This is a genomic window from Candidatus Cardinium hertigii (genome assembly GCF_003788695.1).
Genome location: NZ_RARA01000020.1, coordinates 862 through 41,424 on the forward strand (window position 1 = coordinate 862; position 40,563 = coordinate 41,424).

General features: G+C 35.4%; 24 protein-coding genes and 16 pseudogenes. 20 read left to right on the forward strand and 20 right to left on the reverse strand.

Going from position 1 to position 40,563, the window contains the following annotated elements; all coding sequences use genetic code 11:
- The 11 genes and pseudogenes from EDM02_RS01435 to EDM02_RS01470 all read left to right on the forward strand — a co-directional run.
- Window positions 1-734: 3'-5' exonuclease (locus EDM02_RS01435; RefSeq protein WP_260214973.1), on the forward strand; the 734-nt coding region annotated here is incomplete at its 5' end.
- Window positions 735-752: 18 nt separating this feature from the next.
- Window positions 753-3,170, forward strand: coding sequence for a replication restart helicase PriA (gene priA, locus EDM02_RS01440; protein ID WP_123662520.1), 2,418 nt, complete (start codon window positions 753-755; stop codon window positions 3,168-3,170).
- 238 nt (window positions 3,171-3,408) lie between these two features.
- Window positions 3,409-3,777 (forward strand): annotated as a pseudogene (locus EDM02_RS05915) (IS4-like element ISWosp8 family transposase); the annotation flags it as partial.
- A 6-nt stretch (window positions 3,778-3,783) separates the two neighbouring features.
- A pseudogene (locus EDM02_RS01445) lies at window positions 3,784-4,611 on the forward strand (transposase); the annotation flags it as partial.
- 3 nt (window positions 4,612-4,614) lie between these two features.
- Window positions 4,615-4,785: an alanine racemase C-terminal domain-containing protein gene (locus EDM02_RS05920; RefSeq protein WP_123662288.1), complete on the forward strand. Its 171-nt coding sequence runs from the start codon at window positions 4,615-4,617 to the stop codon at window positions 4,783-4,785.
- A gap of 185 nt (window positions 4,786-4,970) precedes the next feature.
- Window positions 4,971-5,402: pseudogene (locus EDM02_RS06205) on the forward strand (DUF4277 domain-containing protein); the annotation flags it as partial.
- 90 nt (window positions 5,403-5,492) lie between these two features.
- A pseudogene (locus EDM02_RS06210) lies at window positions 5,493-5,735 on the forward strand (IS1634 family transposase); the annotation flags it as partial.
- Window positions 5,736-5,750: 15 nt separating this feature from the next.
- Window positions 5,751-6,812 (forward strand): annotated as a pseudogene (locus tag EDM02_RS06215) (IS1634 family transposase); the annotation flags it as partial.
- Between the two features lie 243 nt (window positions 6,813-7,055).
- Window positions 7,056-7,793: pseudogene (locus tag EDM02_RS01460) on the forward strand (IS1634 family transposase); the annotation flags it as partial.
- A gap of 182 nt (window positions 7,794-7,975) precedes the next feature.
- Window positions 7,976-8,785: pseudogene (locus EDM02_RS01465) on the forward strand (IS4 family transposase); the annotation flags it as partial.
- A 5-nt stretch (window positions 8,786-8,790) separates the two neighbouring features.
- Window positions 8,791-9,432 (forward strand): annotated as a pseudogene (locus EDM02_RS01470) (transposase); the annotation flags it as partial.
- A 188-nt stretch (window positions 9,433-9,620) separates the two neighbouring features.
- Here the strand turns inward: EDM02_RS01470 and EDM02_RS01475 are convergent.
- The 3 genes from EDM02_RS01475 to EDM02_RS01485 all read right to left on the reverse strand — a co-directional run bounded on the left by EDM02_RS01475 (window position 9,621) and on the right by EDM02_RS01485 (window position 13,595).
- Window positions 9,621-10,898, reverse strand: a complete 1,278-nt coding sequence (locus tag EDM02_RS01475; protein ID WP_123662529.1) for an MBL fold metallo-hydrolase — start codon at window positions 10,896-10,898, stop codon at window positions 9,621-9,623.
- 33 nt (window positions 10,899-10,931) lie between these two features.
- On the reverse strand, window positions 10,932-11,582 hold the full coding sequence (locus tag EDM02_RS01480) for an SET domain-containing protein-lysine N-methyltransferase (RefSeq protein WP_123662531.1): 651 nt from the start codon (window positions 11,580-11,582) through the stop codon (window positions 10,932-10,934).
- Window positions 11,583-12,113: 531 nt separating this feature from the next.
- Window positions 12,114-13,595, reverse strand: coding sequence for an ankyrin repeat domain-containing protein (locus EDM02_RS01485; protein WP_184891063.1), 1,482 nt, complete (start codon window positions 13,593-13,595; stop codon window positions 12,114-12,116).
- Between the two features lie 241 nt (window positions 13,596-13,836).
- On the opposite strand from EDM02_RS01485, the pseudogene EDM02_RS01490 reads away from it, so the two are divergent.
- A pseudogene (locus EDM02_RS01490) lies at window positions 13,837-14,313 on the forward strand (IS4-like element ISWosp8 family transposase); the annotation flags it as partial.
- 130 nt (window positions 14,314-14,443) lie between these two features.
- On the opposite strand, the gene EDM02_RS05630 reads toward EDM02_RS01490, so the two are convergent.
- The 5 genes from EDM02_RS05630 to EDM02_RS06120 form a co-directional block, all read right to left on the reverse strand.
- Window positions 14,444-14,614, reverse strand: coding sequence for a hypothetical protein (locus EDM02_RS05630; protein ID WP_221179587.1), 171 nt, complete (start codon window positions 14,612-14,614; stop codon window positions 14,444-14,446).
- 154 nt (window positions 14,615-14,768) lie between these two features.
- The gene (locus EDM02_RS01495; RefSeq protein WP_148053553.1) at window positions 14,769-15,962 is read right to left on the reverse strand and encodes a hypothetical protein; all 1,194 of its coding nucleotides are present in this window, start codon (window positions 15,960-15,962) and stop codon (window positions 14,769-14,771) included.
- Between the two features lie 169 nt (window positions 15,963-16,131).
- A complete protein-coding gene (locus EDM02_RS01500) occupies window positions 16,132-17,529 on the reverse strand; it encodes a hypothetical protein (protein ID WP_123662535.1) in 1,398 nt (465 codons plus the stop codon).
- Window positions 17,530-17,895: 366 nt separating this feature from the next.
- On the reverse strand, window positions 17,896-18,021 hold the full coding sequence (locus EDM02_RS05925) for a hypothetical protein (RefSeq protein ID WP_260214974.1): 126 nt from the start codon (window positions 18,019-18,021) through the stop codon (window positions 17,896-17,898).
- Between the two features lie 139 nt (window positions 18,022-18,160).
- Window positions 18,161-18,979 carry a transposase gene (locus tag EDM02_RS06120; protein WP_420886341.1) on the reverse strand — a complete coding sequence of 273 codons (819 nt, stop codon included), beginning with the start codon at window positions 18,977-18,979 and terminating at the stop codon, window positions 18,161-18,163.
- A 253-nt stretch (window positions 18,980-19,232) separates the two neighbouring features.
- Here EDM02_RS06120 and EDM02_RS01515 point away from each other — a divergent pair, with 253 nt between their 5' ends.
- From EDM02_RS01515 to EDM02_RS01545, 7 genes and pseudogenes are all read left to right on the forward strand, one after another.
- Entirely contained in the window at window positions 19,233-19,979 is a 747-nt protein-coding gene (locus tag EDM02_RS01515) for a 3'-5' exonuclease (protein WP_123662537.1), read from the forward strand.
- Window positions 19,980-19,997: 18 nt separating this feature from the next.
- The gene (gene priA, locus EDM02_RS01520; protein WP_123662520.1) at window positions 19,998-22,415 is read left to right on the forward strand and encodes a replication restart helicase PriA; all 2,418 of its coding nucleotides are present in this window, start codon (window positions 19,998-20,000) and stop codon (window positions 22,413-22,415) included.
- A gap of 238 nt (window positions 22,416-22,653) precedes the next feature.
- Window positions 22,654-22,989, forward strand: a pseudogene (locus tag EDM02_RS05930) (IS4-like element ISWosp8 family transposase); the annotation flags it as partial.
- A pseudogene (locus EDM02_RS01530) lies at window positions 22,949-23,857 on the forward strand (IS4 family transposase); the annotation flags it as partial. The pseudogenes EDM02_RS05930 and EDM02_RS01530, both read left to right, overlap by 41 nt.
- A 246-nt stretch (window positions 23,858-24,103) precedes the next feature.
- Window positions 24,104-26,305 carry an IS1634 family transposase gene (locus EDM02_RS01535; protein WP_123662543.1) on the forward strand — a complete coding sequence of 734 codons (2,202 nt, stop codon included), beginning with the start codon at window positions 24,104-24,106 and terminating at the stop codon, window positions 26,303-26,305.
- A 182-nt stretch (window positions 26,306-26,487) separates the two neighbouring features.
- Window positions 26,488-27,243 (forward strand): annotated as a pseudogene (locus tag EDM02_RS01540) (IS4 family transposase); the annotation flags it as partial.
- Window positions 27,239-27,889, forward strand: a pseudogene (locus tag EDM02_RS01545) (transposase); the annotation flags it as partial. The pseudogenes EDM02_RS01540 and EDM02_RS01545, both read left to right, overlap by 5 nt.
- A 188-nt stretch (window positions 27,890-28,077) precedes the next feature.
- On the opposite strand, the gene EDM02_RS01550 reads toward EDM02_RS01545, so the two are convergent.
- From EDM02_RS01550 to EDM02_RS01560, 3 genes are all read right to left on the reverse strand, one after another.
- Window positions 28,078-29,355: an MBL fold metallo-hydrolase gene (locus EDM02_RS01550; RefSeq protein WP_123662529.1), complete on the reverse strand. Its 1,278-nt coding sequence runs from the start codon at window positions 29,353-29,355 to the stop codon at window positions 28,078-28,080.
- Between the two features lie 33 nt (window positions 29,356-29,388).
- Entirely contained in the window at window positions 29,389-30,159 is a 771-nt protein-coding gene (locus EDM02_RS06100; RefSeq protein ID WP_123662547.1) for an SET domain-containing protein-lysine N-methyltransferase, read from the reverse strand.
- 438 nt (window positions 30,160-30,597) lie between these two features.
- The gene (locus EDM02_RS01560) at window positions 30,598-32,079 is read right to left on the reverse strand and encodes an ankyrin repeat domain-containing protein (RefSeq protein ID WP_184891063.1); all 1,482 of its coding nucleotides are present in this window, start codon (window positions 32,077-32,079) and stop codon (window positions 30,598-30,600) included.
- Window positions 32,080-32,294: 215 nt separating this feature from the next.
- On the opposite strand from EDM02_RS01560, the pseudogene EDM02_RS01565 reads away from it, so the two are divergent.
- A pseudogene (locus EDM02_RS01565) lies at window positions 32,295-32,642 on the forward strand (IS4-like element ISWosp8 family transposase); the annotation flags it as partial.
- A 130-nt stretch (window positions 32,643-32,772) separates the two neighbouring features.
- Here EDM02_RS01565 and EDM02_RS05635 read toward each other — a convergent pair.
- From EDM02_RS05635 to EDM02_RS01605, 9 genes and pseudogenes are all read right to left on the reverse strand, one after another.
- Window positions 32,773-32,943 (reverse strand): hypothetical protein, encoded by a 171-nt coding sequence (locus EDM02_RS05635; RefSeq protein WP_221179587.1) that lies wholly within the window; start codon window positions 32,941-32,943, stop codon window positions 32,773-32,775.
- A gap of 154 nt (window positions 32,944-33,097) precedes the next feature.
- Window positions 33,098-34,291: a hypothetical protein gene (locus EDM02_RS01570; protein WP_148053553.1), complete on the reverse strand. Its 1,194-nt coding sequence runs from the start codon at window positions 34,289-34,291 to the stop codon at window positions 33,098-33,100.
- Between the two features lie 169 nt (window positions 34,292-34,460).
- On the reverse strand, window positions 34,461-35,858 hold the full coding sequence (locus tag EDM02_RS01575) for a hypothetical protein (protein ID WP_123662535.1): 1,398 nt from the start codon (window positions 35,856-35,858) through the stop codon (window positions 34,461-34,463).
- 366 nt (window positions 35,859-36,224) lie between these two features.
- Window positions 36,225-36,350, reverse strand: a complete 126-nt coding sequence (locus tag EDM02_RS05935; RefSeq protein WP_260214974.1) for a hypothetical protein — start codon at window positions 36,348-36,350, stop codon at window positions 36,225-36,227.
- 139 nt (window positions 36,351-36,489) lie between these two features.
- Window positions 36,490-37,514: pseudogene (locus tag EDM02_RS01580) on the reverse strand (IS5 family transposase).
- A 110-nt stretch (window positions 37,515-37,624) separates the two neighbouring features.
- Window positions 37,625-38,146, reverse strand: a pseudogene (locus EDM02_RS01585) (transposase); the annotation flags it as partial.
- A gap of 302 nt (window positions 38,147-38,448) precedes the next feature.
- Window positions 38,449-39,678 carry an RING finger protein gene (locus EDM02_RS05565; protein WP_148053554.1) on the reverse strand — a complete coding sequence of 410 codons (1,230 nt, stop codon included), beginning with the start codon at window positions 39,676-39,678 and terminating at the stop codon, window positions 38,449-38,451.
- A 13-nt stretch (window positions 39,679-39,691) separates the two neighbouring features.
- Entirely contained in the window at window positions 39,692-40,036 is a 345-nt protein-coding gene (locus tag EDM02_RS01600; protein ID WP_123662554.1) for a hypothetical protein, read from the reverse strand.
- A 136-nt stretch (window positions 40,037-40,172) separates the two neighbouring features.
- Window positions 40,173-40,563 (reverse strand): hypothetical protein (locus EDM02_RS01605; protein ID WP_184891078.1); only part of this gene is annotated, 391 nt, incomplete at its 5' end.

Consider the following 40,563-nt stretch of genomic DNA (forward strand, 5'->3'; position numbering starts at 1 on the left):
ATGATCGTATAGTAGAAATCGCGATTATCAAACTTATGCCCAATGGTGATCGTTTAACGCTTAACAAAAGAATTAATCCAGAAAGAGATATTCCTATAGAGGCTAGCTTAATTCATGGAATTAAGACTGAAGATGTAAAAAATAAGCCGACCTTTAAACAAATAGCAAAGGAACTGATTACATTTTTAAAAGGAGCAGACTTAGCTGGTTTTAATCTACTTCGTTTTGATGTGCCCGTACTGGTGGAAAGCTTTCTGCGGGCAGAATTAGATTTTAAGGTAGAACATCGCAAAATTGTAGATGTGCAAAAACTTTTCCATTTGATGGAAAAAAGAACTTTAAAAGCAGCCTATCTATTTTATTGTCAGAAGGACCTAACAAATGCCCATAGTGCCATGATAGATACAGAAGCTACTTTAGAAATATTGATAGAACAAATAAAAAAATATAAAAATCAATCTGTAGTGGATCCTTTAGGCAATGTATTAGGCGTAGTAAAAGATGATATAAAAACATTACACAACTTAACGACTACCAATATGATCGATTTTGCAGGTAGAATAGTGTATAACGAGCAACGTTTACCCGTCTTTAATTTTGGCAAACATAAAGGCAAAGCAGTAGCAGAAGTGCTAAAGCTAGAGCCTACGTATTATAATTGGATCCTCCAAGGAGACTTTCCTCTAGATACCAAACGTAAACTGACACAAATTAAAATAGGTGTAATGACCTAATAAAATTTTATATTGCCTTTGAAAAAATTTGCAGATGTCCTCTTACCACTTCCCCTTAAAACATTAACCTATTGTGTCCCCTATCTATATCAAAATAGGATAGATGTAGGCAGTGGTGTTTTAGTACCATTACGCACAGGAAAACTCTTCCTTGCTATTGTGATTAAATTGCATAGTGAAGTCCCTGCTTACCCTACAAAAGATCTACTAGCCGTAATTTACCAAGAGCCACTATATCCCCCTCAACAATTAACCTTTCTAACGTGGATAGCTAATTATTACTTATCCCATCTTGGTGAGGCCTTGTCAGTTGGATTACCTAAGGCATTAGACTCGCCTAATAATATAGTTTTTCAAATAAGCCCTTCTAGTGATACAAACGCAGAAACAGAAACTGAACAATTTATCCTCACTTCTCTACAAGCTAGGCCTCTATCGTATCGATCCATTATGCATGTAGTAGGTCAAAAGGAAGCCAATAAAATATTGATGGAACTCCTAAAAAAAGGGCTGGTAAAAGCAATGCCAGCCATAAACATACATCAAATTGATCATAGCATAACGTACCTTACCCTCTCTCCTACCATCCATCCAGATCAAATAGCCAAGCTTTGTTCCCGATCATTAAAACAACAAACGCTTGTATCCTATTTTGTACCAACTGAAGTTACTGCTACAGCAAAGGTATATGCTTCTAAAAAAGAGCTTATAGCCTTAGGGTACTCCAAATTGGCTTTATACTCGCTATTAAAGAAAGGGATTTTAATTGAGTATACACCTTTGTCTTTTTTTACTACCCCTAGACATCCTTTAGCCATTTTAACAGCAGTACAACAAAAAGCACTTATTGAAATTCAAACACAATTTACAGAAAAAGCGGTAGTCCTACTGCATGGAGCCATAGGAAGTGGCAAAACAGAATTGTATATGCATCTGATACATATGGCATTACTGGAACAAAAACAAGTATTGCTCTTAATACCAGAAATAAGTTTATTGACCCATATGGTAGAACGTATAAAACCTTTCTGGAAGGAATGGTTGGTGGTTTACCACTCTAAGCAATCTCCTACAGATCGTTTAAAAACATGGACTTCTGTGCTTAATCAACCCACGTTGGTTGTAGTAGGCACACGTTCCGCCCTCTTCCTCCCTTTTAAGCAGCTGCAACTCATTATTATAGACGAAGAACACGATAATGCTTATAAACAGACAGATGTTAGACCCGCCTATCATGCACGAGATAGCAGTATCTTATTGGCTAAACAATATCAAGCAAAAGTTTTACTAGGTTCCGGTACGCCTTCTATAGAAAGCTATTATAATGCCCAATCTGGAAAATATGGACTCGTAACCTTAATGAAAAGATTTGGAGAAAATAGCAGTCCAAAATTATTTTTTATTGATCTCAAAATAGAGAAAAAACGAAAGGCCATGCGGGAAAATTTCTCTTTTACCCTACTATCTGCCCTCCAAAAAAATATTAAAGAAGGTGGTCAAGCCATGATTTTTCAAAACAGAAGAGGATATGCTCGATATCTTTTATGTGAATCTTGTGGATGGGTACCCTGTTGCCGCTCTTGTGCTGTGAGGCTAACCTATCACCAAAAGGCAAATCATCTGCTTTGCCATTATTGTGGCTATGTAGCGCTTCCTTTTAGAGCATGTAATAGTTGTGGATCTACCCAGCTGCATAATATAGGTTTTGGTACAGAAAAATTAGAAGAAACACTAAAATTTATTTTTCCAGAACAAAAAATTGGCCGAATGGATTTCGATAGCACACAAAAAAAAGATGCTTATCGATCTATTTTAAACGAGGTCAACTTTGGATCAATAGATATTTTAGTTGGTACCCAGATGATTGCAAAAGGACTAGATTTTGCTAATATCCATCTGGTAGGCGTATTAGATATAGATGGATTACTTTACTTTCCCGATTTTAGATCAAACGAGAAATGCTTTCAACTCATTACGCAATTGGCAGGCAGGGCAGGCAGACGCAATCACCAAGGAAGCGTATTTATTCAAACGGCACAGCCTCATTATCCCTTATTTCAGCATATATCTAATAATGACTATCAAGCTATGTACAAATCTGAATTGGAAGAAAGAAGAAAATTTTCATATCCTCCCTATGTTAAACTTATTAAACTAACCTTAAGCTGTATAACAGAAACTACATTAAAATCAGGAGCCATTGAACTTAAAAAAACATTAGAAAAAAATTTTAAAGGAATGGTCATAGGTCCACAAGAACCATTGATTGGGAAAATTAGGCATTACTTTTTATTAGATATATTTTTAAAAATACCAAGCAGCAACCTCCATACCTTGCAAATAAGAAAAGAGCAGTTAAGGGCAGTTTGTAAAGAGGTATTAGGTAAAAGTCTTTACAAGAAAATTCAAATTTTATTTGATGTAGACCCTATATAACAATTTGATGTAGACCCTATATGTATCCGTTCACTCAATGGCGTCAACTTAAGGTTTAACTATTATTGATAACCAAGTAGAATAGGATATTTTTTTTTACATTTGCTACATGGCTTCTTATTTAGCGAGTAAATTCTTTTTTTATTATTTCATAAAAAAGTGTATGATACATTTTTTTATGCAAGAGTTTTTAGGGGAAAATTTTATTTCGGAAATTAAAGATAAATTGTATTGAGCCATATTTCAGACTATCCATTCCAAAGGCGGCCATATGTTCACACCCAGAAGGAAACTTACTTTTTCAATAGTATTTTCCACTATTTTAAAGCTAGTTAAGCGAAGTTTAGGCATAGAGTGTGAACTTATGGAACCGTTAACGTACAAAATTCCTCCATCCAAGCAAGCTTTTTCCAAAGCAAGGTATAAACTTTCTCATACTGGATTTAAAGAATTATTGGAAGACAGCATCCGGATAGCTTACCAAAATGATCCTACCTATGGCACATGGAAGAGGTACAGACTTATTGCAGCAGATGGTTCTTCCCTTCGTTTACCTGCTTCACCCGAAATCATATCGGAGTTTGGTCTTTTTAAACCAAATGGCACAANGGAAATTAAAAATGAATTGTATTCAGCAATATTTCAGACTATCCATTCCAAAGGCGGCCATATGTTCACGCGCAGAAGGGAACTTACTTTTCCAATAGTATTTTCCACTATTTTAAAGCTAGTTAAGCGAAGTTTAGGCATAGAGTGTGAACGTATGGAACCGTTAACGTACAAAATTCCTCCATCCAAGCAAGCTTTTTCCAAAGCAAGGTATAAACTTTCTCATACTGGATTTAAAGAATTATTGGAAGACAGCATCCGCATAGCTTACCAAAATGATCCTACCTATGGCACATGGAAGGGGTACAGACTTATTGCAGCAGATGGTTCTTCCCTTCGTTTACCTGCTTCACCCGAAATCATATCGGAGTTTGGTCTTTTTAAACCAAATGGCACAAACGGAATTGTGCTCCCTTTAGCCAGGGTTTCACTATTTGTTGATTTATCTACATCTCTGATTTGTAATGCTCGGCTTGTACTTTGGAATATAGGAGAACGCACATTAGCAGAAGAACAACTCCCTGAAATGGTTCAGCAAATGCGTGCATTAAAACAAGATAAATTATTATGTATCTATGATCGTGGTTATACTTCAGTAAAGTTTATCAAACAACATTATGCATGTCAATCAGATTTTATTTTTCGTGTACAAGGAAAAAATTATACTAAGCTATGGGAGCGGGTTGCATCGGGCGAATCAGATTTTGATCTAGTTCTAGAAAATAAGGATAAAACTATCAGCCAGAAAGTAAGAGTCGTAGCGTTTATGTTATCCAATGGCAAAAGAGAAGTTTTGGTTACTTCACTTTTTGACAGAGCACAATTTACCCTGGANATGGATATGGCTATGATAGATGTAACTGGCATAAAGGTAAAACGGGGAGATGAAGTTATTATTTTTAGTGCAGAACATTCAATAGATGAACTAGCTGAGCGCATAGGTACCATTTCTTATGAGTTACTTACCCAAATTAGCCAAAGGGTTAAACGAATGTATTATACGTAACGGGTCTACGTGCTTATTTTTGTTAAAAATGACTTATTTTAAAGCTACTTTTTTTGCTTGATCCGACATTCCGCACAAAAAAGCAATAAAAACTATTATTTATTTTGTTTAGTAGTAGTATTTTTCCACAAAAAAAGTAATTATATTACATATTGCGTTTAAACTGTTCATCTGTAGTTATATATATGCAAATACATACATCGAATATATTAGGCAGTAAAGTATTAGACCATCTAGGTCTAGTAGCAGCTACGATAGATCAACTAGGAATAGCTCATGCCATAGATAAGCGTCTTCCCCTTACAAAAGGCTCCAAGACTACGCATAGCCAACGAGTTATTGCTATGATACTCAATGGTTTGGGTTTTATAGATCATCGTTTATACTTATTTCCTAAATTTATTGAGAATAAGCCTATTAGTAAACTATTTGGAAATCAAGTTAAAGCAGATGATTTTAATGATGATGCTTTAGGACGCTGTTTAGATGCTATACATGACTATGGAGAAACCAAATTTTTTTCAGAAATAGCTTTAACTATTGCTTTACAACATAATCTTTTAGGTAAATCTGCTCATTTGGATACAACTACGTTAACACTCTACGGTGATTACGACGCATGTGCTGAAACAGATGAGGTAGATGAATTAAAAAATAGTACTGCTGTAGCAGAAACTAACCGATTAACGTTACCTAAGATAGCCCGTCCAGCTCATGGCTATGCTAAAAATAAGCGCTTTGATTTAAAGCAAATGACTTTATTATTAGCTACTTCTGGAGCTGCTCACTTTCCTATATGGATGGAAGCACATGCAGGTAACGCTTCAGATAAGACAACTTTAGAAGCTGCTGCTACCCGTATGCAAAATTTTTGCAAAGCTTTAGAAAGCACCCCTTCCTTTTTATATGTAGGCGATTCTGCCATGTATGCCAATTGTGTAAAATATGGACAANGAGAAACCAAATTTTTTTCAGAAATAGCTTTAACTATTGCTTTACAACATAATATTTTAGGTAAATCTGCTCATTTGGATACAACTACGTTAACACTCTACGGTGACTATGCATGTGCTGAAACAGATGAGGTAGATGAATTAAAAAATAGTACTGCTGTAGCAGAAACTAACCGATTAACGCTACCTAAGATAGCCCGTCCAGCTCATGGCTATGCTAAAAATAAGCGCTTTGATTTAAAGCAAATGACTTTATTATTAGCTACTTCTGGAGCTGCTCACTTTCCTATATGGATGGAAGCACATGCAGGTAACGCTTCAGATAAGACAACTTTAGAAGCTGCTGCTACCCGTATGCAAAATTTTTGCAAAGCTTTAGAAAGCACCCCTTCCTTTTTATATGTAGGCGATTCTGCCATGTATGCCAATTGTGTAAAATATGGACAAAATTTGCTCTGGTTATCTAGAGTACCAGATAATATAAAAGCAGCTAAAACTTTATTAACCAAGCAAACTATTGATTGGACAGAGCTAGACAAGGGATATAAATATGTAGTTGTTAATCAGATATATAAAGGAATTGCGCAAAGATGGGCATTGATTTATTCCAAAGAAGCTTATGATAAGGAAGTAGTTACTTTAGAAAAAAAGATAGAAAAGGAAGCTAGTGAAATCAATAAACTATTATGGCATTTGGGTAATCAGTTATTTGGCTGTCTGCAAGATCTTGATAAGGAAATCTTGCAAATAAATAAAAAATTACACTATCATAAGATTAGCTATACTGCTGCCACTATACCAACTTATCTAAGAAAAGGACGTCCTAAAAAAGATGATAAACCAGACAAAATTGAATACAAAGCCCATACAGTTTTACTACGAGATGAAGAAAAGATTGAACATGCTACATTAAGTAAAGGGCGTTTTGTTCTAGCAACCAATCAATTAGATGAAATTGCTCTTAAAGATAGCGAAATATTATCTTCTTATAAAGAACAATCTGGTACTGAATCAGGATTTAAGTTTATTAAAGATAACAGTTTTGAAGTAGATTCTATTTTTCTTANAGCCTGAACGGATTAGTGCTTTAATGGTAGTGATGACGCTTTGTTTAATGGTCTATAGCTTTGCGCAATATGATTTACGTAAGCAATTGGAAGCAACCAATACTACTATCTTATCTCAAAGTGGCTATGCTACTAAGAAACCTACCATGAAGTGGATCTATAAACTCTTTCATGGCGTACATCTACTTAAAATAAAGATAGGTGAACAGTATCATGAAATAGTTCNGATAAGGAAGTAGTTACTTTAGAAAAAAAGATAGAAAAGGAAGCTAGTGAAATCAATAAACTATTATGGCATTTGGGTAATCAGTTATTTGGCTGTCTGCAAGATCTTGATAAGGAAATCTTGCAAATAAATAAAAAATTACACTATCATAAGATTAGCTATACTGCTGCCACTATACCAACTTATCTAAGAAAAGGACGTCCTAAAAAAGATGATAAACCAGACAAAATTGAATACAAAGCCCATACAGTTTTACTACGAGATGAAGAAAAGATTGAACATGCTACATTAAGTAAAGGGCGTTTTGTTCTAGCAACCAATCAATTAGATGAAATTGCTCTTAAAGATAGCGAAATATTATCTTCTTATAAAGAACAATCTGGTACTGAATCAGGATTTAAGTTTATTAAAGATAACAGTTTTGAAGTAGATTCTATTTTTCTTAAAAAGCCTGGACGGATTAGTGCTTTAATGGTAGTGATGACGCTTTGTTTAATGGTCTATAGCTTTGCGCAATATGATTTACGTAAGCAATTGGAAGCAACCAATACTACTATCTTATCTCAAAGTGGCTATGCTACTAAGAAACCTACCATGAAGTGGATCTATAAACTCTTTCATGGCGTACATCTACTTAAAATAAAGATAGGTGAACAGTATCATGAAATAGTTCTCAATATGAATGATATACTAAAAAAGATTGTGCAGTATTTTGGACCTATGGCTTGTAGAATATATGATATTGAATATGAAAATATCTAACAGGGCCCAAGGTCTATCTAATGAGGTTATATTTTGATTATATGGAGTAAAAAGCTTAACAAGAAAAGGAAAATTGTCGCTTTATAGCCCGTTTTTACGAAAATAATAAGGCTAACTAATACGAATTTGTCGCTAAAAAAACTAAAAATGGGAAAATATATATTTTAAAAATTTTATGCGGAATGTCGGCTTTAGCCAGGGTTTCACTATTTGTTGATTTATCTACATCTCTGATTTGTAATGCTCGGCTTGTACCTTGGAATATAGGAGAACGCACATTAGCAGAAGAACAACTCCCTGAAATGGTTCAGCAAATGCGTGCATTAAAACAAGATAAATTATTATGTATCTATGATCGTGGTTATACTTCAGTAAAGTTTATCAAACAACATTATGAATGTCAAGCAGATTTTATTTTTCGTGTACAAGAAAAAAATTATACTAAGCTATGGGAGCGGGTTGCATCGGGCGAATCAGATTTTGATCTAGTTCTAGAAAATAAGGATAAAACTATCAGCCAGAAAGTAAGAGTCGTAGCGTTTATGTTATCCAATGGCAAAAGAGAAGTTTTGGTTACTTCACTTTTTGACAGAGCACAATTTACCCTGGAAAGCATTAGTAAAGTTTATGCTTTAAGGTGGCATATAGAAGCGTGTTATAAACGATTAAAGATAAGTGCAGAACTAGAGAATTTTTCTGGTATATATTTAGAAGCTGTATTACAGGAATTTTGGGCTCATTTAGTAATGTGTAATTTATTGGCACTGCATATGTGTGATGCTCAAGGTCCCTGGAAACCAGAGCAAATAAATGAGTATCGTTTGAATTTTTCAGTTTTGTTTGGTGTGATGCGTCAAAAAATGCATCAAGTGCTGATTGGGAAGTGCTCAACTAAAAGCTTTCAGAAACTCTTTGATAGAGTGTGCATACGAGCTAAAGTAAAAATCCGACCCGGGCGATTATATAGTCGTGACAAGGTGGATAAACCTAAACGNTTATCAAACAACATTATGCATGTCAAGCAGATTTTATTTTTCGTGTACAAGGAAAAAATTATACTAAGCTATGGGAGCGGGTTGTATCGGGCGAATCAGATTTTGATCTAGTTCTAGAAAATAAGGATAAAACTATCAGCCAGAAAGTAAGAGTCGTAGCGTTTATGTTATCCAATGGCAAAAGAGAAGTTTTGGTTACTTCACTTTTTGACAGAGCACAATTTACCCTGGAAAGCATTAGTAAAGTTTATGCTTTGAGGTGGCATATAGAAGCGTGTTATAAACGATTAAAGATAAGTGCAGAACTAGAGAATTTTTCTGGTATATATTTAGAAGCTGTATTACAGGAATTTTGGGCTCATTTAGTAATGTGTAATTTATTGGCACTGCATATGTGTGATGCTCAAGGTCCCTGGAAACCAGAGCAAATAAATGAGTATCGTTTGAATTTTTCAGTTTTGTTTGGGGTGATGCGTCAGAAAATGCATCAAGTGCTGATTGGGAAGTGCTCAACTAAAAGCTTTCAGAAACTCTTTGATAGAGTGTGCATACGAGCTAAAGTGAAAATCCGACCCGGGCGATTATATAGTCGTGACAAGGTGGATAAGCCTAAACGGCATCATGTCTTTAGGAGGGTAGGCTAATCATGAATTCCCTTAAGTTGACGCCATTGAGTGAACGGATACGTTTAGAGTTTTTTATAAGTGTACAGCACTAAAAATGTATGGTTTATGTCCTTTTTAAGGATTTTAACTAACACTTGAGTATAGATTTCTTTTTTTTATAAAATTTTTATTTTCTATTGCAACGGCCAAAATATGAAAGGTGTTTATTATAGCATGCAATCTTTCATTGTGAATGGATCTATGGACCAAGTTTGCCCATGATGCAACACAACAAAATCTTGATCAGAGAGACCTGCGGCTTGACAAGCTGCTTCCAATTTTATTTTTGGTTCAAGGTAGGGCTCTGTTGAACCCATGGCATAGGTGCCCCAATGAATGGCGATGCTTTTTGTAGCACCTATGCATTGATGGGCCTGAACGGCTGCAACTGGATCCATATGTTGCGGGTGCCAATTAGGTGCATAACAGCCAATGGGAATAGCAGCCAAGTCAAATGGGCCCAATTGATCACCTATATTCTGAAACATTGCTGTGCAAAAGCCTGAATCTCCTGTAAAATAGAATTTATGTTTAGGGCCCATCACTGCCCAACTTGACCATAAAACATAATTGCGGTCACAAATACCCCGTTGACTCCAGTGCTGAGCAGGGGTACACCAAATTTCAAAAGATTTACCATGGCAAGAGAAGGAAACAGATTGGCCCCATGACAGCTCTTCTATCCAAGTGCCTTGGGGAGTATTGGCATTCATACAATATTTTAAGCCTTTGGGTACAAACCACCGCATTTTAGGGAAACGTTTAGTAAGTAAGCGAACAGCCTGTAGATCTAAGTGATCATAATGATTGTGTGAAATAACAGAAAAATGCAGTTCTGGCAATTGATCAATACTACAAGGGGAAGGTCGGTAGCGAGGACAGAAAAAATACCCAAAAGGTGCCGCACATGCAGACCAAACGGGATCGGTAATAAATGAAATACCATCCATATGTACAAAAAGTGTAGCATGTCCAAGCCAAGTAGTAGAAAGTTCTGATTGTAGATCAAATATTGGGCATTGTACCGGCAAGGTGCGGTCAAGCTCTACTTGCGGAGGTATGTTAGCACTGTCAAACCACCGTGATATGGTCCATAGTAGCGTACTAAAATTCCGCATAGAAGGTGGATTAACCCAGGTAGTAAATGAAACAGGATTGGCAAACGTATGCCCATTAAAGCGTGGTTGCTCAAATTTCAACTTATTATGGGTTGTGGGATTCTGCTTAATCCCATCTGTTAGGATATCCGCTTGATGGCTGGCTATTGGCTGGGGAAAAGCCATGCAAACTACTTCTTGACTGGCAACCTGTGTAGCAGTTTCTGCTTTTTTTAACGGCTTTTGTGCACTGTATGTTTTGATTTTAAATCCAAACCCCATTATACCGATGCCAAATAGCATAACAACAGCTACCAGCAAAAGTAGAAAGATGTCAGTAGCTTGCATGTATATAAATATAATCTAACGGTATCCTACTATTTATGCATATTTTTCCTTATTATTCCAATAATCTGAGCCATAATCTAATAATAATTCTTCCCCAGCTTCAATTCTTTTATTTGTACGCAGCAATATAAAAGGGATTCCTTTCCGGATCTTCCAATAACGCATTTGCGAAGCGACCACATTTGCAATATGTTCCCATCGTGGATCTTGCCAGCAAGCATTGCTTGATTTATTTTCTTTACAAGTTGATGTAGGAACTTCATAAGTACAACAGCTATTAATTTTTATTAAAGGATTCCCTCGGCCATAACCACTTACAGTCATATCAATTGGGCCCAGTTTACTATTACTATCTAAGTACACACTAAATGCGTACTTATTAATATAACTGATATACGTATCTATATCTTCTGGATTTACATCTGGATTTACATCTGGATTTACATCTGGATTTACATCTGGATTTACATCTGGATTTACATCTGGATTTACATCCTTACTTTTTAACCAATTGCATTCGTCTTCTAGATCTTTCTCAATTTCATCATCTTCTACATCTTTGTCAACCTCATCATCACCATTAGTTTTTTTAGTTTTTTTTAACAAATATTTGCCTACATAGATACCCAATATCGTATCGGGTTCAATAGTACGCTTTGCTACTAGCTTATCCTGGCCATGCAATGCCTTACGGTCATCTAAATAGCCTACTTCTTGTATTTCAACTAAATCATCTCTATAAGTTTTACGAGTTTTACGCGTTTTACGCTTGGAGTAATAATCTTTANTTGTCGCTTTATAGCCCGTTTTTACGAAAATAATAAGGCTAACTAATACGAATTTGTCGCTAAAAAAACTAAAAATGGGAAAATATATATTTTAAAAATTTTATGCGGAATGTCGGTTGATCAAAAAAAGCAGCCAAAAAAAATCAAGCGCTGGTGAAAAAACTGCTGAAAAGAAAGGAAAAAAACCGAAAATCAAATCTCGCTCCTACGGAGCTCAGACAAAATGATTTTCTTTTGATTTTCTTTTGATTTTCTTCCTTTCTTTTCTTTCCACAGTTTTTCCAAGGCGCATTTTTTATAAACTTACATTATTGCGCTATTTCTAAATACGAACGTGAAAAAATAGGCATAGGCCATTCCACTGAACGGATACCTATTTTTGATCAAGCAAAAAAAGTAGCTTTAAAATAAGTCGTTTTCTCACTGCTTAAGATTCATACATAAATTCTAATAAAGGTATATCTATATCTTTTCCATCTCTTATTATTGGCATCAAGCAATTTATATCAGCTCCTCTTTCAATCAATAGGTTAGCTATATCCCACTGCTTACGACAAGTAACCACTCCTAATAAAGGTATAGTTCTATCTCTTCCACCTATTTCCACTGTTATCGAGAAATTTATATCAGCTCCTTTTTCAATCAATAGTTTAGCTAGATCCCACTGCTGATTATAAGCAGACAATTCTAATAAAGATATAATGCTATCTCTGCCATCTATTGGTATTACGAAATTTATATCAGCTCCTCTTTCAATCAATAGTTTAGCTATATCCCATTGCCCACGAGTAGCAGCCCATCCTAATAAAGGCATATCTGTATATCTCTCATCTATTTTTGTTGGCATCAAGCAATTTATATTAGCCCCTCTTTCAATCAATAGTTTAACTATATCCCACTGCCGATTATAAGCAGCCCATCCTAATAAAGATATAATGCTATCTCTTCCCTTTATTGTTATTGGCATCATGCAATTTATATCAGTAGCTCCTTTTTCAATCAATAGTTTAGCTATATCCCATTGCTCACGAGTAACAGCCATTCCTAATAAAGATATAGTGCTATCTCTTCCCTCTATTGTTATTGGTATCATGCAATTTATATCAGTAGCCCCTCTTTCAATCAATAGTTTAACTAGATCCCACTGCTGATTATAAGCAGCCCATCCTAATAAAGATATAATGCTATCTCTTCCATTTATTGTTACTGGCATCATGCAATTTATATCAGTAGCTCCTTTTTCAATCACTTCAATCAATAGTTTAGCTATATCCCATTGCCTACGAGTAGCAGCCCATCCTAATAAAGATATAGTGCTATCTCTTCCCTCTATTCTTATTGGTATCACGCAATGTATATCAGCTCCTCTGTCAATCAATAGTTTAACTATATCAAGATGACCATAATAAACAGCATAGCATAAGGCTGTCATACCATTGTGGTATTGAGCATTAGCGTCTGTAATGTCTACCTGAATGTTCTTGCTAAGGAGCAATATTTGTACGATTTTCTGACGTCCATTCTCAGTAGCTAGGTGTAAAGGCGTTTTATTATTATTCGTTAATGCATTTACATCAGCACCCCAATCTAATAATTCCGCTACGATTTCTAAATGATCCTTAGCAACCGCATGGTGCAGAGCATTCCAGCCATCTGTATCTGATTCATACACGCTAGCACCACTATTTAATGATCGTTTGATATCAACTAAACCACCACCATTAAAAACTATACCATATAGGGTATTTCGTTCGGTATTTCGTTCATTTATTACTGTATTGGTCATGCTAATCTTCTTGGCATGCACTTTATTTTCGTTAGGCTGAGCTGCATGATGCATAACTTTGTTACAACCGGTTAAGGTTAATAACCCGTACGGTATAAACCATATTATTTTTTTCTGTAACATTTCTTTTTTCTGTAGCATTTCTCTTAATTTTAATACGCTTTTCCTTGCGCTATGATGTGCAACTTGTTCAACTGCTGTAAAACTCCCATTTCAAGTAGTGATACCCCTATGGATACTGTGTTGTAAAGATTATCTTTCTTGTCTTTTCAGGTATGTATAATCATTTGCGTTGCAAGTTAAGGAAATTCCTAGAATTATCATAGTAATGTAGCTAAGGGCANTAAGAGTCGTAGCGTTTATGTTATCCAATGGCAAAAGAGAAGTTTTGGTTACTTCACTTTTTGACAGAGCACAATTTACCCTGGAAAGCATTAGTAAAGTTTATGCTTTGAGGTGGCATATAGAAGAGTGTTATAAACGATTAAAAATAAGTGCAGAACTAGAGAATTTTTCTGGTATATATTTAGAAGCTGTATTACAGGAATTTTGGGCTCATTTAGTAATGTGTAATTTATTGGCACTGCATATGTGTGATGCTCAAGTTCCCTGGAAACCAGAGAAAATAAATGAGTATCGTTTGAATTTTTCAGTTTTGTTTGGTGTGATGTGTCAAAAAATGCATCAAGTGCTGATTGGGAAGTGCTCAACTAAAAGCTTTCAGAAACTCTTTGATAGAGTGTGCATACGAGCTAAAGTGAAAATCCGACCCGGGCGATTATATAGTCGTGACAAGGTGGATAAGCCTAAACGGCATCATGTCTTTAGGAGGGTGTGCTAATCATGAATTCCCTTAAGTTGACGCCATTGACTGAACGGATACCGGGGAAATAGATTTTTGGAAAGGATAATTTCTCTCTATCTATCCTGGAAGCAACAAAAGCTAAATCCTTTCCATAATCTTTCCCAGATTATAGAGGCTTAGGCCACTCCACTGAACGGATACAAGTAAGTTTCCTTCTGCGCGTGAACATATGGCCGCCTTTGGAATGGATAGTCTGAAATATTGCTGAATACAATTTATCTTTAATTTCCGAAATAAAATTTTCCCCTAAAAACTCTTGCATAAAAAAATGTATCATACACTTTTTTATGAAATAATAAAAAAAGAATTTATTCGCTAAATAAGAAGCAATGTAGAAAATGTAAAAAAAATATCCTATTCTACTTGGTTATCAATAATACTTAAACCTTAAGTTGACGCCATTGACTGAACGGATACATATAAAAACTGTATCAAATGTTTCTGTCTTGATTATGCTCATTATCCATTTCTTCATCTATTTCTTGAATAATAGGTGTGGATATATTTTGTTGTATGTTAGTAGTAGCTCGATAGTATAATGCTCGATCCATATCGTGATGATACATAGCTTTATGGTACCATGCAGCTTGTGCTATTAGCGTAACTTCATCTCTTTTTTCCGGTCGCATTTCCATTAATATAGGGAATAAATCTTGGCTACCCTGAAAAGTATTTGAATTTGAATAAGAAACCGAAGGTAATGCAGTGGTTGCATCCATAGCAGATTGTATGGACACTAACTCCACTTGAGCTGAATCTGGCGTAAGTGAACTATTTGTAGCACGATCTACAGGTAACGCCGAAGATAAAGGAATTGAAATGGAATCAACTACTGGACAAGATGATGTTGACGGAAGGGAAACAGTAGGCAATGTCTGAGCACTACTTTTCTTATTATGGTATTGGCTCCCCTTAGCAACTTGTTGTGCCAACTGCTTTAATACGGCATATGCTTCTTGCTGCTGAGCTAATTGGTCGTTCAAATTTAGTACAGGTTGCTGGCTTAATGCCTTATTCATAGCCCTCAACAAAGGACGTAATTGTGTGCTTATGATTACGCTAAGTTGATTTACAAATGGTTGAAAATCTGTATATAACTTATTGTATTTATTTTTTTCCTTTTTATTACTCTGCTCGCTTTTTCGCTTTCTCATACGATCGGACTGAAGCTTAACAAGGTAATGTACTTCTTCCTGTTGTTTCTCTAACAGAGCTAATTGTTCTTTACTTAAGGAACATTTTTTGCTAATTATTTGATATAATCCTTTCTGAAGTAACACTATTTTATCGATAAGCTCCAATTCTGCTGCAAATCGACTGATACACTGGTTACTTTTGGGATCAATCTTTAGTGTGTTTGTCAACTGTAAGTGTTTATTTTGCTCTACTTTCCATTGCTCCTTTAACGTATGGATGCTAGCTAAGGTAGTGGTAATGTTATCCATCATATCAGAAGTTACAGTTTCTCTAGAAGGCACTTGTACAACGGTAGCACTGTTAGAAAGCGTATTTACGATCGGGGTACCACTATTCATATTTAACTTGACATTATTACATCCAGCTAATGTTAAAGTAGAAAGGTACAAGCAAGGAATTATCAATTTATTTTGTATATGATATTTCATGTTACATTACGTTTAAAATACTTGTACATATATGTTCTTTTACTTGTAAACAGATATTCTTTATAATTAAGCATAAAAAAAGCTGTTTAGCCTCTGTGGAGGCTAAAAGCTATATAACCTTCTCCTTTCAAAAATTTCTAGTTAGGAAATTTTTATTTGTTGCTATTCTTTATGCGTGTTCTCTTGGAAAAAATGAGGTGGGTAAAAAGTTTGGAACCCTCTGTCCATTTACAACTACCCACTGTGGTGCTGATCCATTAGAAGTTGAACCATTCCTACTTGCTATGGGAGTTGAAGTCTCCAACGGCTTTGTTAAATGACGCATTAGTTCAGGCTGATTTTGTGAACTTTGATTATATCCAAAGGGCCTTGCTACTTGAAGAGGTAAAACTGGTCCATTCTGCAACATTGAATGGTCCTTCGCAGGAAGTTGTGCTGGTACAAACGCATTTCCCAACGTATTTGTCACAAACAAACGCGCTACTGGATCATTTAATATTTTTTTTTGTTTTGTAGGCGTACCTGCTTGAAGTGCCACAGACATTGCTTTTGTTTTTAAAGCCTCCGATTTCATAAAGTGAGCAGCTCCCTGTTGAAAGTGAGCAGCTCCCTGTTGAATATGGCCTAGTGATTTTTGCATTTTACTTTCTGATACCAAACTAAGAACCTCTGCTATAGCATTTGGGTTGTCTGGATCCATATTTTGCAATAGACAGCTTCCGAATTGGTTTACTTCGTTTGGTCCAGCATGATTAGTTGAATGACTGGAAAATAAAGATACACCAGAGGGTGGGCTTTTAACATGTGGAATAGCTGTAGCTGTATTGGATATATTTGACGAATATGCCTCTGTGAGAGGAGCTTTTTCTGTTAACAGTTTCAAAATTAACTTAGCGTTACTCAATACGGATTCCTTGCACTCATTAACGTTTAATATATGCCCATTTATCTTATTTTTAACATCTTTTACTTTACTACGGCTTTCAGATTGAATCTGAAAATCTTCTACTGCTTTAATATTATTATTAATATTATTATTAATATTATTAAGATAATCTTTATCTAGGTCATTTAACTGAGATAACCTAAATCTTATTTGATTCAACATAATATTAAGATTGGAAACTGCATTATTAAATTTTTTTAGATGAGATACCCATCTATTCCATGTATTCAAAGTATTCAAAAGCTGTTTTTTATTCTGGTCAGTATTCTGGTCAGTATTCTGGTCAGTATTCTGGTCAGTATTCTGGTCAGTATTCTGGTCAGTATTTTTTTTCTCCTTAGTAGCATCTTCTATTAGCTGTTCTATTCGTATCCTAATATTATCTATAATTTTTAGGCATAACTCAATTCTTTTCTTATAATCCCTTTCTTCTAAAGCATTATCATTATAGGATCCATTGGACAACGTTGTTGAAGCGTTACAATTACTTGTGCTAGCTTCATTCGCTCCCATCATTCCTAGTTTATTGCCTGCTTTACTACAACTTATTGAAACTACAGTAGAGAGATAAAATAAAAGGCTTATTAATGTTTTGTTTAAACTACTAGAATTATTGTTCATGACTTATTAAATTTAAAATATGTTATTCATTTTTCTGCTATTCTACTATAAATACTACTTTTAATTTTTAATTGATGTACTTTAGTTTATTCCTGTAAACCTGATAAAAATAAATTTACCCCTCTTCCATTAATTTACTCATAACCAGTTATAAACTAGGATGTACAAGGGCTTATCGCCTATTGTACTTTACTTAAAAGCACAAAAGATAAGATCAAGTATGTAGTACCTAAAGTACCTAACCTTACATTTCATTCCCAAATATAACCTATTAAAAAGAACTTTGCAAGTTTATGTGTATCCGTTCAGTGATATGGCCTATGCGTATCCGTTCACTCAATGGCGTCAACTTAAGGGAATTCATGATTAGCACACCCTCCTAAAGACATGATGCCGTTTAGGTTTATCCACCTTGTCACGACTATATAATCGCCCGGGTCGGATTTTCACTTTAGCTCGTATGCACACTCTATCAAAGAGAGGCCGTTGCAACAGACCGACAGTGTAATTTTTTCTATTTTTCCAGTATTATTTTTTGTTATTTTTTGCCATTTTTGACGTTATGGCAGTAAGAATATCATTATTTATTGATTTTTAGATGCTTTTAGTTCATTTTGGATAGACCATTTCCCTAGCAACCTCTTAAAATGATATTTGGGGACCTATATAAGTTATAAGCTATTGCTTCCATAAGATGTTGTGTATGCATTTTATCAATACCTATATAGCGGGCTCCCGAACTGCGGAACCAATTTTTTATACTACCAAATACACGTTCTACCTTATAACGAGTCTTAGCTATTAATTTATTAAACCGCTTAGCGGTAACTGATAAGGGATTATTCTTAGTAGCCTTCTTCTGAATAGCTGATTTTAACTTTTTTTTCTTTAATAATATTTCATTAGGTGAGCCGCTATAGCCCTTATCTGCATATACCCTACTACCTGGTGGTAAGTTTACTTTATCTAATAAGCCCTCTAAAGTTAAGCCAAACAAACGGGCTAATACCCGGTAGACATTTCCATCTACTGCAGCCACTACTTCTTTAAAAGAAACCGCAGCTATTACTGCAGCTGTATAGGGTCCAATCCCTTTAAGGGCAAGTAAATCTCGATAACTGGCAGGAAAAACGCCTTTGTATTTTTCCACAATGGTTTGCGCACAATGGTGTAAATTACGTGCTCTACTATAGTAGCCCAAACCTTGCCATAAACGTAGAATTTCTTGTTCTGTAGCATTAGCTAATGCTACAATAGAAGGATAGTGCGCTATGAAACGTTCATAATAGGGCAATCCCTGCACAACTCTTGTCTGCTGTAGTATAATTTCTGATAACCATATTTTATAGGGATCTTTAGTAGTACGCCAAGGTAAATAACGTTGATGTACTTTGTACCAAGCGCATAATACTTTACGAAAAAGCGTGTGGTCTATAGTAGTAGGTAGCATAATGAATAAAAAGCTGAAAACGTAATTTATTTTAATATATTTGAATATTTGAAGGCATAATGCTTACATGCACCCACCATCTGACCTTATAAAAAGTGTGGGAAAGCGTAAGATCGTGTGTTTGATGCATCAAATGCAGTTAAATAATCGAAAATACAAAAAGAAGTTAGTTGTAGATAGTTACTGAACATTTTGTTGGTATAGAAAAAAAATACAGCTAACAGGTACAAAATTGAAAAACATATAGTATACCATGAATTTAAAATTAACCAATCCACTTGCTTTTTTAGATTTAGAGACTACCGGTACGGATGTGGTGAATGATCGTATAGTAGAAATCGCGATTATCAAACTTATGCCCAATGGTGATCGTTTAACGCTTAACAAAAGAATTAATCCAGAAAGAGATATTCCTATAGAGGCTAGCTTAATTCATGGAATTAAGACTGAAGATGTAAAAAATAAGCCGACCTTTAAACAAATAGCAAAGGAACTGATTACATTTTTAAAAGGAGCAGACTTAGCTGGTTTTAATCTACTTCGTTTTGATGTGCCCGTACTGGTGGAAAGCTTTCTGCGGGCAGAATTAGATTTTAAGGTAGAACATCGCAAAATTGTAGATGTGCAAAAACTTTTCCATTTGATGGAAAAAAGAACTTTAAAAGCAGCCTATCTATTTTATTGTCAGAAGGACCTAACAAATGCCCATAGTGCCATGATAGATACAGAAGCTACTTTAGAAATATTGATAGAACAAATAAAAAAATATAAAAATCAATCTGTAGTGGATCCTTTAGGCAATGTATTAGGCGTAGTAAAAGATGATATAAAAACATTACACAACTTAACGACTACCAATATGATCGATTTTGCAGGTANNAAAGCAGTAGCAGAAGTGCTAAAGCTAGAGCCTACGTATTATAATTGGATCCTCCAAGGAGACTTTCCTCTAGATACCAAACGTAAACTGACACAAATTAAAATAGGTGTAATGACCTAATAAAATTTTATATTGCCTTTGAAAAAATTTGCAGATGTCCTCTTACCACTTCCCCTTAAAACATTAACCTATTGTGTCCCCTATCTATATCAAAATAGGATAGATGTAGGCAGTGGTGTTTTAGTACCATTACGCACAGGAAAACTCTTCCTTGCTATTGTGATTAAATTGCATAGTGAAGTCCCTGCTTACCCTACAAAAGATCTACTAGCCGTAATTTACCAAGAGCCACTATATCCCCCTCAACAATTAACCTTTCTAACGTGGATAGCTAATTATTACTTATCCCATCTTGGTGAGGCCTTGTCAGTTGGATTACCTAAGGCATTAGACTCGCCTAATAATATAGTTTTTCAAATAAGCCCTTCTAGTGATACAAACGCAGAAACAGAAACTGAACAATTTATCCTCACTTCTCTACAAGCTAGGCCTCTATCGTATCGATCCATTATGCATGTAGTAGGTCAAAAGGAAGCCAATAAAATATTGATGGAACTCCTAAAAAAAGGGCTGGTAAAAGCAATGCCAGCCATAAACATACATCAAATTGATCATAGCATAACGTACCTTACCCTCTCTCCTACCATCCATCCAGATCAAATAGCCAAGCTTTGTTCCCGATCATTAAAACAACAAACGCTTGTATCCTATTTTGTACCAACTGAAGTTACTGCTACAGCAAAGGTATATGCTTCTAAAAAAGAGCTTATAGCCTTAGGGTACTCCAAATTGGCTTTATACTCGCTATTAAAGAAAGGGATTTTAATTGAGTATACACCTTTGTCTTTTTTTACTACCCCTAGACATCCTTTAGCCATTTTAACAGCAGTACAACAAAAAGCACTTATTGAAATTCAAACACAATTTACAGAAAAAGCGGTAGTCCTACTGCATGGAGCCATAGGAAGTGGCAAAACAGAATTGTATATGCATCTGATACATATGGCATTACTGGAACAAAAACAAGTATTGCTCTTAATACCAGAAATAAGTTTATTGACCCATATGGTAGAACGTATAAAACCTTTCTGGAAGGAATGGTTGGTGGTTTACCACTCTAAGCAATCTCCTACAGATCGTTTAAAAACATGGACTTCTGTGCTTAATCAACCCACGTTGGTTGTAGTAGGCACACGTTCCGCCCTCTTCCTCCCTTTTAAGCAGCTGCAACTCATTATTATAGACGAAGAACACGATAATGCTTATAAACAGACAGATGTTAGACCCGCCTATCATGCACGAGATAGCAGTATCTTATTGGCTAAACAATATCAAGCAAAAGTTTTACTAGGTTCCGGTACGCCTTCTATAGAAAGCTATTATAATGCCCAATCTGGAAAATATGGACTCGTAACCTTAATGAAAAGATTTGGAGAAAATAGCAGTCCAAAATTATTTTTTATTGATCTCAAAATAGAGAAAAAACGAAAGGCCATGCGGGAAAATTTCTCTTTTACCCTACTATCTGCCCTCCAAAAAAATATTAAAGAAGGTGGTCAAGCCATGATTTTTCAAAACAGAAGAGGATATGCTCGATATCTTTTATGTGAATCTTGTGGATGGGTACCCTGTTGCCGCTCTTGTGCTGTGAGGCTAACCTATCACCAAAAGGCAAATCATCTGCTTTGCCATTATTGTGGCTATGTAGCGCTTCCTTTTAGAGCATGTAATAGTTGTGGATCTACCCAGCTGCATAATATAGGTTTTGGTACAGAAAAATTAGAAGAAACACTAAAATTTATTTTTCCAGAACAAAAAATTGGCCGAATGGATTTCGATAGCACACAAAAAAAAGATGCTTATCGATCTATTTTAAACGAGGTCAACTTTGGATCAATAGATATTTTAGTTGGTACCCAGATGATTGCAAAAGGACTAGATTTTGCTAATATCCATCTGGTAGGCGTATTAGATATAGATGGATTACTTTACTTTCCCGATTTTAGATCAAACGAGAAATGCTTTCAACTCATTACGCAATTGGCAGGCAGGGCAGGCAGACGCAATCACCAAGGAAGCGTATTTATTCAAACGGCACAGCCTCATTATCCCTTATTTCAGCATATATCTAATAATGACTATCAAGCTATGTACAAATCTGAATTGGAAGAAAGAAGAAAATTTTCATATCCTCCCTATGTTAAACTTATTAAACTAACCTTAAGCTGTATAACAGAAACTACATTAAAATCAGGAGCCATTGAACTTAAAAAAACATTAGAAAAAAATTTTAAAGGAATGGTCATAGGTCCACAAGAACCATTGATTGGGAAAATTAGGCATTACTTTTTATTAGATATATTTTTAAAAATACCAAGCAGCAACCTCCATACCTTGCAAATAAGAAAAGAGCAGTTAAGGGCAGTTTGTAAAGAGGTATTAGGTAAAAGTCTTTACAAGAAAATTCAAATTTTATTTGATGTAGACCCTATATAACAATTTGATGTAGACCCTATATGTATCCGTTCACTCAATGGCGTCAACTTAAGGTTTAACTATTATTGATAACCAAGTAGAATAGGATATTTTTTTTTACATTTGCTACATGGCTTCTTATTTAGCGAGTAAATTCTTTTTTTATTATTTCATAAAAAAGTGTATGATACATTTTTTTATGCAAGAGTTTTTAGGGGAAAATTTTATTTCGGAAATTAAAGATAAATTGTATTGAGCCATATTTCAGACTATCCATTCCAAAGGCGGCCATATGTTCACACCCAGAAGGAAACTTACTTTTTCAATAGTATTTTCCACTATTTTAAAGCTAGTTAAGCGAAGTTTAGGCATAGAGTGTGAACTTATGGAACCGTTAACGTACAAAATTCCTCCATCCAAGCAAGCTTTTTCCAAAGCAAGGTATAAACTTTCTCATACTGGATTTAAAGAATTATTGGAAGACAGCATCCGGATAGCTTACCAAAATGATCCTACCTATGGCACATGGAAGGGGTACAGACTTATTGCAGCAGATGGTTCTTCCCTTCGTTTACCTGTTTCACCCGAAATCATATCNGGAAATTAAAAATGAATTGTATTCAGCAATATTTCAGACTATCCATTCCAAAGGCGGCCATATGTTCACGCGCAGAAGGGAACTTACTTTTCCAATAGTATTTTCCACTATTTTAAAGCTAGTTAAGCGAAGTTTAGGCATAGAGTGTGAACGTATGGAACCGTTAACGTACAAAATTCCTCCATCCAAGCAAGCTTTTTCCAAAGCAAGGTATAAACTTTCTCATACTGGATTTAAAGAATTATTGGAAGACAGCATCCGCATAGCTTACCAAAATGATCCTACCTATGGCACATGGAAGGGGTACAGACTTATTGCAGCAGATGGTTCTTCCCTTCGTTTACCTGCTTCACCCGAAATCATATCGGAGTTTGGTCTTTTTAAACCAAATGGCACAAACGGAATTGTGCTCCCTTTAGCCAGGGTTTCACTATTTGTTGATTTATCTACATCTCTGATTTGTAATGCTCGGCTTGTACTTTGGAATATAGGAGAACGCACATTAGCAGAAGAACAACTCCCTGAAATGGTTCAGCAAATGCGTGCATTAAAACAAGATAAATTATTATGTATCTATGATCGTGGTTATACTTCAGTAAAGTTTATCAAACAACATTATGCATGTCAATCAGATTTTATTTTTCGTGTACAAGGAAAAAATTATACTAAGCTATGGGAGCGGGTTGCATCGGGCGAATCAGATTTTGATCTAGTTCTAGAAAATAAGGATAAAACTATCAGCCAGAAAGTAAGAGTCGTAGCGTTTATGTTATCCAATGGCAAAAGAGAAGTTTTGGTTACTTCACTTTTTGACAGAGCACAATTTACCCTGGAAAGCATTAGTAAAGTTTATGCTTTGAGGTGGCNTTTCTTATGAGTTACTTACCCAAATTAGCCAAAGGGTTAAACGAATGTATTATACGTAACGGGTCTACGTGCTTATTTTTGTTAAAAATGACTTATTTTAAAGCTACTTTTTTTGCTTGATCCGACATTCCGCACAAAAAAGCAATAAAAACTATTATTTATTTTGTTTAGTAGTAGTATTTTTCCACAAAAAAAGTAATTATATTACATATTGCGTTTAAACTGTTCATCTGTAGTTATATATATGCAAATACATACATCGAATATATTAGGCAGTAAAGTATTAGACCATCTAGGTCTAGTAGCAGCTACGATAGATCAACTAGGAATAGCTCATGCCATAGATAAGCGTCTTCCCCTTACAAAAGGCTCCAAGACTACGCATAGCCAACGAGTTATTGCTATGATACTCAATGGTTTGGGTTTTATAGATCATCGTTTATACTTATTTCCTAAATTTATTGAGAATAAGCCTATTAGTAAACTATTTGGAAATCAAGTTAAAGCAGATGATTTTAATGATGATGCTTTAGGACGCTGTTTAGATGCTATACATGACTATGGAGAAACCAAATTTTTTTCAGAAATAGCTTTAACTATTGCTTTACAACATAATCTTTTAGGTAAATCTGCTCATTTGGATACAACTACGTTAACACTCTACGGTGATTACGACGCATGTGCTGAAACAGATGAGGTAGATGAATTAAAAAATAGTACTGCTGTAGCAGAAACTAACCGATTAACGTTACCTAAGATAGCCCGTCCAGCTCATGGCTATGCTAAAAATAAGCGCTTTGATTTAAAGCAAATGACTTTATTATTAGCTACTTCTGGAGCTGCTCACTTTCCTATATGGATGGAAGCACATGCAGGTAACGCTTCAGATAAGACAACTTTAGAAGCTGCTGCTACCCGTATGCAAAATTTTTGCAAAGCTTTAGAAAGCACCCCTTCCTTTTTATATGTAGGCGATTCTGCCATGTATGCCAATTGTGTAAAATATGGACAAAATTTGCTCTGGTTATCTAGAGTACCAGATAATATAAAAGCAGCTAAAACTTTATTAACCAAGCAAACTATTGATTGGACAGAGCTAGACAAGGGATATAAATATGTAGTTGTTAATCAGATATATAAAGGAATTGCGCAAAGATGGGCATTGATTTATTCCAAAGAAGCTTATGATAAGGAAGTAGTTACTTTAGAAAAAAAGATAGAAAAGGAAGCTAGTGAAATCAATAAACTATTATGGCATTTGGGTAATCAGTTATTTGGCTGTCTGCAAGATCTTGATAAGGAAATCTTGCAAATAAATAAAAAATTACACTATCATAAGATTAGCTATACTGCTGCCACTATACCAACTTATCTAAGAAAAGGACGTCCTAAAAAAGATGATAAACCAGACAAAATTGAATACAAAGCCCATACAGTTTTACTACGAGATGAAGAAAAGATTGAACATGCTACATTAAGTAAAGGGCGTTTTGTTCTAGCAACCAATCAATTAGATGAAATTGCTCTTAAAGATAGCGAAATATTATCTTCTTATAAANTTAGTGCTTTAATGGTAGTGATGACGCTTTGTTTAATGGTCTATAGCTTTGCGCAATATGATTTACGTAAGCAATTGGAAGCAACCAATACTACTATCTTATCTCAAAGTGGCTATGCTACTAAGAAACCTACCATGAAGTGGATCTATAAACTCTTTCATGGCGTACATCTACTTNTCAATAAACTATTATGGCATTTGGGTAATCAGTTATTTGGCTGTCTGCAAGATCTTGATAAGGAAATCTTGCAAATAAATAAAAAATTACACTATCATAAGATTAGCTATACTGCTGCCACTATACCAACTTATCTAAGAAAAGGACGTCCTAAAAAAGATGATAAACCAGACAAAATTGAATACAAAGCCCATACAGTTTTACTACGAGATGAAGAAAAGATTGAACATGCTACATTAAGTAAAGGGCGTTTTGTTCTAGCAACCAATCAATTAGATGAAATTGCTCTTAAAGATAGCGAAATATTATCTTCTTATAAAGAACAATCTGGTACTGAATCAGGATTTAAGTTTATTAAAGATAACAGTTTTGAAGTAGATTCTATTTTTCTTAAAAAGCCTGGACGGATTAGTGCTTTAATGGTAGTGATGACGCTTTGTTTAATGGTCTATAGCTTTGCGCAATATGATTTACGTAAGCAATTGGAAGCAACCAATACTACTATCTTATCTCAAAGTGGCTATGCTACTAAGAAACCTACCATGAAGTGGATCTATAAACTCTTTCATGGCGTACATCTACTTAAAATAAAGATAGGTGAACAGTATCATGAAATAGTTCTCAATATGAATGATATACTAAAAAAGATTGTGCAGTATTTTGGACCTATGGCTTGTAGAATATATGATATTGAATATGAAAATATCTAACAGGGCCCAAGGTCTATCTAATGAGGTTATATTTTGATTATATGGAGTAAAAAGCTTAACAAGAAAAGGAAAATTGTCGCTTTATAGCCCGTTTTTACGAAAATAATAAGGCTAACTAATACGAATTTGTCGCTAAAAAAACTAAAAATGGGAAAATATATATTTTAAAAATTTTATGCGGAATGTCGGCTTTAGCCAGGGTTTCACTATTTGTTGATTTATCTACATCTCTGATTTGTAATGCTCGGCTTGTACCTTGGAATATAGGAGAACGCACATTAGCAGAAGAACAACTCCCTGAAATGGTTCAGCAAATGCGTGCATTAAAACAAGATAAATTATTATGTATCTATGATCGTGGTTATACTTCAGTAAAGTTTATCAAACAACATTATGAATGTCAAGCAGATTTTATTTTTCGTGTACAAGAAAAAAATTATACTAAGCTATGGGAGCGGGTTGCATCGGGCGAATCAGATTTTGATCTAGTTCTAGAAAATAAGGATAAAACTATCAGCCAGAAAGTAAGAGTCGTAGCGTTTATGTTATCCAATGGCAAAAGAGAAGTTTTGGTTACTTCACTTTTTGACAGAGCACAATTTACCCTGGAAAGCATTAGTAAAGTTTATGCTTTAAGGTGGCATATAGAAGCGTGTTATAAACGATTAAAGATAAGTGCAGAACTAGAGAATTTTTCTGGTATATATTTAGAAGCTGTATTACAGGAATTTTGGGCTCATTTAGTAATGTGTAATTTATTGGCACTGCATATGTGTGATGCTCAAGGTCCCTGGAAACCAGAGCAAATAAATGAGTATCGTTTGAATTTTTCAGTTTTGTTTGGGGTGATGCGTCAGAAAATGCATCAAGTGCTGATTGGGAAGTGCTCAACTAAAAGCTTTCAGAAACTCTTTGATAGAGTGTGCATACGAGCTAAAGNTTATCAAACAACATTATGCATGTCAAGCAGATTTTATTTTTCGTGTACAAGGAAAAAATTATACTAAGCTATGGGAGCGGGTTGTATCGGGCGAATCAGATTTTGATCTAGTTCTAGAAAATAAGGATAAAACTATCAGCCAGAAAGTAAGAGTCGTAGCGTTTATGTTATCCAATGGCAAAAGAGAAGTTTTGGTTACTTCACTTTTTGACAGAGCACAATTTACCCTGGAAAGCATTAGTAAAGTTTATGCTTTGAGGTGGCATATAGAAGCGTGTTATAAACGATTAAAGATAAGTGCAGAACTAGAGAATTTTTCTGGTATATATTTAGAAGCTGTATTACAGGAATTTTGGGCTCATTTAGTAATGTGTAATTTATTGGCACTGCATATGTGTGATGCTCAAGGTCCCTGGAAACCAGAGCAAATAAATGAGTATCGTTTGAATTTTTCAGTTTTGTTTGGGGTGATGCGTCAGAAAATGCATCAAGTGCTGATTGGGAAGTGCTCAACTAAAAGCTTTCAGAAACTCTTTGATAGAGTGTGCATACGAGCTAAAGTGAAAATCCGACCCGGGCGATTATATAGTCGTGACAAGGTGGATAAGCCTAAACGGCATCATGTCTTTAGGAGGGTAGGCTAATCATGAATTCCCTTAAGTTGACGCCATTGAGTGAACGGATACGTTTAGAGTTTTTTATAAGTGTACAGCACTAAAAATGTATGGTTTATGTCCTTTTTAAGGATTTTAACTAACACTTGAGTATAGATTTCTTTTTTTTATAAAATTTTTATTTTCTATTGCAACGGCCAAAATATGAAAGGTGTTTATTATAGCATGCAATCTTTCATTGTGAATGGATCTATGGACCAAGTTTGCCCATGATGCAACACAACAAAATCTTGATCAGAGAGACCTGCGGCTTGACAAGCTGCTTCCAATTTTATTTTTGGTTCAAGGTAGGGCTCTGTTGAACCCATGGCATAGGTGCCCCAATGAATGGCGATGCTTTTTGTAGCACCTATGCATTGATGGGCCTGAACGGCTGCAACTGGATCCATATGTTGCGGGTGCCAATTAGGTGCATAACAGCCAATGGGAATAGCAGCCAAGTCAAATGGGCCCAATTGATCACCTATATTCTGAAACATTGCTGTGCAAAAGCCTGAATCTCCTGTAAAATAGAATTTATGTTTAGGGCCCATCACTGCCCAACTTGACCATAAAACATAATTGCGGTCACAAATACCCCGTTGACTCCAGTGCTGAGCAGGGGTACACCAAATTTCAAAAGATTTACCATGGCAAGAGAAGGAAACAGATTGGCCCCATGACAGCTCTTCTATCCAAGTGCCTTGGGGAGTATTGGCATTCATACAATATTTTAAGCCTTTGGGTACAAACCACCGCATTTTAGGGAAACGTTTAGTAAGTAAGCGAACAGCCTGTAGATCTAAGTGATCATAATGATTGTGTGAAATAACAGAAAAATGCAGTTCTGGCAATTGATCAATACTACAAGGGGAAGGTCGGTAGCGAGGACAGAAAAAATACCCAAAAGGTGCCGCACATGCAGACCAAACGGGATCGGTAATAAATGAAATACCATCCATATGTACAAAAAGTGTAGCATGTCCAAGCCAAGTAGTAGAAAGTTCTGATTGTAGATCAAATATTGGGCATTGTACCGGCAAGGTGCGGTCAAGCTCTACTTGCGGAGGTATGTTAGCACTGTCAAACCACCGTGATATGGTCCATAGTAGCGTACTAAAATTCCGCATAGAAGGTGGATTAACCCAGGTAGTAAATGAAACAGGATTGGCAAACGTATGCCCATTAAAGCGTGGTTGCTCAAATTTCAACTTATTATGGGTTGTGGGATTCTGCTTAATCCCATCTGTTAGGATATCCGCTTGATGGCTGGCTATTGGCTGGGGAAAAGCCATGCAAACTACTTCTTGACTGGCAACCTGTGTAGCAGTTTCTGCTTTTTTTAACGGCTTTTGTGCACTGTATGTTTTGATTTTAAATCCAAACCCCATTATACCGATGCCAAATAGCATAACAACAGCTACCAGCAAAAGTAGAAAGATGTCAGTAGCTTGCATGTATATAAATATAATCTAACGGTATCCTACTATTTATGCATATTTTTCCTTATTATTCCAATAATCTGAGCCATAATCTAATAATAATTCTTCCCCAGCTTCAATTCTTTTATTTGTACGCAGCAATATAAAAGGGATTCCTTTCCGGATCTTCCAATAACGCATTTGCGAAGCGACCACATTTGCAATATGTTCCCATCGTGGATCTTGCCAGCAAGCATTGCTTGATTTATTTTCTTTACAAGTTGATGTAGGAACTTCATAAGTACAACAGCTATTAATTTTTATTAAAGGATTCCCTCGGCCATAACCACTTACAGTCATATCAATTGGGCCCAGTTTACTATTACTATCTAAGTACACACTAAATGCGTACTTATTAATATAACTGATATACGTATCTATATCTTCTGGATTTACATCTGGATTTACATCTGGATTTACATCTGGATTTACATCTGGATTTACATCTGGATTTACATCTGGATTTACATCCTTACTTTTTAACCAATTGCATTCGTCTTCTAGATCTTTCTCAATTTCATCATCTTCTACATCTTTGTCAACCTCATCATCACCATTAGTTTTTTTAGTTTTTTTTAACAAATATTTGCCTACATAGATACCCAATATCGTATCGGGTTCAATAGTACGCTTTGCTACTAGCTTATCCTGGCCATGCAATGCCTTACGGTCATCTAAATAGCCTACTTCTTGTATTTCAACTAAATCATCTCTATAAGTTTTACGAGTTTTACGCGTTTTACGCTTGGAGTAATAATCTTTANGTAAAAAGCTTAACAAGAAAAGGAAAATTGTCGCTTTATAGCCCGTTTTTACGAAAATAATAAGGCTAACTAATACGAATTTGTCGCTAAAAAAACTAAAAATGGGAAAATATATATTTTAAAAATTTTATGCGGAATGTCGGTTGATCAAAAAAAGCAGCCAAAAAAAATCAAGCGCTGGTGAAAAAACTGCTGAAAAGAAAGGAAAAAAACCGAAAATCAAATCTCGCTCCTACGGAGCTCAGACAAAATGATTTTCTTTTGATTTTCTTTTGATTTTCTTCCTTTCTTTTCTTTCCACAGTTTTTCCAAGGCGCATTTTTTATAAACTTACATTATTGCGCTATTTCTAAATACGAACGTGAAAAAATAGGCATAGGCCATTCCACTGAACGGATACCTATTTTTGATCAAGCAAAAAAAGTAGCTTTAAAATAAGTCGTTTTCTCACTGCTTAAGATTCATACATAAATTCTAATAAAGGTATATCTATATCTTTTCCATCTCTTATTATTGGCATCAAGCAATTTATATCAGCTCCTCTTTCAATCAATAGGTTAGCTATATCCCACTGCTTACGACAAGTAACCACTCCTAATAAAGGTATAGTTCTATCTCTTCCACCTATTTCCACTGTTATCGAGAAATTTATATCAGCTCCTTTTTCAATCAATAGTTTAGCTAGATCCCACTGCTGATTATAAGCAGACAATTCTAATAAAGATATAATGCTATCTCTGCCATCTATTGGTATTACGAAATTTATATCAGCTCCTCTTTCAATCAATAGTTTAGCTATATCCCATTGCCCACGAGTAGCAGCCCATCCTAATAAAGGCATATCTGTATATCTCTCATCTATTTTTGTTGGCATCAAGCAATTTATATTAGCCCCTCTTTCAATCAATAGTTTAACTATATCCCACTGCCGATTATAAGCAGCCCATCCTAATAAAGATATAATGCTATCTCTTCCCTTTATTGTTATTGGCATCATGCAATTTATATCAGTAGCTCCTTTTTCAATCAATAGTTTAGCTATATCCCATTGCTCACGAGTAACAGCCATTCCTAATAAAGATATAGTGCTATCTCTTCCCTCTATTGTTATTGGTATCATGCAATTTATATCAGTAGCCCCTCTTTCAATCAATAGTTTAACTAGATCCCACTGCTGATTATAAGCAGCCCATCCTAATAAAGATATAATGCTATCTCTTCCATTTATTGTTACTGGCATCATGCAATTTATATCAGTAGCTCCTTTTTCAATCACTTCAATCAATAGTTTAGCTATATCCCATTGCCTACGAGTAGCAGCCCATCCTAATAAAGATATAGTGCTATCTCTTCCCTCTATTCTTATTGGTATCACGCAATGTATATCAGCTCCTCTGTCAATCAATAGTTTAACTATATCAAGATGACCATAATAAACAGCATAGCATAAGGCTGTCATACCATTGTGGTATTGAGCATTAGCGTCTGTAATGTCTACCTGAATGTTCTTGCTAAGGAGCAATATTTGTACGATTTTCTGACGTCCATTCTCAGTAGCTAGGTGTAAAGGCGTTTTATTATTATTCGTTAATGCATTTACATCAGCACCCCAATCTAATAATTCCGCTACGATTTCTAAATGATCCTTAGCAACCGCATGGTGCAGAGCATTCCAGCCATCTGTATCTGATTCATACACGCTAGCACCACTATTTAATGATCGTTTGATATCAACTAAACCACCACCATTAAAAACTATACCATATAGGGTATTTCGTTCGGTATTTCGTTCATTTATTACTGTATTGGTCATGCTAATCTTCTTGGCATGCACTTTATTTTCGTTAGGCTGAGCTGCATGATGCATAACTTTGTTACAACCGGTTAAGGTTAATAACCCGTACGGTATAAACCATATTATTTTTTTCTGTAACATTTCTTTTTTCTGTAGCATTTCTCTTAATTTTAATACGCTTTTCCTTGCGCTATGATGTGCAACTTGTTCAACTGCTGTAAAACTCCCATTTCAAGTAGTGATACCCCTATGGATACTGTGTTGTAAAGATTATCTTTCTTGTCTTTTCAGGTATGTATAATCATTTGCGTTGCAAGTTAAGGAAATTCCTAGAATTATCATAGTAATGTAGCTAAGGGCANGAACTAGAGAATTTTTCTGGTATATATTTAGAAGCTGTATTACAGGAATTTTGGGCTCATTTAGTAATGTGTAATTTATTGGCACTGCATATGTGTGATGCTCAAGTTCCCTGGAAACCAGAGAAAATAAATGAGTATCGTTTGAATTTTTCAGTTTTGTTTGGTGTGATGTGTCAAAAAATGCATCAAGTGCTGATTGGGAAGTGCTCAACTAAAAGCTTTCAGAAACTCTTTGATAGAGTGTGCATACGAGCTAAAGTGAAAATCCGACCCGGGCGATTATATAGTCGTGACAAGGTGGATAAGCCTAAACGGCATCATGTCTTTAGGAGGGTGTGCTAATCATGAATTCCCTTAAGTTGACGCCATTGACTGAACGGATACCGGGGAAATAGATTTTTGGAAAGGATAATTTCTCTCTATCTATCCTGGAAGCAACAAAAGCTAAATCCTTTCCATAATCTTTCCCAGATTATAGAGGCTTAGGCCACTCCACTGAACGGATACAAGTAAGTTTCCTTCTGCGCGTGAACATATGGCCGCCTTTGGAATGGATAGTCTGAAATATTGCTGAATACAATTTATCTTTAATTTCCGAAATAAAATTTTCCCCTAAAAACTCTTGCATAAAAAAATGTATCATACACTTTTTTATGAAATAATAAAAAAAGAATTTATTCGCTAAATAAGAAGCAATGTAGAAAATGTAAAAAAAATATCCTATTCTACTTGGTTATCAATAATACTTAAACCTTAAGTTGACGCCATTGACTGAACGGATACATATAAAAACTGTATCAAATGTTTCTGTCTTGATTATGCTCATTATCCATTTCTTCATCTATTTCTTGAATAATAGGTGTGGATATATTTTGTTGTATGTTAGTAGTAGCTCGATAGTATAATGCTCGATCCATATCGTGATGATACATAGCTTTATGGTACCATGCAGCTTGTGCTATTAGCGTAACTTCATCTCTTTTTTCCGGTCGCATTTCCATTAATATAGGGAATAAATCTTGGCTACCCTGAAAAGTATTTGAATTTGAATAAGAAACCGAAGGTAATGCAGTGGTTGCATCCATAGCAGATTGTATGGACACTAACTCCACTTGAGCTGAATCTGGCGTAAGTGAACTATTTGTAGCACGATCTACAGGTAACGCCGAAGATAAAGGAATTGAAATGGAATCAACTACTGGACAAGATGATGTTGACGGAAGGGAAACAGTAGGCAATGTCTGAGCACTACTTTTCTTATTATGGTATTGGCTCCCCTTAGCAACTTGTTGTGCCAACTGCTTTAATACGGCATATGCTTCTTGCTGCTGAGCTAATTGGTCGTTCAAATTTAGTACAGGTTGCTGGCTTAATGCCTTATTCATAGCCCTCAACAAAGGACGTAATTGTGTGCTTATGATTACGCTAAGTTGATTTACAAATGGTTGAAAATCTGTATATAACTTATTGTATTTATTTTTTTCCTTTTTATTACTCTGCTCGCTTTTTCGCTTTCTCATACGATCGGACTGAAGCTTAACAAGGTAATGTACTTCTTCCTGTTGTTTCTCTAACAGAGCTAATTGTTCTTTACTTAAGGAACATTTTTTGCTAATTATTTGATATAATCCTTTCTGAAGTAACACTATTTTATCGATAAGCTCCAATTCTGCTGCAAATCGACTGATACACTGGTTACTTTTGGGATCAATCTTTAGTGTGTTTGTCAACTGTAAGTGTTTATTTTGCTCTACTTTCCATTGCTCCTTTAACGTATGGATGCTAGCTAAGGTAGTGGTAATGTTATCCATCATATCAGAAGTTACAGTTTCTCTAGAAGGCACTTGTACAACGGTAGCACTGTTAGAAAGCGTATTTACGATCGGGGTACCACTATTCATATTTAACTTGACATTATTACATCCAGCTAATGTTAAAGTAGAAAGGTACAAGCAAGGAATTATCAATTTATTTTGTATATGATATTTCATGTTACATTACGTTTAAAATACTTGTACATATATGTTCTTTTACTTGTAAACAGATATTCTTTATAATTAAGCATAAAAAAAGCTGTTTAGCCTCTGTGGAGGCTAAAAGCTATATAACCTTCTCCTTTCAAAAATTTCTAGTTAGGAAATTTTTATTTGTTGCTATTCTTTATGCGTGTTCTCTTGGAAAAAATGAGGTGGGTAAAAAGTTTGGAACCCTCTGTCCATTTACAACTACCCACTGTGGTGCTGATCCATTAGAAGTTGAACCATTCCTACTTGCTATGGGAGTTGAAGTCTCCAACGGCTTTGTTAAATGACGCATTAGTTCAGGCTGATTTTGTGAACTTTGATTATATCCAAAGGGCCTTGCTACTTGAAGAGGTAAAACTGGTCCATTCTGCAACATTGAATGGTCCTTCGCAGGAAGTTGTGCTGGTACAAACGCATTTCCCAACGTATTTGTCACAAACAAACGCGCTACTGGATCATTTAATATTTTTTTTTGTTTTGTAGGCGTACCTGCTTGAAGTGCCACAGACATTGCTTTTGTTTTTAAAGCCTCCGATTTCATAAAGTGAGCAGCTCCCTGTTGAAAGTGAGCAGCTCCCTGTTGAATATGGCCTAGTGATTTTTGCATTTTACTTTCTGATACCAAACTAAGAACCTCTGCTATAGCATTTGGGTTGTCTGGATCCATATTTTGCAATAGACAGCTTCCGAATTGGTTTACTTCGTTTGGTCCAGCATGATTAGTTGAATGACTGGAAAATAAAGATACACCAGAGGGTGGGCTTTTAACATGTGGAATAGCTGTAGCTGTATTGGATATATTTGACGAATATGCCTCTGTGAGAGGAGCTTTTTCTGTTAACAGTTTCAAAATTAACTTAGCGTTACTCAATACGGATTCCTTGCACTCATTAACGTTTAATATATGCCCATTTATCTTATTTTTAACATCTTTTACTTTACTACGGCTTTCAGATTGAATCTGAAAATCTTCTACTGCTTTAATATTATTATTAATATTATTATTAATATTATTAAGATAATCTTTATCTAGGTCATTTAACTGAGATAACCTAAATCTTATTTGATTCAACATAATATTAAGATTGGAAACTGCATTATTAAATTTTTTTAGATGAGATACCCATCTATTCCATGTATTCAAAGTATTCAAAAGCTGTTTTTTATTCTGGTCAGTATTCTGGTCAGTATTCTGGTCAGTATTCTGGTCAGTATTCTGGTCAGTATTCTGGTCAGTATTTTTTTTCTCCTTAGTAGCATCTTCTATTAGCTGTTCTATTCGTATCCTAATATTATCTATAATTTTTAGGCATAACTCAATTCTTTTCTTATAATCCCTTTCTTCTAAAGCATTATCATTATAGGATCCATTGGACAACGTTGTTGAAGCGTTACAATTACTTGTGCTAGCTTCATTCGCTCCCATCATTCCTAGTTTATTGCCTGCTTTACTACAACTTATTGAAACTACAGTAGAGAGATAAAATAAAAGGCTTATTAATGTTTTGTTTAAACTACTAGAATTATTGTTCATGACTTATTAAATTTAAAATATGTTATTCATTTTTCTGCTATTCTACTATAAATACTACTTTTAATTTTTAATTGATGTACTTTAGTTTATTCCTGTAAACCTGATAAAAATAAATTTACCCCTCTTCCATTAATTTACTCATAACCAGTTATAAACTAGGATGTACAAGGGCTTATCGCCTATTGTACTTTACTTAAAAGCACAAAAGATAAGATCAAGTATGTAGTACCTAAAGTACCTAACCTTACATTTCATTCCCAAATATAACCTATTAAAAAGAACTTTGCAAGTTTATGTGTATCCGTTCAGTGATATGGCCTATGCGTATCCGTTCACTCAATGGCGTCAACTTAAGGGAATTCATGATTAGCACACCCTCCTAAAGACATGATGCCGTTTAGGTTTATCCACCTTGTCACGACTATATAATCGCCCGGGTCGGATTTTCACTTTAGCTCGTATGCACACTCTATCAAAGAGAGGCCGTTGCAACAGACCGACAGTATAATTTTTTCTATTTTTCCAGTATTATTTTTTGTTATTTTTTGCCATTTTTGAAGTTATGGCAGTAAGAATATCATTATTTATTGATTTTTAGATGCTTTTAGTTCATTTTGGATAGACCATTTCCCTAGCAACCTCTTAAAATGATATTTGGGGACCTATATAAGTTATAAGCTATTGCTTCCATAAGATGTTGTGTATGCATTTTATCAATACCTATATAGCGGGCTCCCGAACTGCGGAACCAATTTTTTATACTACCAAATACACGTTCTACCTTATAACGAGTCTTAGCTATTAATTTATTAAACCGCTTAGCGGTAACTGATAAGGGATTATTCTTAGTAGCCTTCTTCTGAATAGCTGATTTTAACTTTTTTTTCTTTAATAATATTTCATTAGGTGAGCCGCTATAGCCCTTATCTGCATATACCCTACTACCTGGTGGTAAGTTTACTTTATCTAATAAGCCCTCTAAATGACCACTATCATGACTAGATGCCTTTGTAGTACTGACGGCTAGCACTAATCCTTCTTTACTTTCTACAAGTATATGCCGTTTATAGCCATAATATAGCTTAGGACCTTTTTTAGACCAACTTGCTTCTGGATCTACTCCTTTTTGATAACTTTCAGATACGGTTATACTGCCATCTGCATGTAGATCATAGCTTTTTTTCCCTTTAGGACATCTAGGAGTAGGTGTAATAGAGGCATCGATAATTGCACCATGTTGCACTAATACACCATGATTAGATAGTTGATTATTAATGTTTTTAATAACCTCTCTAGTGCCTTCTTCTTTGTAAGCATAGTCCTAAATCTGCTTAATACACTATGGTCCGGAACCGAACTGTCCATTGAAATACCACAAAATAGGCTAAAAGTTATACGGTCGTTTACTTCTTCTTCTACTTGATAGTCACTCAGTCCATACCATGTCTGAAGTAAAAGCATTTTAAATAAAAGTAGGGGACTATAGGCAGGTTTGCCAGATAAGCGTAGGCCTTTAGCATAATAAATGCGAAGTTCTTTTTCAATTGTTGACCAATCAATTATTTTAGTGATTTGATCAAAAAAGGTATGTTTACATTTACGTTTACTTGCTGAAATATCTGCTAAACTTAATTGACCACTTGTTTGGATTGCCATAACTATACATTAGTAATAATTCTAAAAAAATAAACACCGAAAACTCATGTTAAGTTAACCATTTTTTCAATGAGGGGAAAGTGGATTATTTATGATTAAATTTAATTGTCTATTGCAACGGCCTCAAAGAGTTTCTGAAAGCTTTTAGTTGAGCACTTCCCAATCAGCACTTGATGCATTTTTTGACGCATCACACCAAACAAAACTGAAAAATTCAAACGATACTCATTTATTTGCTCTGGTTTCCAGGGACCTTGAGCATCACACATATGCAGTGCCAATAAATTACACATTACTAAATGAGCCCAAAATTCCTGTAATACAGCTTCTAAATATATACCAGAAAAATTCTCTAGTTCTGCACTTATCTTTAATCGTTTATAACACTCTTCTATATGCCACCTCAAAGCATAAACTTTACTAATGCTTTCCAGGGTAAATTGTGCTCTGTCAAAAAGTGAAGTAACCAAAACTTCTCTTTTGCCATTGGATAACATAAACGCTACGACTCTTACTTTCTGGCTGATAGTTTTATCCTTATTTTCTAGAACTAGATCAAAATCTGATTCGCCCGATGCAACCCGCTCCCATAGCTTAGTATAATTTTTTCCTTGTACACGAAAAATAAAATCTGATTGACATGCATTACAATTTATCTTTAATTTCCGAAATAAAATTTTCCCCTAAAAACTCTTGCATAAAAAAATGTATCATACACTTTTTTATGAAATAATAAAAAAAGAATTTATTCGCTAAATAAGAAGCAATGTAGAAAATGCAAAAAAATATCCTATTCTACTTGGTTATCAATAATAGTTAAACCTTAAGTTGACGCCATTGACTGAACGGATACATCAAAATGGCGTATTACTCTTCCTCTACCTAATGCAATTGGTTCGATTTATTATTTATTTATTGATAACTATAATCTTTATCATGGCATTTCCGCTTGCTTTTCATCTATTATCTGATAGAGAACAAAAAGCTTTAAAGGCTCATAATACAATTCTCCCAGTGCCAATTCATTTTCTAATTCTTTACGTAATTCCCCTAAGGACAGCGGATTGAATTGTGCTCGAAATCCTCTCATATCATCTTCAGTCCACTGGTCTACTGTTTCCGCTCCTAATCTATTCATTCTATTTCGCTCATTTTCACTATTGCCACCTATTCGACAAATAGGACAACTTTCAACCTCACGATCTCTGAGATCTTGAAAACATGTTGCGTGAAATTTTACATGATGCGGACACGAAAGTGGAAAGTCCTTCTGTTCTAGAAAGTCATTCTCAATGTCATTCTGACAGAGGCAACAATTTTCTGGCTTTTTATCTTCTCCTGCTGATCCTCTTGCTTCTGTTCCTGCTGTGTTTGCTGTGCCTACCACATTCAGCTTCTGCGCCGCCATGTTTATCTTATGCTCTCTTTCTTCTGCACGCGCAGATGCTAGCTCTAGTAGCGCATTCCCTGCCAGAATACTTGCCTGCTCATTCATATCTCCCCCACGACGCAGCTTACACTTCACCCTGTTTGCCGCATCTCTCAGGTCAAAAAACTCATACGTAGCCGCCTCTACTAGTTCTTCCAGCCCATTATCTATCGCCCCATGCCTACTATAGTCTAGGTACTTCAGCGCAGACCCCACCATTATTGCCGCTTCCTGCAGCCTCCGCCATTGCGCCTCCTCTGCGTCTTCTAATGCGTCTTCTATTGCTATGTCGTCCCACTCTTCTACTGCTCCTGTTCCTGCTCCGCCTGCTCCTCCTGCTCCGCCTGCTCCTCCTGTTCCTCCTGCTATTCCTCCTCCTGCTCCGCCTGCTCCTCCTGCTATTCCTCCTCCTGCTCCGCCCGCTCCTCCTCCTCCTGCTATTCCTCCTCCTGCTCCGCCACCGCCTCCGCCACCACCTCCTCCTCTTGCTGTGCCATTAAATTCACCAACCATCAATTGATTTTTTACTGCTAGCACTTTGGTTTTACTGCTACCTATATCTTCTTTTTCTGATGAAATATCCTCAGGAATAATTTGACTTATTTTATTAGAAGGTTTATTTGTTTTTTTAAATCTATTAAAACCACAAGCAGATTCACCACTCAAAACGATGAAACCAAACAATGTAATAGGGATAACTATTTGCTTTGCGTACGGTTTATTTCGAATCTGCATTGTACTTTTTATTTTAAATTTTAATAAAGCTCACTAATGTAAGCGCACTATTTTTAATTTTTAACTTATACTCATTTACTTCCTTTAAGGAAGTGAAGTACAAATATAAAACAAAAAAATACATTAGCAAATTTTTTGTTCCTTTTCTAGAATTATCAAACTCATTCCTACTATATTTACTATAGCCTAAATGATCGTCTAATTCTGCCACAAGGGGCCGTTCTACTATATTTTTCGTTAAAACTTTTAATAGACCTTCTTGGCAAAAGATAGTCGATAAGTCTGCTCCTCCTTCTAACAATAAATCTATCGCTGCTTGGAGTTTTGGGTTAATTGGATCTTTCTTTTTTGATTGCATAATCATAGTAGTTAATTTTGATATTATAGAACAACGAAAATCATTTTACACAATCTTTTAGAAAGACCCGGGCATAAAGTGTGCCCTGCCCTAGCACATTCAGCTTCTGCGCCGCCATGTTTATCTTATGCTCTCTTTACTTCAAACCTGCTCTACATGTAGGGCAGGTTCTATTGTTAGAAGTATTAATCCACGATTCCAGACACATTCTATGAAATTTATCAGGATGCGGCATCTCACATTTAAAAAAGCGATTTGTATTCTCTTCATTATTTTTTACTACCTCATGGCATATCGCACACGCACAGTCGTTTTTTCTTTCTGCGTCCACTTCTGCTCTTATTGCTGCTGCTGTTCCTGGTCCTGGTCCTGCTTCTGCTTCTGCTCTTATTGCTGCTGCTGCTCTTTTTGCTGCTCTTGCTGCTGCTCCTCCTGCTGCTCTTGCTGCTGCTTTTGCTTTTTCTGCTCTTGCTGCTACTTTTGCTGCTTCTTGCCCACTTATCTCTAAGGCTATCCTCAGTTGTTCT

Bases quoted from the DNA above. Each gene is read 5' to 3' on its own strand.
- EDM02_RS05920 (WP_123662288.1), top strand. From the start codon at position 4,615: ATGGATATGGCTATGATAGATGTAACTGGCATAAAGGTAAAACGGGGA.
- EDM02_RS01475 (WP_123662529.1), bottom strand. From the start codon at position 10,898: ATGCAAGCTACTGACATCTTTCTACTTTTGCTGGTAGCTGTTGTTATG.
- EDM02_RS01485 (WP_184891063.1), bottom strand. From the start codon at position 13,595: ATGTTACAGAAAAAAATAATATGGTTTATACCGTACGGGTTATTAACC.
- EDM02_RS05630 (WP_221179587.1), bottom strand. From the start codon at position 14,614: ATGATACATTTTTTTATGCAAGAGTTTTTAGGGGAAAATTTTATTTCG.
- EDM02_RS01495 (WP_148053553.1), bottom strand. From the start codon at position 15,962: ATGAAATATCATATACAAAATAAATTGATAATTCCTTGCTTGTACCTT.
- EDM02_RS01500 (WP_123662535.1), bottom strand. From the start codon at position 17,529: ATGAACAATAATTCTAGTAGTTTAAACAAAACATTAATAAGCCTTTTA.
- EDM02_RS06120 (WP_420886341.1), bottom strand. From the start codon at position 18,979: ATGCTACCTACTACTATAGACCACACGCTTTTTCGTAAAGTATTATGC.
- EDM02_RS01550 (WP_123662529.1), bottom strand. From the start codon at position 29,355: ATGCAAGCTACTGACATCTTTCTACTTTTGCTGGTAGCTGTTGTTATG.
- EDM02_RS01560 (WP_184891063.1), bottom strand. From the start codon at position 32,079: ATGTTACAGAAAAAAATAATATGGTTTATACCGTACGGGTTATTAACC.
- EDM02_RS05635 (WP_221179587.1), bottom strand. From the start codon at position 32,943: ATGATACATTTTTTTATGCAAGAGTTTTTAGGGGAAAATTTTATTTCG.
- EDM02_RS01570 (WP_148053553.1), bottom strand. From the start codon at position 34,291: ATGAAATATCATATACAAAATAAATTGATAATTCCTTGCTTGTACCTT.
- EDM02_RS01575 (WP_123662535.1), bottom strand. From the start codon at position 35,858: ATGAACAATAATTCTAGTAGTTTAAACAAAACATTAATAAGCCTTTTA.
- EDM02_RS05565 (WP_148053554.1), bottom strand. From the start codon at position 39,678: ATGCAGATTCGAAATAAACCGTACGCAAAGCAAATAGTTATCCCTATT.
- EDM02_RS01600 (WP_123662554.1), bottom strand. From the start codon at position 40,036: ATGCAATCAAAAAAGAAAGATCCAATTAACCCAAAACTCCAAGCAGCG.